46 protein-coding genes and 1 tRNA gene are annotated in these 52,212 nt (G+C 46.6%); 22 read left to right on the top strand and 25 right to left on the bottom strand.

The annotated features are described in order from the left end of the window. Positions 1-69: 69 nt before the first annotated feature. Together lysA and SFV55_RS20955 are read right to left on the bottom strand one after the other, a co-directional pair. Positions 70-1,299 carry a diaminopimelate decarboxylase gene (gene lysA / locus SFV55_RS20950; RefSeq protein ID WP_320031506.1) on the bottom strand — a complete coding sequence of 410 codons (1,230 nt, stop codon included), beginning with the start codon at positions 1,297-1,299 and terminating at the stop codon, positions 70-72. A gap of 73 nt (positions 1,300-1,372) precedes the next feature. Continuing rightward, positions 1,373-2,101 (bottom strand): Uma2 family endonuclease, encoded by a 729-nt coding sequence (locus tag SFV55_RS20955; RefSeq protein ID WP_320031507.1) that lies wholly within the window; start codon positions 2,099-2,101, stop codon positions 1,373-1,375. 195 nt (positions 2,102-2,296) lie between these two features. On the opposite strand from SFV55_RS20955, the gene SFV55_RS20960 reads away from it, so the two are divergent. Together SFV55_RS20960 and SFV55_RS20965 are read left to right on the top strand one after the other, a co-directional pair. Further along, a complete protein-coding gene (locus SFV55_RS20960; protein WP_320031508.1) occupies positions 2,297-2,899 on the top strand; it encodes an RNA polymerase sigma factor in 603 nt (200 codons plus the stop codon). Beyond that, positions 2,896-3,255, top strand: coding sequence for a hypothetical protein (locus SFV55_RS20965; protein ID WP_320031509.1), 360 nt, complete (start codon positions 2,896-2,898; stop codon positions 3,253-3,255). Before SFV55_RS20960 ends, SFV55_RS20965 begins: the two co-directional genes overlap by 4 nt. Here the strand turns inward: SFV55_RS20965 and SFV55_RS20970 are convergent. Both SFV55_RS20970 and SFV55_RS20975 read right to left on the bottom strand, forming a co-directional pair. Beyond that, the gene (locus SFV55_RS20970; RefSeq protein WP_320031510.1) at positions 3,252-4,487 is read right to left on the bottom strand and encodes a hypothetical protein; all 1,236 of its coding nucleotides are present in this window, start codon (positions 4,485-4,487) and stop codon (positions 3,252-3,254) included. The two genes, SFV55_RS20965 and SFV55_RS20970, sit on opposite strands and share 4 nt — an antisense overlap. An 84-nt stretch (positions 4,488-4,571) precedes the next feature. Then, positions 4,572-5,186, bottom strand: a complete 615-nt coding sequence (locus tag SFV55_RS20975) for an inorganic diphosphatase (RefSeq protein WP_320031511.1) — start codon at positions 5,184-5,186, stop codon at positions 4,572-4,574. Between the two features lie 152 nt (positions 5,187-5,338). Between SFV55_RS20975 and SFV55_RS20980 the strand changes: the two genes are divergently transcribed. Next, the gene (locus tag SFV55_RS20980) at positions 5,339-6,757 is read left to right on the top strand and encodes a hypothetical protein (RefSeq protein WP_320031512.1); all 1,419 of its coding nucleotides are present in this window, start codon (positions 5,339-5,341) and stop codon (positions 6,755-6,757) included. A gap of 26 nt (positions 6,758-6,783) precedes the next feature. On the opposite strand, the gene SFV55_RS20985 is transcribed toward SFV55_RS20980, so the two are convergent. Further along, entirely contained in the window at positions 6,784-7,515 is a 732-nt protein-coding gene (locus SFV55_RS20985) for a hypothetical protein (RefSeq protein WP_320031513.1), read from the bottom strand. A 109-nt stretch (positions 7,516-7,624) separates the two neighbouring features. Between SFV55_RS20985 and SFV55_RS20990 the strand changes: the two genes are divergently transcribed. Continuing rightward, positions 7,625-8,374, top strand: a complete 750-nt coding sequence (locus SFV55_RS20990; protein WP_320031514.1) for a GNAT family N-acetyltransferase — start codon at positions 7,625-7,627, stop codon at positions 8,372-8,374. On the opposite strand, the gene SFV55_RS20995 is transcribed toward SFV55_RS20990, so the two are convergent. The 5 genes from SFV55_RS20995 to SFV55_RS21015 form a co-directional block, all read right to left on the bottom strand. After that, positions 8,375-10,036 (bottom strand): glycosyltransferase family 39 protein, encoded by a 1,662-nt coding sequence (locus SFV55_RS20995; protein WP_320031515.1) that lies wholly within the window; start codon positions 10,034-10,036, stop codon positions 8,375-8,377. Between the two features lie 8 nt (positions 10,037-10,044). After that, entirely contained in the window at positions 10,045-10,380 is a 336-nt protein-coding gene (locus tag SFV55_RS21000; protein ID WP_320031516.1) for a XisI protein, read from the bottom strand. A gap of 115 nt (positions 10,381-10,495) precedes the next feature. Further along, positions 10,496-10,780 (bottom strand): element excision factor XisH family protein, encoded by a 285-nt coding sequence (locus tag SFV55_RS21005; protein WP_320031517.1) that lies wholly within the window; start codon positions 10,778-10,780, stop codon positions 10,496-10,498. Positions 10,781-10,819: 39 nt separating this feature from the next. Continuing rightward, positions 10,820-11,551: an RluA family pseudouridine synthase gene (locus tag SFV55_RS21010; protein ID WP_320031518.1), complete on the bottom strand. Its 732-nt coding sequence runs from the start codon at positions 11,549-11,551 to the stop codon at positions 10,820-10,822. After that, entirely contained in the window at positions 11,548-13,542 is a 1,995-nt protein-coding gene (locus tag SFV55_RS21015) for a bifunctional riboflavin kinase/FAD synthetase (protein ID WP_320031519.1), read from the bottom strand. Before SFV55_RS21015 ends, SFV55_RS21010 begins: the two co-directional genes overlap by 4 nt. Before the next feature lie 116 nt (positions 13,543-13,658). Here SFV55_RS21015 and SFV55_RS21020 point away from each other — a divergent pair, with 116 nt between their 5' ends. The 4 genes from SFV55_RS21020 to SFV55_RS21035 all read left to right on the top strand — a co-directional run bounded on the left by SFV55_RS21020 (position 13,659) and on the right by SFV55_RS21035 (position 17,449). Continuing rightward, positions 13,659-14,753 carry an Mrp/NBP35 family ATP-binding protein gene (locus SFV55_RS21020; RefSeq protein WP_320031520.1) on the top strand — a complete coding sequence of 365 codons (1,095 nt, stop codon included), beginning with the start codon at positions 13,659-13,661 and terminating at the stop codon, positions 14,751-14,753. A 33-nt stretch (positions 14,754-14,786) separates the two neighbouring features. Then, the gene (locus SFV55_RS21025) at positions 14,787-15,122 is read left to right on the top strand and encodes a NifU family protein (RefSeq protein WP_320031521.1); all 336 of its coding nucleotides are present in this window, start codon (positions 14,787-14,789) and stop codon (positions 15,120-15,122) included. 10 nt (positions 15,123-15,132) lie between these two features. Continuing rightward, positions 15,133-15,939 (top strand): orotidine-5'-phosphate decarboxylase, encoded by an 807-nt coding sequence (gene pyrF, locus SFV55_RS21030; RefSeq protein WP_320031522.1) that lies wholly within the window; start codon positions 15,133-15,135, stop codon positions 15,937-15,939. Between the two features lie 199 nt (positions 15,940-16,138). Then, positions 16,139-17,449, top strand: coding sequence for a gluconate:H+ symporter (locus SFV55_RS21035; RefSeq protein ID WP_320031523.1), 1,311 nt, complete (start codon positions 16,139-16,141; stop codon positions 17,447-17,449). A gap of 158 nt (positions 17,450-17,607) precedes the next feature. Here the strand turns inward: SFV55_RS21035 and SFV55_RS21040 are convergent. Both SFV55_RS21040 and SFV55_RS21045 read right to left on the bottom strand, forming a co-directional pair. Continuing rightward, a tRNA-His gene (locus tag SFV55_RS21040) sits at positions 17,608-17,683 on the bottom strand. A 77-nt stretch (positions 17,684-17,760) separates the two neighbouring features. Continuing rightward, positions 17,761-18,294, bottom strand: a complete 534-nt coding sequence (locus tag SFV55_RS21045; RefSeq protein WP_320031524.1) for a hypothetical protein — start codon at positions 18,292-18,294, stop codon at positions 17,761-17,763. Positions 18,295-18,496: 202 nt separating this feature from the next. Here SFV55_RS21045 and SFV55_RS21050 point away from each other — a divergent pair, with 202 nt between their 5' ends. Next, positions 18,497-19,288, top strand: a complete 792-nt coding sequence (locus SFV55_RS21050; protein ID WP_320031525.1) for a DUF6089 family protein — start codon at positions 18,497-18,499, stop codon at positions 19,286-19,288. Positions 19,289-19,373: 85 nt separating this feature from the next. On the opposite strand, the gene SFV55_RS21055 is transcribed toward SFV55_RS21050, so the two are convergent. Then, complete coding sequence (locus SFV55_RS21055) at positions 19,374-20,402, bottom strand: hypothetical protein (protein WP_320031526.1); 1,029 nt, start codon at positions 20,400-20,402, stop codon at positions 19,374-19,376. 67 nt (positions 20,403-20,469) lie between these two features. Next, positions 20,470-21,144: a hypothetical protein gene (locus SFV55_RS21060; RefSeq protein ID WP_320031527.1), complete on the bottom strand. Its 675-nt coding sequence runs from the start codon at positions 21,142-21,144 to the stop codon at positions 20,470-20,472. A 275-nt stretch (positions 21,145-21,419) separates the two neighbouring features. Here SFV55_RS21060 and SFV55_RS21065 point away from each other — a divergent pair, with 275 nt between their 5' ends. The 9 genes from SFV55_RS21065 to SFV55_RS21105 all read left to right on the top strand — a co-directional run bounded on the left by SFV55_RS21065 (position 21,420) and on the right by SFV55_RS21105 (position 33,847). Continuing rightward, entirely contained in the window at positions 21,420-22,667 is a 1,248-nt protein-coding gene (locus tag SFV55_RS21065) for an arginine deiminase family protein (RefSeq protein ID WP_320031528.1), read from the top strand. Positions 22,668-22,681: 14 nt separating this feature from the next. Next, complete coding sequence (locus tag SFV55_RS21070) at positions 22,682-23,095, top strand: thioesterase family protein (protein ID WP_320031529.1); 414 nt, start codon at positions 22,682-22,684, stop codon at positions 23,093-23,095. Continuing rightward, positions 23,092-24,210, top strand: coding sequence for a YihY/virulence factor BrkB family protein (locus SFV55_RS21075; protein WP_320031530.1), 1,119 nt, complete (start codon positions 23,092-23,094; stop codon positions 24,208-24,210). The genes SFV55_RS21070 and SFV55_RS21075 overlap by 4 nt, the downstream gene beginning before the upstream one ends. Positions 24,211-24,285: 75 nt before the next feature. Continuing rightward, positions 24,286-25,359, top strand: coding sequence for a PorV/PorQ family protein (locus SFV55_RS21080; protein ID WP_320031531.1), 1,074 nt, complete (start codon positions 24,286-24,288; stop codon positions 25,357-25,359). A gap of 31 nt (positions 25,360-25,390) precedes the next feature. Continuing rightward, positions 25,391-27,832 (top strand): ABC transporter permease, encoded by a 2,442-nt coding sequence (locus SFV55_RS21085; protein ID WP_320031532.1) that lies wholly within the window; start codon positions 25,391-25,393, stop codon positions 27,830-27,832. A 178-nt stretch (positions 27,833-28,010) separates the two neighbouring features. Then, a complete protein-coding gene (locus SFV55_RS21090; RefSeq protein ID WP_320031533.1) occupies positions 28,011-31,217 on the top strand; it encodes a S41 family peptidase in 3,207 nt (1,068 codons plus the stop codon). A 175-nt stretch (positions 31,218-31,392) separates the two neighbouring features. After that, positions 31,393-32,316, top strand: coding sequence for a GlxA family transcriptional regulator (locus SFV55_RS21095; RefSeq protein ID WP_320031534.1), 924 nt, complete (start codon positions 31,393-31,395; stop codon positions 32,314-32,316). A gap of 56 nt (positions 32,317-32,372) precedes the next feature. Further along, entirely contained in the window at positions 32,373-32,837 is a 465-nt protein-coding gene (locus SFV55_RS21100) for a hypothetical protein (RefSeq protein WP_320031535.1), read from the top strand. A 140-nt stretch (positions 32,838-32,977) separates the two neighbouring features. Next, positions 32,978-33,847 (top strand): cell division protein FtsX, encoded by an 870-nt coding sequence (locus SFV55_RS21105; RefSeq protein ID WP_320031536.1) that lies wholly within the window; start codon positions 32,978-32,980, stop codon positions 33,845-33,847. A gap of 218 nt (positions 33,848-34,065) precedes the next feature. On the opposite strand, the gene SFV55_RS21110 is transcribed toward SFV55_RS21105, so the two are convergent. From SFV55_RS21110 to smc, 3 genes are read right to left on the bottom strand one after another with little or no spacing between them, the layout of a single operon-like run. Then, entirely contained in the window at positions 34,066-34,449 is a 384-nt protein-coding gene (locus tag SFV55_RS21110) for a hypothetical protein (RefSeq protein WP_320031537.1), read from the bottom strand. Beyond that, entirely contained in the window at positions 34,439-34,660 is a 222-nt protein-coding gene (locus tag SFV55_RS21115) for a hypothetical protein (RefSeq protein WP_320031538.1), read from the bottom strand. Before SFV55_RS21115 ends, SFV55_RS21110 begins: the two co-directional genes overlap by 11 nt. Before the next feature lie 60 nt (positions 34,661-34,720). Continuing rightward, the gene (smc, locus tag SFV55_RS21120; protein WP_320031539.1) at positions 34,721-38,278 is read right to left on the bottom strand and encodes a chromosome segregation protein SMC; all 3,558 of its coding nucleotides are present in this window, start codon (positions 38,276-38,278) and stop codon (positions 34,721-34,723) included. 331 nt (positions 38,279-38,609) lie between these two features. Here smc and SFV55_RS21125 point away from each other — a divergent pair, with 331 nt between their 5' ends. After that, positions 38,610-38,855, top strand: coding sequence for a DNA-binding protein (locus SFV55_RS21125; RefSeq protein WP_320031540.1), 246 nt, complete (start codon positions 38,610-38,612; stop codon positions 38,853-38,855). Positions 38,856-38,985: 130 nt separating this feature from the next. Here the strand turns inward: SFV55_RS21125 and SFV55_RS21130 are convergent, their stop codons facing one another. Beyond that, entirely contained in the window at positions 38,986-39,744 is a 759-nt protein-coding gene (locus tag SFV55_RS21130; protein ID WP_320031541.1) for a tRNA1(Val) (adenine(37)-N6)-methyltransferase, read from the bottom strand. 223 nt (positions 39,745-39,967) lie between these two features. On the opposite strand from SFV55_RS21130, the gene SFV55_RS21135 reads away from it, so the two are divergent. Then, positions 39,968-40,516, top strand: coding sequence for a biopolymer transporter ExbD (locus SFV55_RS21135; protein ID WP_320031542.1), 549 nt, complete (start codon positions 39,968-39,970; stop codon positions 40,514-40,516). Between the two features lie 50 nt (positions 40,517-40,566). On the opposite strand, the gene SFV55_RS21140 is transcribed toward SFV55_RS21135, so the two are convergent. Together SFV55_RS21140 and SFV55_RS21145 are read right to left on the bottom strand one after the other, a co-directional pair. After that, the gene (locus SFV55_RS21140) at positions 40,567-41,442 is read right to left on the bottom strand and encodes a carbon-nitrogen hydrolase (RefSeq protein ID WP_320031543.1); all 876 of its coding nucleotides are present in this window, start codon (positions 41,440-41,442) and stop codon (positions 40,567-40,569) included. A gap of 109 nt (positions 41,443-41,551) precedes the next feature. Beyond that, positions 41,552-42,565: an acyl transferase gene (locus SFV55_RS21145; RefSeq protein ID WP_320031544.1), complete on the bottom strand. Its 1,014-nt coding sequence runs from the start codon at positions 42,563-42,565 to the stop codon at positions 41,552-41,554. A gap of 101 nt (positions 42,566-42,666) precedes the next feature. On the opposite strand from SFV55_RS21145, the gene SFV55_RS21150 reads away from it, so the two are divergent. Further along, a complete protein-coding gene (locus SFV55_RS21150) occupies positions 42,667-43,179 on the top strand; it encodes a hypothetical protein (RefSeq protein ID WP_320031545.1) in 513 nt (170 codons plus the stop codon). Between the two features lie 12 nt (positions 43,180-43,191). Then, a complete protein-coding gene (locus SFV55_RS21155; RefSeq protein ID WP_320031546.1) occupies positions 43,192-43,365 on the top strand; it encodes a hypothetical protein in 174 nt (57 codons plus the stop codon). Positions 43,366-43,375: 10 nt separating this feature from the next. Here SFV55_RS21155 and SFV55_RS21160 read toward each other — a convergent pair whose 3' ends face one another. The 5 genes from SFV55_RS21160 to SFV55_RS21180 form a co-directional block, all read right to left on the bottom strand. Next, positions 43,376-47,023 (bottom strand): SbcC/MukB-like Walker B domain-containing protein, encoded by a 3,648-nt coding sequence (locus SFV55_RS21160; RefSeq protein ID WP_320031547.1) that lies wholly within the window; start codon positions 47,021-47,023, stop codon positions 43,376-43,378. Between the two features lie 62 nt (positions 47,024-47,085). After that, positions 47,086-48,300 carry an exonuclease SbcCD subunit D C-terminal domain-containing protein gene (locus SFV55_RS21165; RefSeq protein ID WP_320031548.1) on the bottom strand — a complete coding sequence of 405 codons (1,215 nt, stop codon included), beginning with the start codon at positions 48,298-48,300 and terminating at the stop codon, positions 47,086-47,088. Positions 48,301-48,340: 40 nt separating this feature from the next. Next, positions 48,341-49,201 (bottom strand): peptide chain release factor N(5)-glutamine methyltransferase, encoded by an 861-nt coding sequence (prmC, locus tag SFV55_RS21170; RefSeq protein WP_320031549.1) that lies wholly within the window; start codon positions 49,199-49,201, stop codon positions 48,341-48,343. Between the two features lie 333 nt (positions 49,202-49,534). Next, positions 49,535-50,674, bottom strand: a complete 1,140-nt coding sequence (nspC, locus tag SFV55_RS21175; protein WP_320031550.1) for a carboxynorspermidine decarboxylase — start codon at positions 50,672-50,674, stop codon at positions 49,535-49,537. A gap of 287 nt (positions 50,675-50,961) precedes the next feature. Beyond that, positions 50,962-52,173 carry a saccharopine dehydrogenase family protein gene (locus tag SFV55_RS21180; RefSeq protein ID WP_320031551.1) on the bottom strand — a complete coding sequence of 404 codons (1,212 nt, stop codon included), beginning with the start codon at positions 52,171-52,173 and terminating at the stop codon, positions 50,962-50,964. Positions 52,174-52,212: the final 39 nt, after the last annotated feature.

A 52,212-nucleotide genomic window follows, 5' to 3' on the forward strand; every position in this document is an offset into this window, starting at 1 on the left:
CAGTGTTGATACCACTTGCTTTCGATGTCTTGAGGGGTGTAACGTGTGGACAAGGACATAAGTATGAGATTAAAATACGTCAATTTGATGCTTCAACAAGTCTTCGATGGTTTCGCGTTCCCGAATCAGGTAATCTTTTCCCTGATAAATCAACACTTCGGCAGGGCGAAGGCGGGAATTGTAATTGGAAGACATGGAGTAACAGTAGGCTCCGGCATTGTGCAGGCACAACACGTCGCCAATGGCAATTTCCGGGATTTCCCGATTGCTGGCAAAGGTATCCGTTTCGCAGATGTAACCCACTACATTGTAGGTTTGCTTTTTGCCCTCCGGGTTGGAAATATTGCTGATGCGGTGGTAGGAGTCGTAAAACATCGGCCGGATCAGGTGGTTGAGTCCCGAGTCAACCCCGGCAAATACAGTGGTAGCACCGTGTTTAACCACGTTTACGGTAACCAAAAACGATCCCGCTTCGCTCACCAAAAACTTACCTGGTTCAAAAACCATGGTCAATGGGCGGCCATATTCTGCGCAAAAAGTATTGAACTTGGCGGACAGTTTTTCACCCAATTCTTCGATGTTGGTTTCCAGATCATTGGGCTTATAAGGCACTTTAAACCCACTACCAAAGTCAATGTAGTCAAGATCGGGGAATTCCTTGGCCAGGTTGAGCAAAACATCTGCACCGGCCAGGAAGGCTTCCGGGTTCAGGATATCCGAGCCGGTGTGCATGTGCAAGCCCTCCAATTTCATCCCAGTACTTTCCAATACGCCCTGCACTAAAGGCATTTGGGTATAGGAAATCCCAAATTTGGAGTCGATATGACCAACGGAAGTTTTGAGGTTGCCTCCCGCCATAATGTGCGGATTGATGCGCACACAGATGGGGATGTGTGGATAAGTTTCACCAAAGCGTTCGATGGCTGGAATGTTGTCCAGATTGATGCGTACACCCAAGCCTACGGCCTCTTCTATTTCGCTAAAGTTTACTCCGCTGGGCGTGTAAAGGATATTTACTGGTTCAAACCCTGCCCGGATGGCGATTTGCACCTCCTGAATGGACACACAATCGACAGTGCTGCCCAATTGTTTGATAAATTTCAGGACGGAGATATTGGTCAGCGCTTTACAGGCGTAGCTGATTTTGAGTTTTTCTACCTGAAAGGCAGCTTTGAGGCGATTGTACTGACGCTCAATGATGTCTGCTTCATAAACATAAAGTGGAGAACCATATTTTTCAACCAGCTTTAGTGGATTGATGGCCCCGCCGAGCAGGAAATGGCCGTTTTTGTAGTCCATTGGTTTATTTTTGCCAATTTTGGAGGGCAAATATCGGCAAAAACAAGGATAATTTGTGTGTTTTTGAAAATTATTACTGGTTTAAATCATCGGGGTTGATGCCTAATTCCCGGAGTTTTTGGGCTAGCATTTCAGCACGGTGTTTTTCAGACTCAGCCCTTTGTTTTTCCGCTTCAAGCTCCGCCTCCATGGTCTTCGCTTTTGATTGCAATTCAAGCCAATCCTGATAAGCCAAAAAAGGTTTCCCCTGAGGATCTCTAATCTCCAGTTCCGACTCACCGTCCCAGTGGAAGCTGATGCCTAAAAGTGGACTGGTCCAATTTCCCAATTCTGATTCGCTTAAATCAAGCAAAGCACCTTGAGTATCTTTTCGAACACAGCCGTTAAAAGTAAAATGCTCAGGATCGTACACATAGTATTCCAGAACGCCGTATTGTTCATAAAACAACAACTTTCGGCTCATTTCAAGTGGGCGATTGCTCGGTGAGAGGATTTCAAACACCACTTGTGGCGCAATATTTCCTTCTTGCCACTGTTTGTAAGAACCACGTTTCCCTTTGGGGCGCCCTAATGCAACCATTACATCGGGGGCTAGACGAATCGTATTATCCCCTTCCACCGGGTACCAAAACAAGTCAGCTGCAATAAACACATCATCGCGATTCAGGAATATAGATTCAAGTCCCTGTTTAATGAGAACGATCCATTCGTACTGTAAGGTGTTTTCTGCCATCGGTTGACCATCTGATTCCGGGTAGAAAACTTTCTTTTGTTTAGTCGCGGGTAATTGCATGGTCTGCATTTTCCTCAAATTTAAAATTTTCCGACCAGAAAAACAAACCCTTGCTTGGGCTTGAATTAAAAATCAATTTGTTTGTAAAAATATAAAAACAAAAAATAAATTGCAAATATTTTTTTTCATTGTTCACGCCAAAAATCAGTGTAAATTGCATCTAGTATATATTCGCATTCTTCTTCCTTGGCTAAATTGCTTTTTGTGAGCGAAAAAGATCTCATAAATGCCTGTCGTCAGCGTGATCGGAGGGCTCAGCAAGCCTTGTACGACCGCTTTGCACCCAACATGTTTGGGGTGTGTAAGCGTTATGTCAAAACCCAGGAAGATGCCGAAGATGTACTGATCGAAGCGTTTTTCAAAGTACTCACCAACATCGAGCAATACAAAGGAGAAGGCAGTTTTGAAGGATGGATCCGCCGCATTGTAGTCAATGAATCTTTGATGGCGCTGCGCAAAAGGGTCAATTTCAGCCAGGTGTTGGAACTTACTGATGTTGACATTCCCGTTACCACCTCTGCTTTGCAGGACTTAGTCGCCAGGGACATTTTGAATCTCATCGACATCCTCCCCATTGGTTACCGGACCGTTTTCAATTTGTATGTCTTGGAAGGCTACAAACACCGCGAAATTGCCCAAATCATGGGCATTAGCATCAATACCTCCAAGTCACAATTGATTTTGGCCAAAAAACGGCTCAAAAATTTACTCGAGCAAATTCGCTACCCCGGTATCGAACTATTCGACATTGAAGAAGAAGAGGAAGAAGTTGTGGAAGCCCCAGAAAAAATAACTACCAAGCCATGACACCAAATAGAGATCTCAGCGAGTTGTTTAGACAACAGGCCTCCAAGGTGCAAGAGCGCCCAGGGCCTAGTGTATGGCGACGTTTATCACGCCGCTTGGATGCTCATGAACGCTGGAATAAAGTAGCCCTGCGCATTTCTACGCAGGTCGTGCTATTCTTTTTATTGTTGCTTGCCATTGTTGGGCCCGTGTTGATTGGTGTATCCCTTGAAGAGCAAAGACGTGCTGAGCTACGCAACCCACCAGTAATTTTGCAGGTTTTATCTCAAGAAGATACATTGCCGGAAATGCGCCGCTTTTTGGCTTTACCTTCAGGGGTGGCAGGCGATACAATCCACGTTCAAATAGGGGATTAATCCTCCCGGAAAGGATGTCGTGGCACCCATTCTTCTTTGGGCTCACCGAAACGAACGGCAGCAGGCAGGATAAAATTGAGCAGTGGATTGGTATGTTTGAGGTAAATGTAGGTTTTTTGCGCCAGTGCGCCTACTGAACTTTTGATTTCCAGCGCTGTACGTGCAAAACAGATTTTTTCACAACGCAAAACGATGCCCTGTTCTATCATTTTGTACAACATACTGAGGTACAACTGATACTCCCGATTGGCTTGGGGGTCAAAACCTAAAAAATTGGCATCCAGCTCCTTTCCATTGCGAATGGTGGTATAAAAGCCCAACAAACGCTCTTTTTCAAAACAAGCCGTCAGACAAAAATCGGCACCCAGTTGTTCTTTGAGCTGAGCAAAGTAGTTTTTACCAGCCCACAACATGTTGAAATCTGCTTGTTCAACCACGGAATGGTGCAATGCATTCAGGTCATCGGCAAAGAGTTCGATTTGCCGCAAATCCAGTTCTTTGAAGATGATGCCTTCTGTTTTTTTGAAGGCTCGTCGGGCCCTTACACGGTATTTGGAACTCATCGCGTTGAGGTAGTCTTCAAAGGATTTCCAGGCGCGCGGTAAGTCCATACACATGCTGGGCTGAAAGTCTACTGCGTGGTAACCGGCCGTTTCTAAGGGGTGATCGTGCTCAAAACAATCCCTGGCCATCAGGATTTGAATTTTTTCCTGCCGGGCGAGGCAGTTCAACACCTTAAGGGTAGCGCTTTGCAGGGCAGGAACTTCGTGCTCTTCAGCCTTCCACCATTGGTTGAATTGCCCCGTCAAAAACATATTCCCCCAAATCATAAAACGGTACTTGCCCCAGCTGGCCAGCAATAACTTGAGTCGATCCCAAAAGTCTTTGATCTCACCATGGCGCAAAGAACGAATGCTATGTGCGGCACTAACAGTAAGCAGCTGCAAGGTAATGCCGCCAATCGGTTGGCCGTCTTTGAACATCAACAAATACCTAAAATCCAGACCATGTGTTTTCGCACTTTCCAATGCTTGTAAATAATGGGTTTGTACATATAAATTGTCAGAGGCCAACCATAGCGCTTCCACTTGTTGAATACGATCTGTATAAATCCATTCAAAACCTTCTGCTGCGATTTTTTGGCCAAGCGGAAAAGGTTTTGCCTTGGAAGGGTAAAAAAAAGAATGGATGGTGCAACGAGAAGGAGACTCCAAAGTGTCAGAGCTGTTCATGGGCGAAGAATTCGGGTAATTTGAATTATTGAGCATAATTGAAACTGTGGTAGTTTGCCAGATTAAGGCCTGTTGTTGAACCGGTTATAGCGCCCACTTTTCAATTTCAGCTAGGGCCGCCTTTTCATCTTCCCAGCCCAAAACTTCCACCGTTCCATAACCTTGGTAATGTACAAACCAGGTTTCGATGATCCGTTTGGCTGCGTCGTATTCTAACATAAATTGCTCAAAATTGGTTGCATGGATAACTCTTAAAGCTGGATCGGCTGGTACCCCAATGATTTTGGTGTCGTTTTCCCCCTCATCGATCATCTTCAAAACTGCGATGGGGATAAATTCCTGTACAGTGCCTACAGCTACGGTTTCTGCGATGATGATGACATCTAAGGCATCCCCATCTCCTCCACGGGCTTCATCCATGTGGGTGGAGGGGATAAACCCGTAATTGCCCGGGTAAGGTAAAAAATTGACCACCCTGGCTTTGCCGTCTACCAGTTCGGCGACATACTGCCCATCGGGCTGAATTTCCAACTTGCGGTTAGTGCCTGCTGGTACTTCTATTACAGCATTGAATCCTTTTTCGCCGCGCAGAGGCAGTTTTTTCACATCTTTCATAGTAAGACTAGGCTTATTTTCCTGTTTGCAAGCAAAGGTACTGATGATCAACAAAAAAATGGTGACGCCGTACATTTGTTTCATGCTAAAGAGCTTTATTTTGGGAATGTTGGACAATTTTCCACAACACGTCTAAGTACAGCGGCAAATGAGCACTTATTTTTCACCGCCTCTAAAGAAAGTAAAAACATTCAGGATTATTGCTGCGTTGTGAAACAAGTTTAAACCGATGTCCGATGTTCACCAAACGCTACTTTTACCTTTTACCCATTTTGGCCCTTTTGCTCTACAGCTTTGACAAAGATGAATGGGCGGAGCCAAATGACCCAGAAATTCCGGTTGGTACTTCGGTTTTACCGACAAACATTCAAAACACTGAAGGTGACCCCGCCAAAGGTTGGGATTTTTTGCGATATGGCAATTTTATTGGGGGAGGAATTCCTTTGTCCATTTACTCGTCCTTTAAGAGGAATTTGAGTGATGAAAATTTGTTGCAAAGAGAAGGCCCCAGCGCGCAACTTCCTCCCGGTTTTAATGCCTATACCAATGAAGCGGGAGTACAAATAGCCAGTGGGCTAACCTGCTTTGCCTGCCATTCCGGAAAAGTTAAGGGGCAATACATCCCGGGTCTGGGCAATAACACCCTGGATTTTACAAAAAACAGCAGTGCCTTATTCAATCTGGTGGCAATGGGAATCCGCAATAAGTATGGTAAAAAATCTGAAGAATGGAAAGCTTTTGAGCCATTTATGCGGGGCGGCAAAGCTACAGCCCCATACATTGTTATGCCATTCCGGGGCATCAATCCCGCCTTTGCACTAGAACAGGCGAGTGTAGCCCATCGTCAGGCGGCCAACTTGAGCTGGAACAATGGCGAAACTACCTTTGACATTCCCCAAACGGCCATTGGTTCGGATGTTCCACCACTGTGGTTGGCCAAAAAAAAATATGCATTGTACTACAACGGAATGGGGCGGGGTGATTTCACCAAATTGTTGATGCAGGTGTCGGTTGTGGCAGTAGAGGATACCTCCACCGCCCGCCAGATGAACGGCAATTTTAAGGATGTGATGGCCTGGTTGCAAAACCTGGAAGCGCCCAAATTTCCTGGTGCAATCGATGCTCCTCTGGCGGCCAAGGGGCGGAGGGTTTATGCGCAAAATTGTCAGGCCTGTCATGGGCGTTATGGCGAAGAGCCTAGTTATCCCAATTTGTTGGTTGAACTAAAAAAGGTGGGGACTGATTCAGCTTATGCCAATTATTTCATGGAAAACATTGCTTTTAGCAATTGGTACAATCAAAGCTGGTATGCCCAATCCAGTCCCCGTTCAGAAGCCAAACCTTCGCGGGGTTATGTGGCACCACCTTTGGATGGGGTTTGGGCTACGGCGCCTTACTTGCACAATGGTTCGGTGCCAGATTTGGAGACCTTGCTGGACAGTAAACTTCGGCCAAAATTCTGGAAACGGAGCTTTGATGATCAGGATTATGACCTGAACAAATTAGGCTGGAAATACAGCATGGAGAACAAGGCAAACGACAAGGAAACATACAATACCACTCTGCAAGGGTACGGCAATGGGGGACACACTTATGGGGATTTGTTGGATGTGGAGGAACGTAAGGCTTTGTTGGAATATCTGAAACGCTTATAAACCTACTAAGGCACGCTTGGTTGTAATTATTTCTGTACTAGATAATCAAGGGTAGCGAAGACCTCGCCCACCACGATGTTTTTGTTTTTACCAATCACAAATTCACTCAGCCCCACGTGGCTTTTGTTTCGTGGGTTCCAGTCGTAAGTATAACCCAGTTGGGTGAAGGGATAACGGTTGTACAAGGTGGAATCAGCAAAGGATTGATGGACCTGCTCCAAAAGCCACAGCAAGTTCTCAGCACTGGCATCAGCGGGGTTTTTCAGGTACAAATCACAAGCTGAGTCATTGACTTCGGTATCGATACATGGTCGAATCAGGTCTTGGGGGCGCACCCAAAATTCCACAAAAACCTTTTTATCCGCATTGGGCGGCAGTCCCAACAACTGCTTCAATCGCATCTCCGGATCGCCTAACTTTTTTTGGGCTGCCAACCAGTTTTGTAAATCAGGTGCCACGGTTACCCAGATCGGGTATTTGCCCGTATTGTAAAATCCGGTATTCGGGTCATTTTTGTAATACTTCGCATCCGCTTTCCAGGAAGAAACCAACAGGTATTTTTCGCCATTGATGGTTTTCCATTTCAGGCTCGAGGCGTCGGGACTGATTTTGGTCAGGGTATTGCTGATTTTGCTGGCACTGGGTTGAGCCGCATCATTGAGTGCCTTGGTGTAACGGTATTTGATGCTACAGGCACTCAATGCGATCAAAAGCAGGATTGCCAGGGTGGTATTCCGTGTTCTGTGCGTAAAAAACATGGCTTAGGTGTTTAGGTTAAACGATGAATCGAAAGTTCAACGAAAATAAGGTTATTGTCGAAAACAAGTGATTTTTTTCACGATATTGACAAGCGTAAAAAGCCTAAAAATGAACCTTCAGCTCATTCAGTCCGAATTATCCAAAATCCTGCCTTACCGCGACCTGTATCTGCAAGCCATGAACCGCCAAATCCGCTTCAACGCTTGTCATGAGCGCGGATGGTCAACGCTCTACATGTTCATGCTGGATGGGTTACCGATTGGTTATGCTGCCATCAAGGGGAAAAATGAACTAAGTGATCGGGATTGTATTTTTGAATTTTTCCTACTGCCCGCACAACGCAAATTGGCCAGTTTGGCATTTCAGGAATTGGTCAAGGTCTCTCAGGCTACCTACATCGAATGCCAAAGCAATGATGGGTTTATTACCCCTTTGTTGTATGAATTCGCTGAGCAGATTCGGACTGAGGTCATATTATTCGAGGACCAGCAAGTCACCGATTTAAAAATACCGGATGTCACCTTTCGGCCTTACAATGATGATGATAAGGTTTTCGAACACCAATCTGAGCCACCAGGTGATTATGTGCTGGTTTGGAACAACAGGGTGGTAGCAACTGGTGGCTTTTTGCTACACTACAATCGTCCATTTGCCGATTTGTACATGGAAGTTCAGCTTGAGCATCGCGGCAAAGGTTACGGCAGTTATCTATTGCAGGAAGTGAAAAAGGCTTGCTATCTGGCGGGTAGGGTGCCTGCAGCGCGGTGTAATTTGGGAAACAAGGCTTCGAGAGCTTGTTTGGAAAAAGCCGGGATGAGGGTTTGTGGGTTTGTACTGGAGGGATTAGCAAAAAAATGATTATTTAATTCGTTCAAAAAACACAAATCCGTTCTTCCGCCCCACTTCCTTCAAAGTACCCAAAGCCTGCAACTCCTCTACCTTGTTGATTTTACAAACAATATAAGTGGGTTTATCTACCTCGCCCTGCAACAACCAATCCTGTTCATAACTCTTCGGGTTTTGAACAGGTTGTTTGCGAGAATAAAACAAGTGTGCGTAAGACTTGTAGCCATAGGTCCACACGTAACAATCTTCCCCTATTTTACTTTGATAAAACTCAATGGCGGCCCGTTGGGAATAGCCTTCCACTCGTTTGATAAAAGTGATCAGGGTAAAAAAGACGAAGCAGCCCGTGCAAAGAAACAGCGTGGGGAAAGCCACATGCGCCCCCTTGCGACGGAGCAAAATGAAAAAGGTAATCAAAGCCAAGAGTAAAAATAAACCCGGCCAAAATTCCCAGCCCATCCAACGCACCTGCGCTTCCATGTTGGCGTAGGCAAAAGGGTCTTTGTCCATGAAGGTTTGCAAGAGTTCCGGGCGTTGGCCCAACCAAGGCAAGGCCACTATGATGAGGATGTACAGACCAGCAATGCTCCACAAACCAATTTTAAGCCCACGATTGAAAGGGATTTTGCCCGCAATGATATTCTCCACACTCAGCGCCGCGAGATAGGTCAATGGGAAATAAGCCAACGAAGAGTAATGGACAATTTTTGATTTAACGATGGTGAACAGAATGAGCACCACCCAAAACAAAAATTTCATCCAGCGGCGAAAATCCACCTGCACTTCCCGCTCGGCTTCAGGCAATTTGAAAAAGGCCCGAATGGCAAAAATGGAAGCAGGAAAACAACCGACCAATAAAACCACGAAGTGATAACCTGGAAATCCACCGTGCCCCGCATCCGGCGTACTAAACAAGCGATATTGGTAACGCGTAAATTCGGTGATGAACCAGGGCCCGTTTTTGATCGTTTCGATGCCAAACCAAAGCCCGGTGATCAAAAAAGCGGCAATGGTAAAAAGCACAAATTGAGGCACATTGATGTAAAAACGGAATCTTTTGTACACCCAATACACACCCAGCGTCAAGCCCGTGATGAGGTAGGCAGCGGGGCCTTTGGTCAAAATGGCCATGCCGAGGAGCAAGCCACCAATGATGAGGTAAGTCCACTTGTTCTTGGGCAACTCGATCGCCTGCTGTTCTTTTTTCCAATAAAACAAAATCAGGTTGTACAAGCCCAGGAAAATGAACAAGTTGAACCAGGGGTCAATGATGCCTGACTTGAAGTACAAAAAGGGCAAAACCGAACCGAAATAACTCAAGGCCCAGAGCAAACCCATGCGGTGGTGGTGCAGTTTTGCTCCAATGCGATAGATCACTACCAAGGTCAATACCCCACAAATGGCATTGGGAAATCGGGCCGCATACTCCCCTACCCCAAATACTTGCATCGCCAGCACCTGCATCCAAATGTACAGTGGTGGTTTTTCCCAAAACGGCAGGTAATTGATCAATGGGCGTAGGTAGTTTTTGGAAATGAGCATTTCCCGGCTGATCTCAGCAAAATTGATTTCATCCCAATCAAAAAGGTGGACGCCTCCTAAAAATGGCAGGAAGAATAGGCCAGCAAGGAGGGTGAGGCCGAGGCTGGTCAGCTTGGTTTCGTTACTTGGCATAAAACAAACTATGCTGTCGCATATTTAGAGTACTCTCGCAAATCAGGAGGTAAAAAGCCTGGGACAATATCACTTTTGGGAACCCCTTGCTCTTCCAACATCTCCCCAACTTCCCAATCGGTCATGTTTTGTTGAACCCAAATTTTACCATCGATAATGTCAAAATGCATCGGGCAATCGTGTACAAAAACGTCTCCGTCCCAACCAATGGTTACCACTTGATAGCGATGATTTTCTTTATCAGCAATGATCTCATTGCCTCCTTTGATGTTGGCGTATTTGATTTTGGCATATTCATCAAGGATGCTCAGAATTGCCTTTTCGTACTGCTTTATTTTATCCATTGGGAAATGGCTTTTTGTGTTGATTGTAAATGACCATCTTGAAGCCTTCGTCTTGTAAGACCTTTTTCACAATCATTTCCTCAAAGAAACGCTTGTAAATCACTTCAGGGATAGCCTAGTATAAAACTCGCTCTGGGTCTCTAACTTTCAGCACATTTCGATAAATCACGAATTTACCTACCGCTTCATAAAGGGCAGTGATAAAAGACAAATTACTGAATGTTTTGATTTCAATGGCAATTTTTTCATTTTCCCGTTCAGCAGCAATCAATCTCTCTGCACCCAAATCCATTTGGACCTGAATCTTACCAATTTTGAACGAAAGTGGATCATCCGTCACGATCCATCCTTCATCCTCTATTGCCGATCGGACTTCTTCATGAAACTTATCTCTTGCCATATCAAAAGTATCACAATTTTCAACGAATATCAAGTATAGCTACCGCCCCCACTTATCCAACTGGCTCAACAGCGCCCGAAAATCCTTCGGCAATTCACAAGTAAACACCATTCTTTCTCCCGTAGCTGGGTGGTCTAGAGTGAGCTTGTGCGCGTGCAAAGTCAGTCGACTAACCAGTGGTCGTTCTTCCTCCTGGGTTTTCTTCAAGTTGAATTTGCGCGTTTTGATTTCAGAAAGAAAAAATTCACCCCGCTTTCCGTACATGGGATCAACGGCAAGGGGGTGGCCGATGGTGGCAAAATGAACCCGAATTTGGTGCGTGCGCCCCGTTTTGATGTCCGCTTCCACCACTGAATAAGCTTTATACGTATCCACCACCTTGTAGTAGGTCAGTGCCGATTTTCCTTTTCCACTCGCGATCATTTTTCCCGGTATGCTGGGGTGTGGGGCAATGGCTTTGTTGATTTCTCCAGTCGGCGGCACCGGGCGACCTTCTACCAGAGCCAGGTATATTTTTTCCACGGTACGATCCAAAAATTGCTGATTGAGGGCCCGGTGGGCATCCTCGTTGCGGGCAAAAACCAAAATGCCGCTCGTTTCCCGGTCAATGCGGTGAACAATCCAAACCTGTCCGAATTCGGCTTCTAACTCATGGTACACATTGGGCTTGGTCAAATCAAAACGATCGGGAATGCTCAACATCCCGGAAGGTTTTTCGCACACAATGATGTGCTCGTCAACAAAAATAATCTTCAGCGGATTTGCTTTCATAATTGGTTAAAATGCCGTTTGCGGCGACCATAATAGTCCATGGCAATGGATCGACTATAACGCCCTTGCGTGTTTTCGGCCTGAATGCGACAGGCAGCAACCCGTTGGGCGGCCTCCCGGCGTTTGTGGCGCAATGTTTTTAAGTGTGGGAAAAAACTCCAGTGAGCCTGTACAATGGCCTTGATGTGATCCAAGCGCCCCTGTGACAAAAACAAAACTGCCGCCAAGCCATCCAAAACCAGGCGCAAAGGCAAGAGCCAAAGCAGTTTAGCCGATGTTTCGTTTTTGTAAATGGTAAAAAGGGTGTTGCGGAAATTAAGGTAGGTTTTGCGGGGTGTATTGTACGAAAGGGTTCCTCCACCCACGTGGTAAACCACCGATTGAGGGCGCACCACAATTTTGTATCCCGCCCTTTTTAGTCGCCAACAAAGGTCTATTTCTTCGGCATGGGCAAAATAATCCGCATCGAAGCCCCCAATTTTGTGAAACAGCTCTGCACGAATGAACATGGCAGCTCCAGTCGCCCAAAAAATCTCCTGGGTGGTATTGTATTGGCCCTGGTCTTTTTCAGTATGCGCAAAAATTCGGCCTCGGCAAAAAGGATAACCCAGGGTATCCAGCCAGCCGCCCGCAGCTCCAGCATATTCAAAGGTATCTCTTTGATCAAAGGACAAAATTTTGGGCTGAGCAGCGCCAATATGCTGGTCCTTTTCCATGATCTGAATGATCGGTTCTATCCAGTTTGGAGAGACCTCAATGTCGGAATTGAGCAAAACGTAATAATCAACTTCGTTCACCTGGCGCAATGCTTCATTGTAACCGCCCGCGTATCCAAAATTTTGGGGAAGCTCGATCAGGCGCAATTGCGGGAAATGTTCCTCCAAATACTCAATGGAATCATCTGTTGAAGCATTGTCGGCAATGATCAGTTCCAGATTCGGGTAGGTGCTTTTGAGCAATAGTGGTAAAAAGCGCTCCAAATAATCTCGCCCATTGTAATTCAAAATGACCACTGCCACTTTCGGAAAATGATCCAAGGGCAAAAAATCATCATCGTTGGCTGCCAAAAGGACCTTTTCTACAGCAATCCGATCTTTTTCCAACTGTTTGGCCAAATCGACCAATTGATCGAATTTTTGATCGTGTCGGATAAAATCAACCAGTTCGAGGGTGACCTGTTGCTCATAGATGTCCTGATTAAAATCAAAAATGTTGACTTCAATCGTCCGATTGTGGTATTGTGGTAAGGTTGGGCGCGTTCCGATGTACAACATCCCCCGGTGTTCAAAACCATTGACCCACAATTTTACCGCATAAATACCATCCGGAGGAATCAGCTTAAAGCGGTCATTGATTTCAATGTTGGCAGTAGGGAAGCCAATGGAACGCCCAATTTGTTGCCCCTTCACTACTTTTCCCAAAAGTGGAAAATAGTGCCCCATCAAATGTGCAGCAGCTTTAACAGCACAGTTTTCCAGTGCATTGCGAATTTTGGTCGAGCTGACTGTCATATCATCAACCTGATGTGGCTCAATTTCAATCACCTCGTAACCAAAGCGTTGACTGTGCCAGCGAAGGTAGTTAATGTCACCTTGCCTACTCAAACCAAAGCGGTGATCATAACCAATGACAATACATTTTGGATGGAATTTTTCCACCAGGAATTTCTCTATGTATTCGTCTGCACTCATTTGGGAGAACTCCACTGTAAAGGGAACAACTACCAAATGGTCTACCTGGTAGCGTTCAAACAAATGGATTTTTTCTTCCGTGGTGGTGATCAGACGCAGGGAATTGTCTTTGGGAAATACAATAGAACGGGGATGGGGATGAAAAGTGATGACTACACTTTCTCCCTTGTGTTGTGAGGCAATTTGCTTTACTTGCTCAATAATGCTTTGGTGCCCCTGGTGCACGCCATCAAATGAACCAATGGTAATTACGGCGTTGCTGAAATCTGGCAGTGCGTTAAGGTTGCGGTGAACTCTCATGGTGTGCAAAGGTAATGTGCAAAGCGCAAGTGGGAAAGAGTATTTGAAAAACTCTTTTTTGCGGTGAATTGTTTTACTTTTGCGCTCAGACTTTTGTCTCTTAATGATTTTAAAAAATGTCGATAGATACTTCCACTGTTGTCAGGGCCTTGGCCAAAGTAAGTGATCCCGTCACTGGTCAGGATTTGATTACCGCCAACATGGTTCGGGACTTGGTGATTGAAGAAAATTCCATCAGTTTTACCCTCGAATTGGCCTCCATCAATGCCCAGCACAAGTCAGAGCTCAATTTTGCCTGTCAAGCCGCAATAGCCGAAATATATCCCCAAGCCAATGTGCATGTTCACATGATGTCGCGGGCTACCGAAACAAAACAACCAAGTAGCTCTTTACCTCAGGTGCGCAATGTCATCGCAGTAGCCTCCGGTAAAGGTGGAGTTGGAAAATCAACGGTCGCGGCCAATTTGGCCTTGGGATTAAAAATGTTGGGCGCAAAAGTAGGTTTGGTGGATGCAGATATTTACGGCCCTTCGGTTCCAACGATGTTTGGCTTGCAAGGCCAGCGCCCAAAAGTACGCGATGTATATGGGCAGCCCAAAATGGTTCCATTGGAAGCATATGGGATTGCGTTGATGTCGATTGGGTTTATCATTGAACCAGAACAAGCAGTTGTGCTGCGTGGCCCACGTTTGGCGGGCATCATCAAACAGTTTTTTAACGATTGCCTTTGGCCTGATTTGGACTATTTGGTGGTTGACTTACCTCCTGGCACTGGTGATGTACAACTTACCCTGGTGCAAACAGTTCCTGTCACAGGCTCAGTCATTGTCACAACTCCTCAGGAAGTTGCCATTATTGATGCCGTAAAAGCGGCCAACATGTTTCAGCTACCCGGGGTTGCGGTACCCATTTTGGGTGTGGTGGAAAACATGTCCTGGTTTACGCCCAAGGAATTACCTGATCACAAGTACCTGATCTTTGGACAAGGTGGCGGCAAAAAGCTGGCAGTCATCAACAATACGGTGCTCTTGGGGCAAATCCCTCTGGTGCAAGGCATTCGGGAAGCTGGTGATGGTGGTCGTCCCATCATTTTGGATGAAGAAGACCCCATTTCACGCGAAGCTTTTTTGAATCTGGCCAAAAACGTGGCCCGGCAGGTAGCCATTCGAAATGAAACGATGGAGCCGACTCAGGTGGTGAAGATGAGTTAAAAGGGAAAAGCGAAAAGCGAATTCAGCCAACCCATGGCTTTAGCCGTGGGAGGCACAAAATACAACCCAACCCACGAATTATTTCGTGGGATTTTGGGATGGTATACAAACAACAACATGGAAAAAACCGAGTTAATCTCCCGTATCGACTCCGCGCTCAACGACGTGCGCCCGCATCTAGCCGTCGATGGTGGCAACGTAGAAGTAGTGGATGTTACCGACGATAAAATCGTCAAAATCAAATGGCTGGGCAATTGCCAAAACTGCAACATGTCAATCATGACGATGCGTGCAGGCATTGAACAGGCCATCAGAATGAAAGTACCGGAAATCACTGGCGTTGAAGCTGTGAACGGTATCGTATTGTAAGTATGACCGCATGAACAGAGCAGCATTAATTGCCCAAATCCGCCGCAAAAAATCTTTTTTGTGCATAGGATTGGACACCGAATGGAGCAAAATTCCAGCACATTTGTTGGAAACCGAAGACCCGATTTTTGAATTCAACAAAGCCATTATCGATGCTACCCGCGACTTGTGTGTCGCGTATAAACCCAACCTGGCCTTTTATGAAGCCCGAGGACCTCAGGGGTGGCTTTCTTTGCAAAAAACGGTAGCCTATATTGGCGAGGAGCACTTCAGCATCGCCGATGCCAAACGAGGTGACATTGGCAACACCTCCCGAATGTATGCCCAAACTTTTTTTGAAACCTATAGTTTTGATTCTGTTACTGTTGCACCGTATATGGGTTCCGACTCCGTACAACCATTTTTAGATTTTGCCAATAAATGGGTCATTTTACTGGCATTAACTTCTAACGAGGGGAGTTCTGATTTTCAGATGGACATTCAAGATCAAACCATGCCACTTTACGAAAAGGTGATGCGCAAAGCCATGAATTGGGGGACGCCTGAAAACCTCATGTTTGTTGTAGGGGCTACCCATCCCGACAAGGTCGCCGACATTCGCCGCATTGCCCCTGATCATTTTTTGTTAGTGCCCGGCGTAGGCACCCAGGGCGGTGATCTCGAAGCCTTGTGCAAATATGGTTTGAACGAAGATATTGGCCTGCTGGTCAACTCCTCACGCGGCATCATCTATGCGGGTAAAGGGCTAGATTTTGCTGAAAAAGCCAGAGCTTCGGCTTTAGAGATTCAGCAACAAATGGCCATGTTTATCGCTTAATTTTCTCCCATTGCTTCACTTAAGTGGTATTTTATTCAGTCCTGCTGAGTACAAACTTTCCTTTTTTTGCTTTTAACGTATAAATTAATTAAATAAGCCTGCAATACATTTGTCAGGCTTATTTTCATTTATAAACTTTCCTGTTTTTTAAAATAAATGCCTATTTTGCCTCTTTCCTACATCAAAAACCCATCGCATCATGCTCCTGATCGTACTGATTTCAGCCGTAGTGCTGCTGATTTTACTCATCACTTTATTTAAATTCAACGCATTCATTGCCCTAGTTTTGGTATCTATTCTGGCCGGTTTGGGGGCCGAAATGGCACCTGTCGATGTGATCAAAGCTGTTCAGAAAGGAATGGGCGATACCTTGGGCTCTCTTACCCTCATCATTGCTTTTGGTGCATTGTTGGCCATTATTTTATCAGAAACTGGCGCAGTCAAACGAATCAGCCAGGGTTTGATAGATACCTTTGGCATGAAATACCTAGGTTTATCCATGGCACTCAGTGCATTTGTGATTGGTATCGTAATGTTTTACAATGCTGGGTTTATCCTGCTGTTACCCTTGGTTTTTAGCATTTCCCGGCGTACTGGAATTTCTCTGATCCAGGTGGTAGTGCCTGTCTCGGCAGCTTTATCAGTCACCCATGGCTTCCTTCCCCCCCACCCTGCCCCGTCCGGAATTGCCGCCTTATTTGGGGCCAATGTCGGTTTGGTTATCATTTATGGCACCATCGTAGCCATTCCAGCCATCTTTTTTTCAGGTATTTTGTTTCCTCGCTTGTTGAAGGGAATGGATATCAGACCTTCTGATAAACTTTTTCCTGAAAGTGAAAATGGAGACGCAAACCTGCCTGGTTTCTGGCCCAGTATAATTGCTGCCCTGATTCCCGTGGTGTTGATGGCCATAGCCACTATCAGCGACCTGGTATTTGAAAAGGAAAGCACGATTCGGCAAGTTTTGGGTTTCATAGGAGACCCTAGCACAGCTATGATCCTTGGCGTTTTTCTGGCGATTCCAATTTTGGGACAACAAAAGAATTTTGCAGGAATCATGCAAAAAACTTCCACCGCCATTGAAAGTGTCGCCACTATCCTGTTGATTGTCAGTGGAGGTGGCGCCTTCAAGCAAGTTTTGATTGAATCCGGGATTGGTGACCAATTGACCGAGCTTATGGGCGGAATTGCGCTTTCACCCTTATTCCTTGGCTGGCTCATCGCTACCATTATCCGAGTATCACTGGGATCAGCAACAGTTGCGGGTTTGATGGCAGCTGGGATTATTCAACCAATGATGGCCGGATCGGATGTTTCTCCTGAATTGATGGTTTTGGCCATAGGAGCAGGTAGTTTGATGCTTTCCCACGTTAACGATACAGGTTTCTGGATGTTCAAAGAATACATGGGGCTGACTGTGGGGCAAACGTTCCGCACCTGGACCATTATGGAAGGGATTGTAGGGGTAGTTGGCTTGATTGGGGTGATGCTGCTAAGTTTGGTGGTATAAAAAATGACGAATTATTCGAATGACGAATTGGGTGCATTGCCTCTGGAGTTTGAAGAGCGCTCCCAATTCGTCATTCGTCATTCGAATAATTCGTCATTTAACTGATTAAAGGCAAAAAAAAGAGCCAATGGCTTGAAAAACCACTGACTCTTTTGATTGGGTGAATGACCGGGTTCGAACCGGCGACCCCCAGAACCACAATCTGGTGCTCTAACCAGCTGAGCTACAATCACCGTGTTGTGCCTTATTTCTAAAGCAGGGCAAAGATAATATACTGCATCGGAATTTGTCAAGTTTATCTAAAAAAAAATTTACTTAAAGATTCCAAACAGACCACCTTTTCCTTTATTACGCTTTTTCTTCGAGTTTTGTTCCCAAGGATACTTATCTCTTTTCCAAATTACGTAGCGGAGGCTGATCCCAGTCTGACTGTCGAAGGTTTTTGCTCCACCAGACAAATTGATAGCGGGTTTGTAGTCGTAGCTCAAATTGATGCTGCCGATGGTCAATTCCAAACCAGCGATGAAGTCAATGCCCCAGGGATCTTCGTAGGAAACTTCCAATTGATCTGCCCAACCTTTGTGAAAACCTGCACCATAATAAAAATTCAGACGACGGGTCAAAATTGGCTTATGAATAAGGCCCAACACAGTCAGCTGGGTTTCCTCCCTTTGTAGGCTGGATTGGAGCAACATCTCTGCCGCATAGTTTTTATGTAAACGTTGCCGCATGGTAAGCCCCCACTCGGTTCCCATCCTAAGCCCCAGGGCCGTATTGTAGGATTGGCCCAGGGCGAAATTTGCGCACAATAATAAAGTGCCAATGATTAGATTCCATTTTTTCATGCCACACTAAACGAAAAAAATAAATAAATTAGTGTTGCATTAATGATAAAAAAATGTAATTTAGCAGCAGAATAAATGTTTCTGAAATTACTACTTTCTATTCACTCCACATTTTTCTTTTCCATTCAGCAATTTCTCTCCAAAACACTAGGAATCATTCTCACTCCTACAACTTGCTTTTTGTACCTAACAAATTATACTCATGAAACAGTATTACTTTTCTAGCCTGTTTGTGCTGTTGATTGCAGCCTATTTTCCACTACACGCCCAAACTACATTGGCCGCCCCCTACAAATTTCCAGGTGAAGCTGGAGTTTTGATCGGAGCAAGCAACTACGCGGGCGACATTGTTAAAAATGGACATTACGACCTTGGGGCCTCGTGCTTCAATTTTGGTGCTTTCTACCGACTGTATTCGAGTAACAACCTGAGTTGGCGCTTTAGCTTAAATCAGGGAAAGCTCAAAGGCAATGACCTTGATTGGGAAGGAACAGATCGCATTGGGCGAGGTTTCAGTTTCACTACTTCTCTGACAGAATTGGCAGCACGTACAGAGTATGACTTCATGAACCACCAGCGTTGGAGTGTCGACGATGGGTTTCAAAAGAAATTCAGCCTGTATCTTTACGTTGGAGCTGGTCTGAGTCTTATTAAAACAAATACCTTTTTCAACCCAAACCTTGGCGCGCGTTATGATGCATTAATTGCGGAGGACAAACAAAATCAACGTTCGCTTGTGTTCACCATTCCATTCGGTGGTGGCCTTAAGTTTGATTTGAATGAGCGCTGGACGATTGGTGGCGAGTTGGGGTTGAATCCCGTTTTTAACGACTATCTGGATGGGATCAGTATGTCGGCCAATCCAGATTACAACGATTGGTACTCAGTAGGAGGAGTTACGGTTTCTTATCGTTTACAATCCGTTCTGGATCGTCGTTTTTTCAGTAAAGATAAAAATCCGGGATCGGAAGGAACGGCTACAACTACAGAATAACGAATTTTTCGAATGACGAATGACGAACATGCTCGGTAACCCGAAAATAGCGTCATTCGTCATTCAAAAAATTCGTCACTTGTTTTTATTCTGCTTCAAAAAAACTATCGTACTGGTTCTTATGTCCCATTTCCCGAATGGGCTCTTTCATAGGCTTGTTCAGGTCCAACACCTGGTTGTCATCGTTTGCAAGATCAAGAATATTTTTCTTTTCCTCCCCTAATAACAAGGAAACGCCGTCCTGTTCCCATTTCTCCAACATTTTTAGGCCTTCTTCTTCGAATACGCCATTTTGTAAGTCAATTGACTCCATGAATTTGGAAGACATCTGCATGAAGTTTTCCATTTCTCCCACTTTGTTGGCTACATCTTCGGTAATGGCATCCATTGCGGCGTCGAACATAGCTCGTTTGTCTGGATCCCCACTAATGATGCTCATGGCTGATTTCATGGCATTGTTACTGGCGTGGATGGCTTTTTGCTCTTGTTCCTTAACCATTACCTGGTCTTGGATGTCTTCGGCAAGAATGTAGGAGTTTTCGCGCATTTTGGTCAACACGCGGTACATGACTTCCATTTTGCGATCCAGTTCTTCAAGGCGTACATTGGATTCCTGCAAGCGCCCAGCTTTGCGGGTTTTCAGGATCATTGAAGCATCATCCTTTTTGTTTTTGGCTTCACTGGCCAACTGGAGATTGCTTTTGATTTCTTTTTGGTTGTTTTTGATGATTTCGCGCAATTTGTGCATTTGGCCACGCAAACGGTTGATTTGACGTTCCATATCGTGCAGGTTCTTGCGCAAATGATCCACATATCCCTTCAAGATGGCAATCGGGTCAATTTGCACAAAAAGACCTGTAATCCAGCGCATTACACTCTTGTACATGTACCAAACCAGGGTCCGGGTACGATTGTCCAAAACCATGTACAACAAGGCAACCAAAACAGTAACCGCGATGGCTAAGTTGATGGTACTGCTCAGGATGGCTCCCAAAATTGGCAAAATGGACATCACCCCCATTACGGCCAAAACAACAATCCCGATAAGAAAAATTGCGCCAGTTTTACCCTCTGGTCTGCTCCAGAATGATTTAGGCTTCAATTGCTCAGACATAAAAAATAAGGTTTGTGTATGAGGGATAAAACTTCCACCAAGCTGGGGGAAATTTTATCCCATCAGACTATTTCATGTATTCTTGAATTTTATTCAGGTCGCCCTGAATTTGGCCAACCAATGATTCGTAGGAAGCTACAAAATCATTTTTGGTGGATTCGATATGTCGGGTCGCATCTTTGATTTGCTGCGATAGTTCTACATATTTCTGCTTGGTTTGTTCAATTTCCTGCTGCATTTTTTTGATCTCCTCCTCCTTGGCTTTCACTGAGTTGGACAACTCTTCCATTTGTTGTTCCTTGTTGCCAATTTGTTGGGTGCGTTGGTTTTTCATCGCTTCATCAAACTTGCCTTGCTCCGATTTGAGCACTTGCAGGTATTGCTGGGCAGAGCTGACAATTGCGGCCATTGAAGCCCCCATGGACTTAGCCATAGCCATCGCCGACTTGAAACGGGTGGCCTCATCCATGTTCATGTCTTTCAAGGATTGCAGCGAATTTCGAAACTCCAGGTAGTCGAAACCTTCCTGATTGTTTTTTTCGATGGCTGAAAAAAGCACACTCAGGAATTTATCGTTTACTTTTCCTGGAGATGGGGCATCCGTGCTCGTCTCTTTTGGCAAGCTGGTTGAAGGTTTACTTTCTTTGCCGGGGTTGGCGGTAGCCTTTTGTTCCGGCTTCCCGGTCTCCTCCTCGGGCACGATGAAGAGCGCTTTGAAATCTTTTAAAAATCCATTTGACATAATACGACGTGTGAGTTGAGATGGTTGCTAGTATACGACCAAATTAAAATTTTTGTCTACAAATTAACGCAGAAAAAAATAACTTCCCGATTTGGGTTTTGAATAGGAAGTCAAATGCTTCATTTCAAGTGCGCTTTTTATTCAAAAGCCTCTGAAAAAATCGGGAAGTAATTTTTTGCGTCATACAAAGTAAGGAAGAATTACTTTTACAACAAAAATTAATGCAGGACTAGTTCAATTCCTGCTCCAAAAAAGCCCATAACCATTGAATATCTATGCAAGTGAACAACGAAATTGGCCGATTGCAACGTGTAATTGTACATCGTCCCGATGAAGGTATCGCACGGGTCTCTCCCAAACGCTCTGAAGAACTGTTATTTGATGACATCGTTTTTTTACCTCAAATGCAGGAAGAACACGATGTATTTACAGCAGTGCTCCGTGCATTCGTAGGCAATGACCGGGTACATGAAACCGAACAATTGTTGCTTGAATCTTTGATTGCTGATCCTGAAAATGGACAAAGGCTTCTGGCTGAAATTGCCGATTATGAGGAACTGCCGGGTTCTGCATTGCGCTTTTTGCAAAGTTTATCGCCAGACGATTTGACTAAAGTATTGATCAGTGGGTATTATGCTCCGGAAGATTACATTCTTTTTGACCCCATCCCCAATTTTATCTTTACCCGGGATATTGCAGTTGCGGTCAACGACCACGTGATCATCACCAAAGCAGCCAAGGAGGCCCGCCATCGGGAAAACCACCTCACCCGCTTTATCTTTGGAAGCCATCCACTTTTCAAAAAGCGCTATGAGGACGATAAACTGATTAACCTCAACAACATTGACAAATTTCCCCCTTCCCGGAAAGGGGAATACGTCTCCATCGAAGGTGGCGACATGATGGTTTTAAGCCCCGATTACCTCCTGATTGGTTGTAGTGAACGCACTACCCGGCACGGAATAATGTCCTTGACCAAGGTCCTGTTTGAAAAAGGGGTAATCAGTAATGTTGCACTGGTCAACATTCCCAACGACCGATCTTACATGCACATTGATACTGTTTTTACCCAGATCAACCATCACCATATCGTGGCTTACAAACCCCTCGTGGTAGATGGGATAAGTTCTACGGTGGAGTTGTACCGGGCCAACGGGAGCAATGAGTACTACCCTTCTGTGCACAATTTTATCCGCTCCGAAATAAATCCAGAGATGAAGTTCATTTACAGTGGCAACGGAACTTCGCCCTATCAGGAGCGCGAACAGTGGACGGATGGCTGCAATCTGGTCGCCCTCAAACCCGGCGTAGCCCTTACTTATGATCGCAATCCGGTAACCGAACAAGCTTTCCAAAAAGCCGGATACAAAATCTTGCATGCCCGCGACTTCTTGGCCGCATACCGGGCTGGTCAGCTGGATCCCGAGACGGTAGAAAACACCATCATCACCCTACCTTCCAATGAATTGTCTAGGGCCAGGGGTGGTTCGCATTGTATGACTTGCCCTATGGAAAGGGCCTGATAAGCTGACAATTTATGTACACACACGATTTTCAAAAACGCGTTCGTTACGGAGAAACCGACCAGATGGGGTATCTTTATTACGGCAATTATGCCCAGTATTACGAAATAGGTCGAGTGGAAATGTTGCGCTCCCTGGGTTTGACCTACAAAGCGATGGAGGAAGATTGGGGTGTAATGATGCCCGTTTTGTCCCTGCAAATGCGGTATGTTAGACCGGCTTTTTACGATGAATTGTTGACAATTCGAACGGCATTGCGGCGAATACCAGATCAATTCATTACCTTTCACGTTGAAATTTACAACGAAAATAATAAATTGGTCAATGGTGGCAGTGTTAGACTTTGTTTTGTGGACAAAAAAAGCAACAAAACCATTGATGCGCCGGTCTATTTAATTGAAAAACTTCGACCCTTTTTTGAGCCGTGAAAGTACGATTACCAGATTTCAAGCAGTGGGAAAATTGGTTCTGGGGGCATCCGCTCTGGATCAAGTTGGTTTGCTGGGCGCAAAACCGCTCTTTTCCTGGTTTTTTTGGCGTTTCCATTTACAATGTGGTAAAGTTTTTTGTGCAGGAAATCCAGCGTTTTGACCTGTTTACCCGCGCCAACTCCATTGCTTACAGTTTCTTTTTGTCTTTGTTCCCCTCCATTATTGCCTTGTTTACCTTGATTCCCTGGTTGAAAAGCACTTTTCTCCATTATCTGCCCGGAGGAGAACATTTTGACGTTTACCTGCAAACGGAGATTCAAAAAATTATGCCTGGTGACGCCGGAGATCAATTGTTCAGCTTCATAGAAGACATCACCAACAATCCAAGAATTGCACTGCTTTCGGTGGGTTTTATTTCTGCGATTTATTTTGGGTCCAATGGCATTTTGTCGCTTCTGCGTTCCTTTGACAAAACTTATGAAGATTTTGCCAAATGGAACTCCTGGAAAATGCGCTGGGTGGCCATTGTGCTGGCGGTTCAATTGAGTGCGCTGTTGATTGCTTCAGTGATTTTGGTGATTTTGGGGCAGTCTTTTGTCAAAATGATCAACGATTGGTTGGACCTGGGGTCTTTGGTAGAGCTTTCCCTCAACATCGTCCGCTGGATTGTGATCATTTCTTTGTATTACGTTTCCATCGCCCTCATTTACCGCAATGGAGCCGCCATGATCCGCCGCTTCAGGTTTTTTACGCCCGGTGCGGCATTGGCTTCTTTCCTTTGTTTGCTTTCCTCGGTCGTTTTTTCCATGTACGTAGACATGTTCAACACCTATAACCGTTTATATGGTTCAATCGGTGCCATTATCGTGCTGATGCTTTGGATTCAGATGAACGTCATGTCGATCCTGATCGGATTTGAATTGAATGCCAGCATTGTCATCAACAAAAGATTACTCAGTACTGTCGAAAAAATTTCGGAAGTTAAACCACAATTGGAGCCCCAACCCGATCCTATTGAAAGTGAAAAGCGAATAGCGAATAGCGAAAAGCAAGAAGCGAAGCACGAAGAGCAGTCTGTAAAAAGTGAAGAACAACCCGCGAATAGTGAATAATGTAATTTTCGCTTTTCGCTTTTCGCTTTTCGCTTTTCGCTTTTCGCTTTTCGCTTTTCGCTAAAAAAATAAAATATGAAGGCGCATGTCTTGGTTTTTATGCTGTTCTTTTCATTCGGCAGTTTATTCGCCCAAAAGTACAGCAATGAATTTTTATCGATTGGCGTCGGGGCCAAAGCACAAGCCCTTGGCAATGCGGTGGTGGCACAAACCAATGATGTCACAGCTGGTGTATGGAACCCGGCTGGTTTGGCCGCCAATGAAGATGCCCCTGGCCTTCAGATTGGGGCCATGCATGCCGAGTGGTTTGCAGGGGTTGGAAAATTTGATTACATCGGGGTGATGTTGCCCTCCAACAATGATAAAAGGCGGCTGGCTTTGTCTTTCATCCGTTTTGGGGTCGATGAAATTCCCAATACTTTGACGCTTTATGAAAGTGATGGGACGGTCAACTTCGATAACCTGCGCGAGTTCTCTGCAGCTGATTATGCTTTGCTGCTGTCCTACGCCCAAAAGGGTCGACCTGGAAATGGCCAATGGTTTTGGGGCGGCAACGTAAAAGTCATCCACCGAAGAATTGGGCCTTTTGCCAACTCCTGGGGTTTTGGCCTGGATGGTGGAGTGCAATACCACCGGGGCAATTTCCGCTTTGGGGCTATGGCTAAAGACCTCAGTACCAGCTTCAACGCCTGGTCTTTCAATTTTACGGATGAGGAAAGGCAAACCCTGGAGTTGACCAACAATGAGGTACCCATCAATAGCCTGGAAACGACCAAACCACAACTAATCCTGGGGGTAGCTCAGCGTTTTCAATTCAAAAAAATTGGCCTTACCCCGGAACTTGACCTGATCGTTTCTACCGATGGCAAACGCAATACTCTGGTCTCCTCCGATCCTTTCAGCATTGATCCGGCCATTGGCATCGAGGCGGATTTGAACCAAACGGTTTTTTTACGTCTGGGCATGAACCAGTTCCAGAAAGAAAGTTCCTTTTCGGGGAAAAGTGTGCTTTCACCAAGGCCTGGAATTGGGGTCGGGTTGAAAATTTCTGCACTGCAGGTGGATTATGCATTTACGGATTTGGCGGCGCAGGAGAATACGTATTCGCATATTATTTCTTTGTTGTTGAATTTGAAGGCGAGGAAATAGTAGGGTTAATAACAGCATAAACGACTCAATGATGTTCAAGAACTATATAAAAGTTGCATTCCGGAATTTAAACAGACAGAAAGGATATACGCTTATCAATGTTCTCGGACTATCATTCGGAATGACAAGCTGCATTCTCCTTGCTTTATTTGTCAAAAGTGAACTTTCATATGACAAAGACTTTGTCGATGCCAACCAAATACATAAACTTGTTCTTGAGCTAAAGCAACCTGATCAAACGATTGTTCAGGCAGGTGTTCCACATTCTTTTGCAAGCGTGTTAGTTAAAGATTGTCCAGAGGTAGAGCGAGCAACCAACATTTGTGGTCCCTTCGATGACATGAGGATTTCTTACAAAGGTTCTGATAAAAGTGAGCTGAATTTTCTAGAGGATGGTGTATATGCCGCCGACAATCATTTTTTCAACCTATTTAGTTTCAAAGTCTTGAAGGGCGACCGCAAGACGATGCTCCTGCATCCTAAAAGTATGGTGCTCACCGAAAGTACAGCAAAGCGGCATTTTGGTGATGAGGATGCATTCGGAAAATTAATCCGGATGTCAGGCGATGTTTTTACGGTTACAGGCATTTGTAAAGACCCACCGGATAATTCTCATTTTGCATTCAACCTATTAATCTCAATTAACACGATCGAACGATTCACCATCGATAATTTTAACCGACCTGATACTTATTGCTACTTGAAATTGCAAGAAGGGTCAAATCCAGCATTGCTTGAATCAAAATTTCCGGCAATGGTGGATTTGTATGCAGCAGCCGATTTTGAACAGGCAAACGGAACGTCATGGACTGATTACAAAAAAGCGGGAAATGGATTTCGCTATTTCCTGCGTCCACTTACAGGTATTTATTTAGATCCGGACAACATTGGTGGCATGAAGCCCAGTGGTAACATCATTTTGATAAGAATTCTGATGGCCATCGCTGTGCTTATCTTCATCATTGCCTGCATTAATTTTATAAACCTTGCCACAGCTCGCTCACATGAACGAGCCAGAGAAGTTGGGGTCAGAAAAGCCTTGGGTTCTTTCAAGCAGCAATTAATCTTTCAATTTTTGAGCGAGTCCTTCCTCGTGAGTTTGATGGGCGTCGGTTTATCCGTTTTGCTAATCATTATTGCTTTGCCACATTTTAACCTCCTTGTAGAAAAGAGCTTACAAATAAAATTTAACTTACCGACAATTTTTGGGTTCATAGGGTTAACGATTGCATTAGGGCTTTTATCTGGTCTTTACCCCTCTTTTGTCTTGTCTTCTTTCAAACCAGTTAGCGTATTGAAAGGCAAGTTCACGGCTACTTCAAAGGGTAAATGGATAAGGAGTGGACTGGTCGTTTTTCAATTTTGGGTTTCGATCACATTGATCATTTGCACATTGGTCATGCTGCAACAGTCAAAATTTATCAGTCAGAAAGACTTAGGTTTTAACAAGGATGAACTACTGGTAATCGAAGGCGATTTTCACATGAAGCCTCAGTTTACGCGCCATTTAGTGGAAGAAATCAAGCAGCTGAACCAAGTGGTTTCGGTAGCAGGAAGTTTATCGATGCCCACGATGGGAGGCATTTATCCCCAACAGTATCAATCAGAAGATTCTCCAGAGGTCAGATCGATGCATACGATGGAAATTGGAGACGAGTTTGCGGAAACAATGGGCTTTAAGTTACTTGATGGCAAAATGTTTTCCGCATCTACGAATGATTCGCTTTCAGTGATTCTAAACGAATCTGCCGTAAAAACATTTGGTCTATCAGATCCCATAGGTAAAAAGATAACCTTTATTGAGCAGACCTATCGCTCAGGAGAACGAATCACCTTTACTGTCATTGGAGTCATTAAAGACTTTAATTATCAAACGCTGCATGAAACAATCACCCCACTGGTCATTCAGAGCAACGAAATTATTTTCAGCCGGATGAGCTACGTGGTAACGAGGCTCAAACCAAGTGCTAACGCGACAGCCATTGCACAAATTGAAGCCAAATGCAAAGATTTAGCCCCCAATTTACCTTTTCAATTCAGATTTCTTGACAATGTTGTTGAATCCAAGTACCGAAAAGAGGAACAAATGGGTAAAGTCTTTGCGCTATTTTCCGGCCTCAGCATCTTCATAGCCTTGATTGGCTTGCTTGGTCTTTCTACTTATACTGCCAGTTTGCGCTCCAAAGAAATTGGGATTCGTAAAGTATTTGGTGCGGGTATACTGGATGTGTTTTTTCTGTTAACACGTGGATTTACAGGAATAGTTTTAATTTCTTTCCTATTGGCTATCCCGATTTCCTGGTACATCATGGAAACATGGTGGCTAAGCAGCTTTGCTTTTAGAATTCAAATTGGGTCCTGGACAATTGTAAGCGTAGGTTTTGCTTCTTTGGCAGTAGCTCTTATTTCGGTTTGTTATCAATCCATTAAAGCATCAGTTACAAACCCCATATACTCACTTCGAAATGAATAGCTCCTTATTTGGGATGACGCTTTATCCTCAAACCCAAAAAATAGTAGCCCAATTACCCCTTTTCACATGGATACAACGAGGAAAAAAATGCAGATAATCAGGTGGTCTTGCCTAAATTAGCAGGCTATTAACTGGGGATTTTCCCATTCACCTGATTGTTAACACTCACATCCTAACCATGCAAAAACTAGGTACACTGCTGGTCCTGGCGCTTATTTCTACAGCGCTTTCAGGCCAATCCAATCTTTTGCTGCGCCATCCGGCGATCAACCACGATGGTTCACAAATTTCTTTTTCTTTCCAGGGCGATATCTGGACGGTGCCTTCCTCGGGCGGAAAAGCGACCCGACTCACCATTCACGAAGCCTACGAAGGTACGCCCGTTTACAGCCCAGACGGCAAAAAAATTGCCTTTTCGGGTGCCCGTTATGGCAACAATGACGTGTTTGTAATGCCTTCCGAAGGAGGTAATCCCAAACGATTGACCTTCCATTCAGCTGGCGATAATGTAATGGGCTGGGCTTCGAATACCCAAATTGTGTTCAATACCAATCGGGAATTTCGCCAAATTGGTGGACACCCTGAAGTGTACGGCATCAATGCTTCGGGGGGTACCGAATCCCGTTTGCTGGATGCCGAAGCCTATGACCCTACGTACTCACCCGATGGCCGTTTCATTGCCCTGGTGCGGGGAAGCATCAACCCCGTTTTCCGCGAGGATTACAAAGGCAGCGCCAACCGTGAAATCTGGATTTACGACACCAAAAACAAGAAGTACAACAAGCTACCTTTGTTTGAGACCAACGACATCCTGCCGCGTTGGGGCAACAACCGCACCTTGTACTTCCTGAGTTCTACCACGGGCACTTACAATTTGTACCGCATCAACATCAATGAAAATGGTCAGGCCCAGGGCAGCCCTGAACAATTGACTACTTTTAAAGATGAAGCCATCCGCCATTTCAGCATTTCAACGGACGGTTCTACGATTGTTTTTGAAAAGGACATGAACTTGTACCTCATGAAGGCGGGCAAGGGCAATGGCAGCAAAATCAACGTGCAAATTGCTGCTGATGAGCGTTTTGACCCTAGTGAGATGAAAACCCAAAGCACGGGTGGCAGTGAATTGGCCATTTCACCCAATGGAAAATTGATCGCGTTTACCATTCGTGGTGAAGTGTTTATCAAAGAGGCGGACAAGGAAAAAAACCGCAGCGTCAATGTTTCTGAACACCCCAACCGGGATATGAATCCTGCCTGGTTGAGTGATACTTCACTGGTTTTTTGTTCAGACCGGGCGGATGGAAATTTTGAGTTTTACCTTCTGCGTTCGGCAGATCGCACTGAGCCCAACCCTTTTAAGTCGCTCAAACACGAATTGATTCGCCTAACCACCACCAAAGAGGATGAGTCTTCACCAGTGGTTTCTTCCGATGGCAAAAAAATTGCTTATGTGCGGGGTCGGGGTGATTTGATCGTAGCCGATATTGCCGGAGACGGAAAACTGAGCAATGAAAAAGTGCTGGTTGATGGTTGGGCCGGTGCCAATGGGGTGACCTGGAGCCCCGACAACAAATGGCTGGCCTACTCCATGAGTGACTTGTATTTCAACAACGAGGTCTTCATTCACGCTGCCGACAACTCCAAACCGCCTGTAAACGTTACCATGCACCCACGCACCGATTCCCAGCCTTTCTGGAGTGCGGATGGGTCGAAACTAGGCTTCCTTTCTGCCCGCAACAACCGCAACGCCGACGTGTGGTTTGTATGGTTGAAAAAAGAAGATTGGGAAAAAGTGAGCCAGGATTGGCAGGAAAAGGACGGCCCAACTGAAGGTGCTCCGGGAGCTGGTGCAGGTAGGGCGAATGCCAAAGTCGAGCCTAAACCCATCCAGATTGACTTTGACAACATCCATGAACGTTTGGTGCAAGTCACCAGTTCTCCTGGGGATGAATCCGGCCTGGTTATTTCCAAAGACGGTCAAACCTTCTTTTACACCGCAGTCAGCAGTACTGCGCGTGGCCGTGATCTGTACAGCATCAAGTGGGATGGCAAAGACCTGAAAGAAGTGACCAGGGGCGGCAGCAACCCCTTCGGCCTGCAAATGGACAAGGAAGGCAAATACGTTTATTATGGCCGCCAGGGCGGCTTTTCCAGGGTAGATGCCAAGTCGGGAACCGCCGAAAGTTTGCCCTACTCTGCCAAAATGAAGATTGACTACCCTGCCGAACGTTTACAGATTTTTGAAGAAGCCTGGCGCACCATTCGCGATGGGTTTTATGATCCTCAAATGCACGGCTACGACTGGAACGCTTTGGGGCAAAAATACCGTGAACGTTGTGTCAATGCTTCTACCAACAACGACTTCCGCGACATGTTCAATTACCTGCTCGGAGAAATCAACGCGAGCCACATGGCACTGACTGCTCCTGACCGGGCGGAAACTCAACAAGAGTCTACAGGTATGTTGGGCGCAGAAATGACACCCGTCAAGGAAGGGATGCGAGTCAATCGGGTTATTCCCGAAAGCCCCGCCAGCAAAGTTGGCAGCCAGCTCAATGTTGGGGATGTTATCACAGCGGTGAATGGAACCACTTACAGCGAAAGCAGCAACTTTTATGAAAACCTGAATGGCCTGGTCAACGAAAAAGTGCTGCTGAATGTACAAAGTGCTGACGGCAAAAGTCGTGAGGTGGTGATTCGTCCAAGTGCCAGCCTGGCCAACAACCTGTACGAAGAATGGGTGGACAATCGGAAAAAACTGGTGGACGAATGGTCCAAAGGTCGACTGGGTTACATCCACATCCGGGGCATGGACATGCCCAGTTTTGAAGAAACCGAAAGGGAGTTTACCGCGGCTGGTTATGGCAAAGATGGCCTGGTCATCGATGTACGCTTCAACGGTGGGGGCTCCACCGCGGATTACCTGATGACGGTACTCAACTACAAACAACATGCCTATACCATTCCCCGCGGCGCCAGCGAAGACCTGGAAAAGGACAAGAAAAAATACCGCGATTACTACCCTACTGGCGAACGCCTGGTGTTTTCGGCCTGGATGAAACCTTCGGTTGCGCTGTGCAACGAGGGCAGTTATTCCAATGCCGAGATTTTTTCGCATGCCTACAAAACCTTAGGTATTGGAAAATTGGTTGGTCAGACTACCAATGGCTCGGTGATTTCCACGGGTGGCCGTGGTTTGATCGATGGCTCCTTTGTACGTTTGCCTTTCCGAGGCTGGTTTACTAAGGCTACCGATAAAAACCAGGAGTTAGGCCCAGCTGTACCAGATATCATCGTGGACAACTCCCTGGATTATACGGCAAAAGGTACTGATGAGCAGTTGAAAGCGGCAGTTGAAGCGCTGTTGAAGGACTTGAAATAGTGGTGAAACATGGGTCATCCCGAATTTTTGAAAAGTCAAATTCGGGATGACTCATATTCATGCTTGATCAGCCCAAATTTTCTCCAAATACACTTTTTATTTTGGCTGGATTTGTCCATTTTTTGTCCTGTTCATCTCCCATTCCTTTCTTATTTTTGTGGCAATACGCCATACGATGTCTAAAAAAATTGCTTTTTTAATCTCGCCCAAAACCCACTTCCTCGATTTGGCTGGACCTGACCAGGTTTTTTACGAGGCCATCGATTTTGGGGTTCCCTTTCAGTTGGAATATTGCAGTTTTACTTCATCCAGCTATACTTCTTCTGGTTTACATTTTGCACAATTGCGGCCATATGCGGAACTGGAACTCCAGGCTGGCGACTATTTGTTTATCCCGGGGATGGATGGCAAATTGATCGTTGAGAATAAATTGGCCTCCCCTGAATTGTTAGCCTGGTTGCGTGCCATTTATGCCCGGGGAGTCAACATCTGTTCTGTCTGTACCGGGTCTTTTATGTTGGCACACAGTGGCTTATTGAATGGCAAAAATTGCACCACCCACTGGAAGTATACCCAAAAAATGCAGCACCTTTTCCCCCGAACAAAGGTGAAAGAAAACGTACTCTTCACCGAGCAGGACGGGATATTCACCAGTGCCGGGGTAGCTTCGGGCATAGATTTGGCCTTGCACATTTTAGAAAAAGAAGCTGGGCAATACTTGACCCATAAAGTGGCCCGCGAATTGGTCGTCTACATTCGTCGGGGTGGCAATGAAGCACAACAAAGTGTATTTTTAAACTACCGCAATCACTTGCATACGGGCGTTCATCAAGTGCAAGACTGGCTGAATGAAAACCTGCACAAAAAGTACTCCATTGATGATTTGGCGGAGATGGCCCACATGAGCACCCGTAATTTTACCCGCATCTTTAAAAAAGAAACCGGCATTACCGTGAGTGACTACATCACCCTCTTGCGCTGTGAAAAAATCAGGGAATTGCAGAAAAAACCGGATTTGTCGCGACAGCAAATTGCCCAACATATTGGTTTGCAAAGTGATCGACAACTTCGGCGCGTGATGGCGAGTATGGAAGGATGATCTACCCAATTTCGGCTATTTTCTTTATCTTTGTAGCAACCAAAACATCAAACCACATGAGACAACTCATCAAATTGGGTTTAATCCTGGTTGTGGCCATTCTGGTGTACAACTATTTCTTTGGTGATGCGCAAGAAAAAGCCCAGTCAAAAGAAATATTCCACAAGGTAGGTGAACTGGGCAAAGCCTCCTGGTCTTTGCTCAAGTCGGAAAAGGCCAAGCTGGACGAAGGCAAATACGATACGGCTATTGACAAGATTGGCAATGTGTACGACGACCTGCGCAGCCGCGCCCGTTCCAGCAACGACACCGAATCGCTGCAACGCCTGGCTGAGTTGGAGCGCGAGCGTCAGGCGCTGGAGCAGCGAATGGCCGAAATCTACGCGGAAAAAGAACGCCAAACGGGTAGCAAACGCCCCTTGAGCACCACCTTGGTTGCCGACGAAAAAGAACTCAAAATTGACCTGCGCCGCCTGCTGAGCGATACGGAAACGTTGATGCGGCAGATGGAACAAGAATAGTTGAAAAGTTGAAGAGTTGAAAGGTTGAAAAGAAAAACAGTTATTAAGACGATTTACCTCTTACACCTGAGTTTATCTTTTCAACCTTTCAACTTTTCAACTTCTTTTCAACTCTACAACCCTAAACCATTCAACTTTACATGTCGAACATCGCCACTCGCCGCACTCGCCCCAACTACCTCTACTCCATGGTCAGCGTGGCCCTGGTGCTCTTTTTACTGGGCTTTTTTGGTGCCATCCTGTTGCACGCGCAGCAATTTGTGCGTTTGTACAAGGAAAGAGTCAACCTCATCGTGGAACTGGCGGAAACCGCCACTGTCCTCGACATGATGAACCTGGAAACCTACCTCAACAACGCGGCCTTTGTACGCCCAGGGACCATTCAAAAGGTGTCCAAAGAGAATGCGGCGGAAATGATGCGCAACGAATTTGGGGAAGCCTTCCTCAAACTCGACCTACCCAACCCCTTCCTCGATGTGGTCTTTTTCAACCTGAAAGCGGAATACCTCGATCCTCAAAAGCTGCAACAAATCCGCGAGGAAATCAAGGGACTGAACGCCATCAACGACGTGTACTATCAGGAAAGCCTGATCGACAACATCGCCAACAATTTGAAAAAAGCGGGCTACTTTGCCCTGGGCTTTGGACTGTTTTTTATCCTGTTGAGCGCCGCTTTGATCCACAATACCATCCGCCTGGCCTTGTATTCCAATCGTTTTTTGATCAAAAACATGGAGTTGGTGGGGGCTTCCTGGAGTTTCATCAGTCGCCCTTATCTGCTACGGGCCATGTTGCACGGGATGCTGAGTAGTTTGATTGCAATTTTGACCTTGTTAGGACTGCTGTACTGGATCAACCACAGCTTCCCGGAGGTTTATTTGTTTCAGGATGCCCGTTTGTTGTTGCTGGTGATTTTTGGGATCGTGTTTTTGGGCGTACTGATTTATGTATTGTCGACCTTTTATGTGGTGAACAAGTATTTGAAGATGCGGGTGGATGATTTGTATTGAGTGATAGCCTAATTTCATTTGATAAAAAAATTTCTACCCGACCGCCACTTCAAACTGCCCCCCCACATTCTCATAATCCCTAAAATCCACCGGCATCACGCCCGACACCCCTTGCTCCGCCATGTACACCCCATAAATCGTATCCACGGCCGCCATGGTCAGCTTGTTGTGGGTCACGATGATGAACTGCGAGTCTTTGGAGAACTTCTTGATGACTTCTACCTCTCATCCTCATCCAACTCATTCTCAATATCATCAATCAATTCCCGTAGTTGTTTATCCGGTAGGGTATCCATTTCGGATTTATCATAGATGGCAACAAGTACCACCGTAATGTTTTGTTCCTGTTCATTTTCAGCAACCTCAATTTCTACTTCAACCACATGAGTGATGATGCGCAGACCACCACTTTTCCCTTTTCCTTTGCTTTTTACAGCCAGTCTTATTTTGTAAGTGTTTTCTCTAATGAGCGTTCCAGCTCTTGGGTTTTGCAAGAGTTCATTTTGCAGGGCTTGCAATTCCGTTTTGAGCGACGCATACTTTTTGCTGAGCCTTTTTGCATCTCTACTGAAAGAAGCAATAGCGACAATCCTACAATTCATCAATCAAATCGCTTAATGAAACACCTTGTATTTCCCCTCTTTTAATTTGCCGCACTTCTCGAAAAGCATCTTTGAGTTTCGCTTTGAATGCCAACAGGTTCTCCAATCTATTCAACTCTTTGACCAGGTTTTCCCAGTCCTGAACGGCTAATTGAACGAACACTTTTTGCCCTTGGGAATCAACTACATAATTTGTTTGTGGCAATACCATAACCAAAAATTTACCTGCAAAATACGGTTATTTTTTAGACGATACAAGCTTCGGATTCACCTACCCGACCGCCACTTCAAACTGGCCCCCCACATTCTCATAATCCCTAAAATCCACTGGCATCACGCCCGACACTCCTTGTTCCGCCATGTACACCCCATAAATCGTATCTACGGCCGCCATGGTCAGCTTGTTGTGGGTCACGATGATGAACTGCGAGTCTTTGGAGAACTTCTTGATGATGCGGTTGAATTTGGTGATGTTGCCATCATCCAGAGGCGCATCCACTTCGTCGAAGATACAGAAGGGTGCGGGTTTGAGCAGGTAGAGCGCAAAGAGCAGGGCGGTAGCCGTCAGGGTTTTTTCCCCACCCGACAATTGGCTGATCGTTTGCGGGCGTTTGCCTTTGGGCTTGGCCACAATTTCAATGCGCGAATCCAGCGGGTTGTCTGGTTCGAGTAGGATCAGGTCGCAGTTGTCGTCTTCGGTGAAGAGACTGCGGAACACGTCGATGAAGTACAGGCGGGCCTTCTCAAAAGCCTCCAGGAACTGCCGGGTGGCGGTTTCTTCTATTTCGAGAATGGTTTGTTCCAGTGATTTTTTAGCCGCCACGATGTCATCGCGTTGCTGGGCGATGTTGTCGTAGCGCTCTTTGATTTCGGTATAGGCTTCAACGGCCATGGGGTTGATTTCCCCGTAGTTGTCCAGGCGTTTTTTGAGTTTGTCTACTTCCTCTTGGAGCTCGGCTTCGGGGCGTTTAATTGAGGGCTCTTCGTTCAGGATGTCGTTGATGCCGATTTCAAACTCGATGCGCAGACGCTGAGAAATGGTGCTGATTTCAAACTTGACATCGTTGAATTTGTCCTTCAAATTGTTGATCAGCACTTGCAGGTCAGTTTGCTGGCGACTCAGCTTGCGCAGGCGGTCTTCCATTTCCACCATACCCGTACGGGCCTTGAAGTACACTTGTTCGGCCTCGGTGAGTGAGGATTCGTGGACGCCACGCTCAGCGTAGGCTGTTTGTAGGTTGCTAGCCAGTCGCACCAATTCATCAGCCACCACGGTGATGTCCCTGTCTGCAGTGAGGATGCTTTGCTGGTTTTGTTGCAGGGCGTTTTTGGTGTCCGTGATTTGTTTTTCACGGAAAGTCAATTCTTGCTGGAAGGTATTGACCTTGTTTTGCTGGCGAATGAACTGGATGTTTTTGTCGTTAAAAGCCGCTGAGGCCTGGCTCAACTGGTCAGCCATTTGCCGGAAACTACCGTCGGTTTGGGCGATTTTTTCCTTCACCCCGTCCAATTCCGTATACCGCAAGGTTAGTTGAGCCTCGGTCTCTCCTACGGTCTCCTGTAATTCCTTGATGCGTTGCTCGGTCAATTCCCGGCGATTGCTCACCTCCTGAATCAGGGATTCAAAATTCGACAAACTGGTGGCCAGGGATACTTTTTCCTGCGCCAATTTATTCAGTATGCTGCGCTGTTGCTGCATTTCCAGATCGGGGCGTTTGGCCTTGAGGGCATCTACCCGTTCCTTGAGGTTGAAAGAGGAGGTTGACAAGCGGTTTTCTTCCTGCTCGGCTTTTTTGATGGCTTCCTCCAGTACTTCAAGGTTTTTCTTCCGGCCAATTTTTTTGCCCTCGAACAACCCAATCGAACCACCCGATACACTAAAGCGACGTTTGATGATGCGGCCGCTGCGGGAGAGCACCACCACATCCTGATCGGGTAAGGTGCCACTAATCTCTTCTTTTTCGGTCAGCAGCACATTCTCCAACAAATAACCAACCAGATTGCGGTAAGTCGGGTCGGTTTGTACCAATTCGATGGCCATTTTGGTTTCAGGCAAAAGGGTCATCGGCATCTGGTAATCGCGGAAGGCGTCCAAAACGAAGAAATTGGCCTTGCCTTTTTGGGTTTTACCCAGCAATTCAATGGCAAAATAGGCTTCCTCCAAGTTGTTGACGACGAAGTAATTGAGGTAAGGCTCCAGGTAGTTTTCGATGGCTACGCGGTATTCTTCACTCACGTAAATGAGGTCGGAAAGCAGGGGCGCGCCTTTGTCCCAATCCTTACTTTTGACCAGGTATTGAATCGATTCGGGAAAACCTTCGAGGTTTTCCACCATACTTTTGGTCAGTTTGTATTCGTTGCGTTTGGCGTCGAGGTCGCGGCGTACACGGGCGATTTTTTGGGTAATTTCGCTCAGTTCAGCTTCCCCTTTTTGCAGGTCTTGCTGGCGTTTTTCCTCGGCTTGTTCCAATAAGGTAACCGCTTCTTGCTGCACCCGCTCCTGGGTTTCGAGTTCCTGCACCTTGTTGCGAAGCCCACTTACCGATTCCTGGCGTTGGCGAATTTCCGCGTTGTTGCGGTTGAGGTCGTTGTGGTGGTTGTCGATCTGGTTGAGGCTGATGGCCTTTTGTTTTTCCAGTTCGTTGATGGCGCGCTCCAGTTTTTGTTGCTCCTGGACCACTACATCGAGGTCGGCTTTCATGGCACCGTGGCCGCCCCGAATTTTATCGAGTTGTTGTTCAGCGCTTTCGAGCTCTTGTTCAAGGCGCGCTTCCACCCGTTTTTCTACGTTCAATTCAGAGCGGTAGTGCTCGATGTCTTCTTCCAGTTGCACGATGCGGCCCTGAGCTTGTTGGATATCTTGCTCCAGTTTCTGGCGGTTTTGCTGCACAAACTGTTGCTTTTGCTCCAACATCCGCCGGTCGTTTTCCATCCCCCGAATGCGGCCAACAAGGCTATTGAGGTCGCGTTGGCGTTCGGAAAGGGCTTTTTCTTTATCGAGGTGGGTGAGGCGTTCTTTCTCCAGAGTGGCCTCCAGATTGCGGCTTTCTACGTCGATCTGGCGGTAGTTGTCCTGTTCTAGGTCGATCTGGCTTTGTAGGGTTTTGTGTTTTTCTTTGAGCGAGCCGACCTTGATCAGGGCCAGAGCCACACTGAGCTGCTTGTATTCTTCCTTGAGTTCGAAGTATTTCTGGGTGCGTTTGGCCTGCTTTTCGAGCGATTTGAGGTTGCTTTCAATTTCAGCCAGCAGGTCTTCAATTCGGTCCAGGTCCTCGCTGGTGCTCTTGAGTTTGCTGAGGGTTTCTTTTTTGCGCAGCTTGTACTTGGATACTCCGGCGGCTTGCTCGAACATTTTACGGCGGGAATCTTCCTTGTCTTCCAGGATATCATCCACCATACCCAAGGCGATGATGGCGTAAGAGTTGGAGCCAATGCCAGTGTCTAAAAACAAACCGGTGATGTCCTTCAGGCGGCAGGTAACCCCATTAAGACGGTATTCACTCTCTCCACTACGGTAGAGCATGCGGGTGATGGTGACGGTGTTGTATTCGGTAGGCAGCAGGTTTTTGGTGTTCTCAAAAGTCAGCGAAACCTGCGCAATCCCGGCAGGCTTGCGCTTTTTGGTCCCATTAAAAATCACACTGGACATTTGATCCAAACGCAACTCCCGGCTGCTCTGCTCCCCCAAAACCCAGCGGATGGCGTCCACTACATTGGACTTACCCGACCCATTAGGACCAACAATACCAATGACATCCGCACCGAAGTTGATGACCGTCGGATTGGCAAAACTTTTAAAACCTTTGATTTCTAGACTTTTGAGCCGCATATGTGTGGGTTAGTTGGAAACAAGCCTACAAAGATACAGCATCCCCCTCCAATCGGGTCTTGATAAGTAGGCGAGTTTTCCACATTGCCTGTTGGTAAAGGGGGAAGTTATACACGAGGTAAGGGGAAAAATGGGTTTCATAGGGATAAAAATCACCACACCACGCTGACATTTCTCATTGTTTAATTCGTTAATACCACAAAAATTAGACATTTCTTTTATGAAAGCTTTTTTTGACAAAATTAAAGCCTCTTCTTTTGGAAGATTATGAAATTTTTACTACATTTCAGGTGAACAAGTTGTTCTCCTTTTTTCACTAAATTTACTGTCTATGAACATCACATTCAATGATCTTAGGGACATTAAGCACAAGCTCCCTACTGGCAGCATTACACGCATTGCGAGAAAGCTGAACATTTCCGAACAGACGGTACGGAATTATTTTGGAGCATCGAAGTTGGATGACGGTGAGACGATAGGTGTACACATCGAACCGGGTCCCGGAGGAGGAGTTGTTCATTTGGATGATGAGACTATTTTGGAGGCGGCCCGGGAAATCCTGGCCGAGCAGCAGTAACGCTGCCCATTATTGCCACGAGAAACCGATTTTTTGAACCGGCCACCAAGGCACGCAGGCACCGTTCAAAGCAATTTCATGGTGTGTCTTCGTGCCTTAGTGGTCAAACACATTCATCTGATTTCCTTTTCTACATCTTCAAGTAAAAAGCTCTGGTTAAATTTTGGTAGGCTTCAGTCCACTCATCTGGCCCTTCCTGGCGAATAATCAATTGATCCCGCTGCGGTGTGCGACTTTCCAATTCAAATTGCATCAACAAACGTTCAATGGGTTTATTGGCATTGGTCAGCACCTCTGTAACCCGGGTGCAGTAAAAATGATAAGTCCCCGCCAATTCCTGAAAGCGCAGGCCTTCTACAAAGGGTAAAATCACACAGAATTTCCCGTTTTTGGCGAGTAGTTTCTGAACAGCACGCAGCATGTCCCCATGGGGCAATTTGACGGTATGTCGGACACTGTTGCGGTCCTGATTGAAGGAAAAGGTTCCACCGGTGAAAAACGGAGGATTGCTTACAATCAAATCATACTCTTGCTGTTGAGTCCCCGCAAAATCCTGAATGGATTGATGAAAAGCGCTTAAACGATCAGCCCAGGGGGCATTTTTTATATTGTCTACCGCTTGGGTGTAGGCGAGGTCATCAATTTCCACAGCATGGATTTGAGCCCCTGTATTGCGCTGACCCAACATAATGGCAATCAAGCCAGAGCCGGTTCCGATGTCCAAAATCCGGGTGGCGTTTTCTACATCAGCCCAGGCGCCCAACAATACTCCGTCAGTGCCCACTTTCATGGAACACTTGTCTTGTTGGATACTGAATTGTTTGAATTGAAAGGTTTGCTCCACTATTTCAATCTTATCCACTGGTTCTGCTTTGGCTTTCGCACTCATACTTGCTTTCGTTTTGAACTTAGAGCATGTCTACAATATTCCGACATGCGTTTGCAAAGTTATAACATCCTAAAATAGCTTTGGTTTTTTTTGAGCACACACCAAAAATCATTTTTTGCGAATCTACACTTTTAAACACAATTTTTAAAGCATACGCTCAATCGTTGGTCATGGGGCAATTGCGCCCTGACCCTTTTTGATCATCCCTACAAAACAAAAAAAGATGGCAGAAATGAACACTCCGGAGCGTAGCTCCAAAGGGCCGCGGCGTGCCTCAAAATCATCTACCCGGGTGGATTTGACCGCAATGGTTGACTTGGGCTTTTTGTTGATTACCTTTTTTATTCTGGCTTCCGCTTTTCAAAAACCGAAGACAATGGAGGTGAATAAGCCAGTGCCTCCCGAAGACCCAGAGCAGCTTATCTGTTCACTTTTGTCCAAAAGTAAAACATTTACCCTGGTGGCTGGAAAAAACGATAAAATATACTGCTACACTGGTGCTGATTATGAAACGGATTTAAAAGTGGATTCCCTCTCCTTTTCACGACAAAACTTACGCAAACGAATCATCCAGCGCCAACAGGAAGTAAAAGCGCAATGGGGGCACCAGGATGAATTGTTTGTATCGCTCAAATTTTTCCCCAAATCCAAATACCGTAATATGGTGGACCTGTTGGATGAAATGAAAATTTGTGGGGTAAAACGTTATGCAATTGTGGATGAATGGAATGAAATGGATGAAATAATTGCCGCACATTCCGGCAACCTGTAGGGGCGACCCTTGCGGTCGCCCGTATGTATGCAGTCGCCCGTACGCTCCCATCAATCCAAATACCGTTTGTTCAATCCATCATACGCATCAATGCGCCGATCCCTGAAAAACGGCCACATCCGACGTACCGTTTCGGTGCGGTGTTTGTCGATTTCGATCACCTGAGCCACTTCCTGATCAATCGGGGCGCTGTAAAGAATTTCCCCTTGTGCGCCCGCAATGAAGCTTTGGCCCCAGAAACGAATGCCTCCAGTAAAACCTGAGAAATCCTCCTCCCAACCCGTACGGTTGACGGAAATAACCGGAAGTCCATTGGCCACGGCATGCCCTCTTTGGATGGTTTGCCAGGCCCCAAATTGGCGATCCTGTTCTTCTCTGGGATCAGTATCTGCCCAACCGATGGCGGTGGGATAAATCAGCACCTCTGCACCACGCATGGCCATCAGGCGGGCGCCTTCAGGGTACCATTGGTCCCAACAAACCAGAACGCCTAGTTTGCCTACTGACGTGGAAATGGGATTAAAGCCCAGGTCGCCCGGGGTGAAGTAGAATTTTTCGTAGTAGGCAGGATCGTCAGGGATGTGCATTTTGCGGTAACGCCCGGCTTCAGTGCCGTCTTTTTCAAATACTACTGCAGTGTTGTGGTAGATGCCGGGTGCCCGCTTTTCAAAAAGAGAGGTGACCAAAACTACGTTGTTTTCCCTTGCCGCCTGGGCAAAGGTATGGTAGGCTGGGCCTGGAATGGGCTCGGCGAGGTCAAACATATCGGCTGATTCTGCCTGGCAAAAATAGATGCCACAGTGGAGTTCCTGGAGTACGACCAGCTCAGCACCTTGCTCAGCGCAGTTTCTGATGGCGGCAAGGCTTTTGGCGATGTTTTCGCTTTGGTTGGGGGAGCAGGTTTGTTGGATGATGCCTGTTTTCATGTGTTTGGTTCTTTTCCCATCGGCATATATCCCACGGCTAAAGCCATGGGGTGATGCGGTGGGGTGGCCTCCCACGGGTGAATCCGTGGGTTGGCTAAGGTTATATTTTCTACATTTCGACCAGCAGGTTGCAGCCACGGATGTCTCCGGCGTCGAGACGGCCCAGAACTTCAAATGAGCCGTCAGCGTACACTTTCCCAAGATCTTCGGTGGCGATGAAGGAAATGGTATCCAGGTTCGCCAGGTCGATTACATTGATGACACCGGTACGGGCTGGGGGTGTTGCAGCCAAAGGGTCGTTGGGTTCTCTTGTCCAGACGCGGAGGGTTGGACTGGGATGAAACAAACCTTTTCTTTTTGAATAGGCTTGAGACAACAATTCAGTCATTCCGTATTCAGAATGGATCTCTGGAACGCCCAGACCCTGCGTCAAAATTTCATGCAATTCTACCCGGGTCAATTCCCGACGTCGACCTTTCATGCCACCCGTTTCCATCACAATTAGCTCTGGAAAATTCAAATTACCTTCCTCGGCTAGATCCCAGAGCGCAAAACTTACTCCGATCAGCACTGTTGGGATTTTTTTTTCGGCACATTCCGCCAGGGTGTTGCGTAAGGCGGCGTGATCGTACAAATAAAAACCACTTTGACGGTATTTGGACCATTGTACAAAATGTTCCGCCATATAAACCAGGGAAGAACCTTCTCGTTCCAGATAAGCGGGCAAGAGTGCAACAAAGCAATAATCCGACAAAGGGCCATAAAATGCCTCGAAACCACGCAAGGTATTGTGGGTGTAATCCATCAAACTTCGCACTGGATGACGACTAGTTTGTGTCCCTGTAGTGCCACTGCTGGAAAAAACAGCCTCGTTTGGCCATTCTCCAGTTTTTATCTCGTATTGTTTAAACAACTGAATGGGTAAACAAGGTATGGCTTCCAAACGTTGAATGCGGGAGGGGTCGATGTGCAACAAATCCAAAAATTTTACGTAAAGTGGATTGTACCTTGCCTGAAAGCGAAACACTTGAAGTGCAAGCGCTTCGAATTCATCAGGCTGCACATTTTGGATGAGATCGTACAGATGACTCCTGGCCGACTGAAATATCATTTCTTGTTTCAATAAAAAGTCTTATTTTTTGATCAAATTGAGGCGGGATTTGCGTTTGCCCCATTTTAAATAACCTGATTGTGGTGACTTGAATCCGGTCAAAATTAGTAATTATGATGAAAAAGTCTGGATATTTCCTCTTTTGCCTTTTGATTTTGCTGCTGGCCAGTACATGCTCCAACCCGCCAGAATTCCCGGCTGAACCCGTGATCGAATACCTGGGGTTGAGCCATACTTCCATTGATCAAAGCCGTGGTGGTGGTATTCCCCTGGATACAATCGAGATTCGTTTTGCTTTCACCGATGGAGATGGAGATTTGGGCAGTGAAGACAGCACCAATATCTCGCTGACCGATAGCCGAGACAATTTTGAGCATTTTTTCAAAGTGAGTCCAATCCCCCAGTTGGGCTCAGGAGATGGTATCCAAGGTGAGATTTCGATTAAACTGACCAATAGCCCCGATACCAAATATTTTTGTTGTACCTTTCCCAATACCCGTCTGACCTGCATCCCCAGCACTACCTTCCCCACGGATTCTCTCTCTTATTTCATCCGAATTCGAGATCGCTCTGGCAATTGGAGCAATACCATCAAAACCGAGAGAATAACCATTTTTTGTAAATAAAACATCGGACGTATGAAACCACACAAATCTCCGCGCAAACCAGGTATGCACAGCGTACACGACTCCAAAGGTTCAGGAGCACGAACGATGCATGCCCAGCAGGGAATCTCCACTAAAACCATCATTATCATCGTAGCGTCTATAGTTGTCTTTTTGGTATTGATGTATTTGATGATGGCGGGATAAATCCTTTCCATCAAGCATGCAAAACCTTGATCTGGCTAAACCCATCGCTCTGCTTTTTCACCTGAATTTGCACGCCAATGCGTTCTTTCAACTCCTTGACGTGGGAAATAATACCAATGGTTTTGCCACTCGATTGCAGGTTCTCGAGCGTGGAAATGGCGAGGTCTAAACTGCTGTCGTCCAGTGTGCCAAAACCTTCATCAATAAAGAGGGATTGAATGGACGTATTGCGGCCAGCCAATTCGGAGAGTGCCAGGGCCAGGGCCAAACTCACCAAAAAACTCTCCCCTCCTGACAAAGTACGCATGCTGCGGCGATGGTTAGCCTGGAAGGTATCCATGATCTCCAGCCCCAGGTCTTCGTTGGCTTTTTTCAAAATCACATACCGGCCATTGAGTTGCTGCAAATGGCGATTGGCCAGTTGGATGAGTTTCGCCAGGGTCAGACCTTGTGCAAAGGTGCGGAATTTTTTACCATCAGCCGAGCCAATCAGGTCATTGAGCTTGGCCCAACGTTGGTATTCTTTTTGCTGTACCTGAATGGATTTGAGCAAGGTTTTGGCCTTGCGTTGTTGCTGCTCGTGGCGCTGGAGTTTTTCCAACAATTGCCCCAGGTTTTGCTCCAGCAATTGCCAGGCCTTTTCTTGTTCCTCCAACAGGGTTTTGAGGGCTTCCGCTTCGGGGGCTTCCCGAGTTTCCTGGATCAGGTCGGCCAATTGCAGGGCATTTTCTTGTTGCAGCCGTTGCAATTCTGCTTCCTGCCGGGCTAATTGTGCCTGCATGCCGCGGATTTCCTCTTCTTCTTGCGGGCTGAGCATAGAGGCGCGTAGGGCAGCCAAATCCTCCAGTTGTTGTTTTTCCAGCACCAGAGCCAACTCTGCTTCCAGTTTTTGGATTTCCTGATTGCTGCGCTGGAGTTCAGTGAAGGCATTTTCGAGGCGCGTCTGGGTGGCAATATTGGTTTCCCGCAATGCCTTCAAACGGGCGTTTTCGGTTTGCAGTTGCTCCTCGGCCTGGGCAATGGCCCATTGTAATTTTCCCTTAAACGCTTCAATGTCCTGCTCTTCAATCAGGGCGGTTCTTTTTTGTTGCAAAAGAGACAAGGCTTCGCGTTCCTTTTGAATCAACTGGAATTGTTGTTCCCTTTGCAAAGTCAATTTGTGCAGGTTATCCACATGCTGTTGGCTTTCAAAGCGATTTTTCTCCAGTTCCCGTTCCAGTGAAACTTGTAATTCCTGCGCTTTTTGAAAATGCTCTTTGGCATTGTTCAATGCTTGAAGCAAGGTGGTACTGTTCTCTTGATATTCAAAATCGAGCAAGTTCAGTTTTTCCAAAACGATGCCCTGCTTTTGCATCATTCTCGCCTCGATCTCGTTTTGTTTTTGCACCAACTGTGCTTGCCTTTCGGCCATGATGGCAGCACGCGACAGCAGTTGTTGCTCGGCCTGTTTGGAATCCAATAAGGCATCCTGTAAGGTTTGCAACTCTTTGCTCAAGGATGTCAAAGTTGCAATAGCGTGTCGGCGGGCTTGTAACAACTGGGTGGTGTTGGCGAGGTATTCGCCCAGGGTGCCCGCCTCCTGATCTACTTCAATGCCTACCAAACTCCCCATCACCCGGCCTCTTTTCCCTTCCAGGTCGTTGATTTGCAGCAATTTTTGGCTTAACTGACCATGCAAGGGTTGTACCAATTGTTCCACCTGGGTGCTGGTTTCCCGCAATTGTAGGGCCAATTCCTGGCGATGCAGCCGTAAGGTTTCGGCATTGGCCCGGGCTTTTTCGTATTCTTGCAGGGCCAGGTCGACAAAAGGTTTGAACTCATGGTAGCGAAAAGGATGTTCGGTGGAAAAACAAAGAGGACAGGCCTCCCCTTCTTTCAGGCGGTGGCGATCTTGTTCATAATTGGCGATCAGGCGTTGTTGCTCGTATACTTGCTGTTTATACAAGAGGATTTCATCGCTTAATTCTTGTTCATCAAAAACGTTCAGCAGTTGTTTTTGCAAATCCATTTCGCGGTGGCGCAGTGCTTCCAGTTCTTGTTCCAGATGACTGATCTCGGCCAACAGCTGTCGATAGGTCCCGTTTAGTTCTTGCAATTGTTCGAGCTGGCTTTGGCGTTGATTGAGGCGTTCCAGGTCCTGATACAACCAATTGAGCAATGCCTCATCGGAATGGGGTACATCGGGCGGCAAAGCAGCTTCGTAGGCCGCTTTTAGCTCAGTTTGTCGGCCCAACAATTTGGTTTTCTGGGCTTGTATCTCCTGGATTTGTGCCTGCAAACCTGCCAGCTCCTGGGTAGACTGGCTTTGTTCCTGAAGTAGAATGGCACTTTGTTGTCGCGCCTCTTCCAGCGACCCGATTTCACTTTGTAACAGTGGCAACAAGCCCGCCAATTGATGCCAGTTGGGATGTTCCTGCAACCAGCTTTGCACCTTTTGCAGTCGTTCGTTGGCGGCTTGGCGCTCGGTTTCCAGCTCCAGACCTTTTGCCTCACTTGCTTTTTTTTCTGCTTCCAAACTTTGCAGCCCCCCCTCCTGGGCTTGCAATGGTTGGGCACGGGTATTGATCTCCACATCCAGGCGCAGGGCTTCAGCGAGGATAGGTTCCTGCTGTTTTTGTTCCTGTTGAGCTTGTTCCAGGCGTTTTTGGGCTGCCTGGTTTTGGGCTTCCTGCGCCAACAGCGCCGCTTGTTGCACTTCCTCCTGCGTTTTTAGCTCAGCAACTTGAGTCTCAATTTGGATTTTCCCCAACAATAAATCGTCCAATTTTTGCAATTGGGGCTGGTAAATGCGGAGGGATTGATAACGCTGCAAACGGAAAAAAGAGGCATCTGCCGCAGACCGGGCAACTTCCCACTGGCGGTATTCCTGCTGGAGGTTTTCGGCGCTGTTTTCAAGTTCCGATTTGCGTTGAAGTTGTTGTTGAAAATGGCGGAGCTTTTTAAGGTTCTGCTGAGTACCGGCGCTTTCTTGTTCCAGTTGTTTGGCTTGTAGAGATAGGGCCTCAGCTTCTTCGGGGGGTAAGATTTCCAGGCGGCTTTTTTCGGCCTGCAGGTCTTTTAGCAAAAGGTCTTCCTGCTTGTGACGGGCATAAGCGGCTTTGGACAATTCACTGTAAATTTCGGAGCCCGTAATTTTTTCCAACAACTCACTGCGTTCTCTTTCGTCGGCGTGTAAAAAAGCTGCAAAATCACCTTGGGCCAATAGGACTGAGCGCCGAAAACGATCGTAATCCAGGCCCGTCAGTTCTTCAATAAGTTGATCAACTTCTTTGCCTTTTTGACCAATGGTGAGGAACTCTTCTTTTTCAACATCCCAGCGTTCCAGGCGGCGGATGGGCTCCTGGATTTTGCCTTCCAGTTTCCCCCCGGAGCGGTGCATGCCCCATTTTGCCCGCAGGAGAATGTTGTTGTTTTCAAATTCTACTTCCGCCAAACACTGGGTTGCTCCAAAAGACAAGACCTCGCCCCGCTCACTGCCTCGGGGCAACTTCCCAAACATGGCCAGGGTAATCGCGTCCAAAATGGTGCTTTTGCCCGCGCCTGTATCGCCCGTGATGGCAAACAGGCCCGTGGTGCCCAGCGGTGCCGTTTGGAAATCGATCTCGGCGTCGAGGCGCAGGGAGTGAAGGTTTTTTATGGTGAGTTTGCGGATCTTCATGATTAAGTGAAAAGTGAAAAGCGAATGGCGAATAGCGAAAAGTGAATAGCTTAGTGGTGAGTTTATGGGCTATTCAATCCTTCCACTAACTCTCGAAAAGTGGCCTCCAATTCGGTCCATTCTTCTTCGCTGCGCTGTTCTTTTTCGGCTCGTTTGCGAAAAACTTCAAGTACATCGAGGGATTCCAGGGACTCCACCACGGCGTCCAATTGTTCGTCGAGGGCCTGGTATTGGCGTTCGAGGCGAATTTTGAGGATTTCGAGCGGCCAGTCCTTGACGAGGGTTCGCAAATGGCTGTCGAGTTGGGGAATGAAGGTGGGTGATTGTACAATGACTTCCACCCAAGCGGACAATGCTTCGCGCTCTTTGCTGGCAAAAACTTGCAGTTTATCTTCTACCTCGGCCAAAGTGCCTTGGATGGTTTTGAGGCGGCGAAAAGTGGGTGCGGGTAGAAAGCGGACTTCGCTCAGGGCGTGACCATCAAACTCCAGGCAATACACGCCCTTTTCATCTTTGGTTTCACTAAAACTCAGGGGAATCAGCGAGCCGGAGTACCTCACCCGGTTTTGCCCGGCAATGGCCTGTGGGCGGTGGATATGCCCGAGGGCTACATAAGAAAACAGCTCGGGCAAGGTGTCGACATCCAGGTTTTCGGTATTTCCGATGTAGATGTTGTCTTGTTTGTCGGAAGCTTGAGCGCCTTGGGCGTACAAGTGACCGGTAGCAAGAATGGGTACATCTTGGTCGCGGTAAGGCTCCAACAAGGTGCCCATGTCTTGATAGCGCTGGCGAATCCCGGTTTGGATGCGCTGAATGCGGTCGAGGGTACTTTCGCCGCTCACACTGGGGGAAAGGTCGCGGTCGCGCAAAAAAGGAATGGCAGCGACGACTGCCTCTAATTCCCCGGCAGCATTGTGGAGCAACAAACAATCTTGTTCCAGGTTTTCGGCAGCAGCACCCACCACCCGGATGTTGAGGTATTCCAGGAGTTCGCGTGGCGCATCGAGCATGCCTGGTGAGTCGTGATTGCCACCGATGATCACAATGTGACGACAGGTGGTATTCAATAAACTGGTCAAAAAATTATAGTACAATTTCCGCGCGGGATGGGGCGGATTGCCATTGTCGAAAACATCCCCTGCCAGAATCAAGGCATCGGCTTGTTCCTGCAGGATGGTCTCGAGGAGCCATTGCAAGGCCAGTTGTTGTTCATCGCCCCGCTCGTTGAAAAGGAGGCGTTGACCAAGGTGCCAATCGGAGGTATGGATGATTTTCATGTACAATGCTGTTCAGGCAGCCAATATAACAAAAGTAGAATTAATATAGTAATGCCCGAATCATCCGCTCCTTTCCACTCAAATCTTTTTGCAACACTATTTCTTTCCAAGCCATCTCACTGAGCATTGTTGCTACTTCACTGGCATTGTATTCATTGCATTCAAAAAATAGATAGCCGCCTGTACGGAGATTTTGTTGGGCAAAACGGGCAATCTGGCGGTAAAAAATCAAGGGATCATCGTCAGAAACAAATAGTGCCAGATGTGGCTCAAATTCGGTGACTTGAACGGGCATCAACACCACTTCCCGTTCAGGAATATAAGGCGGATTGCTGATGATGACGTCAAACATAGGGTTATCTAAAAAATGTTGGGGCCAAAGGGCTTCCTGCAAAATATTCACTTCGAGCCAATGAACTTGTACCTGGTTGAGTTGAGCGTTTTCCTGAGCAAGCGCGAGGGCAGCAGGGCTTACATCCAGGCCCCAAACCTCGGCCTGGGGTAGTTTTTTGGCGAGGGTGATGGGGATGCAACCGGAGCCCGTGCCGATGTCGAGGATGCGGGGTGTGGTGCTAAAGATCGGGGCGTTTATCGTCTCCAGCACCCATTCCACGAGTTCTTCGGTTTCGGGGCGGGGAATCAAAACGCGGGAGTCAACCTTGAATTTGAGGCCATAAAAATCGGCTTGACCAAGAATGTATTGGAGTGGTTCTTTACGTTGTAAGGCGGAAAGGATAGATTCGAGGTGGCTTGCTTGGGTGTCGTTCAGAGTTGCTTGGGCAAATTGGCTGCGCTGGAGCTGGAAACAGTCTTCAAAGACGATGCGGGCGATGCTTTGGGCTTCGCGGGGGTCGAAGAGGGATTGTTGTAAGGCTATGACAAATTCATCGAAGGTACTCATGCTGTACATCACAAAATTTAGAGATATACCAAAGCGACATGAATAGCAACACGGATAACCACGGATTTACACGGATTTTCTTTTGCCTGCGGCAAAAGTTTTTTTGGCCACAAATGACACAAATTTTCACAAATTGGGCACAAACTTCGTTTGCGCGAAAGCGCGTTGGCATGAACGAAGTGAATGTCTAATTTGTGAAAATTTGTGTCATTTGTGGCTTATTAATCACGTCGCAGGCGTGAGACAATCCGTTTAAATCCGTGGTTATCCGTGTCATCCGTGTTGCTATTCATGTCGCTTTGGCAACAAGCTTAATATCTTAATACCAACTTCTCAAGACAACCTCCCCCGAAAATCCTCATACCCAAAATGCTTCACCACCTCCAACCGATCATCCTCATGCCAGATGCAAATATCCGGATGTTTGACTCCATTAAAAGTAGTGGTTTTGACCATGGTATAGTGGATCATGTCCCAAAGGATAAGGCGGTCGCCCACTTGCAGTTCCTGCTCAAAGGAATATTCCGTCATAAAATCACCAGCCAAACAACTCACCCCCCCCAGGCGATAAGTGGGTTTACCTGGCACTGGATCTGTAGCGCCCAATACCTTGGGACGATAAGGCATTTCCAGTGTGTCGGGCATGTGGGCTGTAAAGGAGACGTCCAGAATTGCGGTCTTAACTCCATGGCTGTCTACAATATCGAGTACAGTGGAGATCAACTCCCCAGTTTCCCAGGCAATGGCGCTGCCTGGTTCCAAGATCACTTCCAGGTGTGGATTGCGTACCCGAAAAGCTTGCAAGGCTTTGATCAAGCGATCCACATCATAGCCCTTGCGGGTCATTAAGTGACCGCCACCAAAGTTGATCCATTTCAACTGTGGGAAAAAGACGCCAAAGCGAGCTTCAACGGCTTCCAGCAGGTTAGCAGTGTCATCCGCGCTCGATTCGCACAGGGTATGGATGTGTAATCCTTCAATCCCAGCTGGCAATTGTCCACTCAGGTTTTCGAGCATGGTACCCAAACGGGAGCCTACCGCCGATGGATTGTACAAATCCGTTTCTACCACCGAAAACTCGGGATTCACCCGCAAACCTGGCGAAATGGGTTGCTGCGCTTGGCTCAATGCTCCCCTAAACCGCTCGTATTGCGCTACCGAATTGAAGGTGATGTGGCTGCTGTACCGCATAATCTCCTCAAATTCAGCAGGTAGATACGCCGGAGAATAGGTATGCGCTTGCACCCCCATTTCTTCAAAAATCAGCCTGGCTTCATGTAGGGAGCTGGCTGTAGCTCCCGCCAAATATAGCTTTACCAATGGGAAAACCTTCCACATGGAAAAGCCCTTGAGTGCCAGAATGACAGAAACCCCGGATTCTTGCTGCACCCACTGGATGAGCTCCAGGTTGCGGCGCAAACGAGATTCGTCGAGTACGTAAGCGGGGGAAGGAACTTGAGTGTAGTTGATCATTAATAAAAGGAAGTTGAGGAAAGTTCAGTATTATTGGTTATCAAGCAATTGGTAATGGCCAATCCTTTTGGGATAAATTTTTTTTGAGTTAAGAGTGAAGAGTACATGAGTAGTGAGTTTAGAAGTGAGCTGCCGCAGCAGCTTTGTCCCAGCTTTTGTTTAAGAAACGGCGGCAGCTCACTTCTAAACTCTCACTTTACTTCAAAACTCTCAACTCATGTACTCTTCACTCTTAACTCAAAAAAAACTTACTGATTGATCAGACATTAAACAATCAATCGACGGCTCTAATATTCAAACTCCAGATCTCCATCGACTTCCTCATGCCAAGGCAAACCAACTTTGCCCAATTCAGCGAGGAAAGGATCTGGATTAAATTCTTCTACGTTGAACACGCCGGCACCACCCCAGTGACCTTCCAGGAACATCTTGGCCCCCAACATGGCAGGAACACCCGTGGTGTATGAAACTCCCTGGGTTCCGGTCTCTTTGTAAGCATCCTGGTGTTGGCAATTGTTCCAAATGTAGTAGTTGCGCAATTTGCCGTCTTTGACGCCTCGAATGCGGCAACCAATGGAGGTTTGGCCTGTGTAGTTTTCACCCAAGTCGCCAGGATCGGGCAGTACGGCTTTCAGGAATTCCAGCGGAATCACATCAATACCTTTGTATTTCACGGGTTCGATGCCAGCCATGCCGATGTTTTGGATCACGCGCAGGTGAGTGAGGTATTCGTCGCCAAAAGTCATCCAAAAACGGGCTCTCTTGAGGGATGGATAGTTTTTCACCAAAGACTCCAGCTCCTCGTGGTAGATCACGTACGAACGTTTGGGACCGACGTTGGGATAGTCGATGTCTTTCCAGATTTCGTGTGGCTCGGTGTACACCCACTGGCCATTTTCCCAGTAGCGCCCTTTTTGAGTCACCTCACGGATGTTGATTTCCGGGTTAAAATTGGTTGCGAAGGCTTTGCCGTGGCTACCTGCGTTGGCATCGATGATATCGAGGTAGTGCATTTCATCGAAGTAGTGTTTGGCGGCGTAAGCCGTAAACACGCCCGTTACACCTGGGTCAAAACCACAGCCCAGGATAGCGGTCAAACCTGCTTGCTTGAATCGGTCTTGCAGGGCCCATTGCCAGGAGTATTCGAATTTGGCTTCGTCCTTAGGCTCGTAATTGGCGGTGTCCAGGTAGTTTACTCCCGCTTGCAGGCAGGCTTCCATGATGGTCAAATCCTGGTAAGGCAAAGCCACGTGGATCACCAATTTTGGTTGAAAACTGCGCAGCAGTTCCACCAATGCAGGTACATCTTCAGCGTCAATAGCAGCCGTGCTGATGTGTTGATGCCCGGTGTCGCGTTTTACATCGTTGACAATCACGTCGCACTTGGATTGGGTGCGGCTGGCGACCAGAATTTCGGAGAATACTTCAGGATGTTGAGCGCATTTGTAGACCACTACCCGGCCTACCCCACCCGCGCCAATGATGAGTACTTTGGACATTTTTCAATGGATTTTAACGATGAATGCTAGCTTGTCAGT

The sequence above is a fragment of the Haliscomenobacter sp. genome (assembly GCF_033763495.1).
Lineage (GTDB): Bacteria > Bacteroidota > Bacteroidia > Chitinophagales > Saprospiraceae > Haliscomenobacter.

What these genes read in the sequence shown, in the direction of transcription:
- lysA (WP_320031506.1), bottom strand. Translation starts at nt 1,299, where the DNA reads ATGGACTACAAAAACGGCCATTTCCTGCTCGGCGGGGCCATCAATCCA.
- SFV55_RS20955 (WP_320031507.1), bottom strand. Translation starts at nt 2,101, where the DNA reads ATGCAGACCATGCAATTACCCGCGACTAAACAAAAGAAAGTTTTCTAC.
- SFV55_RS20965 (WP_320031509.1), top strand. Translation starts at nt 2,896, where the DNA reads ATGACACCAAATAGAGATCTCAGCGAGTTGTTTAGACAACAGGCCTCC.
- SFV55_RS20970 (WP_320031510.1), bottom strand. Translation starts at nt 4,487, where the DNA reads ATGAACAGCTCTGACACTTTGGAGTCTCCTTCTCGTTGCACCATCCAT.
- SFV55_RS20975 (WP_320031511.1), bottom strand. Translation starts at nt 5,186, where the DNA reads ATGAAACAAATGTACGGCGTCACCATTTTTTTGTTGATCATCAGTACC.
- SFV55_RS20980 (WP_320031512.1), top strand. Translation starts at nt 5,339, where the DNA reads ATGTTCACCAAACGCTACTTTTACCTTTTACCCATTTTGGCCCTTTTG.
- SFV55_RS20985 (WP_320031513.1), bottom strand. Translation starts at nt 7,515, where the DNA reads ATGTTTTTTACGCACAGAACACGGAATACCACCCTGGCAATCCTGCTT.
- SFV55_RS20990 (WP_320031514.1), top strand. Translation starts at nt 7,625, where the DNA reads ATGAACCTTCAGCTCATTCAGTCCGAATTATCCAAAATCCTGCCTTAC.
- SFV55_RS20995 (WP_320031515.1), bottom strand. Translation starts at nt 10,036, where the DNA reads ATGCCAAGTAACGAAACCAAGCTGACCAGCCTCGGCCTCACCCTCCTT.
- SFV55_RS21000 (WP_320031516.1), bottom strand. Translation starts at nt 10,380, where the DNA reads ATGGATAAAATAAAGCAGTACGAAAAGGCAATTCTGAGCATCCTTGAT.
- SFV55_RS21005 (WP_320031517.1), bottom strand. Translation starts at nt 10,780, where the DNA reads ATGGCAAGAGATAAGTTTCATGAAGAAGTCCGATCGGCAATAGAGGAT.
- SFV55_RS21010 (WP_320031518.1), bottom strand. Translation starts at nt 11,551, where the DNA reads ATGAAAGCAAATCCGCTGAAGATTATTTTTGTTGACGAGCACATCATT.
- SFV55_RS21015 (WP_320031519.1), bottom strand. Translation starts at nt 13,542, where the DNA reads ATGAGAGTTCACCGCAACCTTAACGCACTGCCAGATTTCAGCAACGCC.
- SFV55_RS21020 (WP_320031520.1), top strand. Translation starts at nt 13,659, where the DNA reads ATGTCGATAGATACTTCCACTGTTGTCAGGGCCTTGGCCAAAGTAAGT.
- SFV55_RS21025 (WP_320031521.1), top strand. Translation starts at nt 14,787, where the DNA reads ATGGCTTTAGCCGTGGGAGGCACAAAATACAACCCAACCCACGAATTA.
- pyrF (WP_320031522.1), top strand. Translation starts at nt 15,133, where the DNA reads ATGAACAGAGCAGCATTAATTGCCCAAATCCGCCGCAAAAAATCTTTT.
- SFV55_RS21035 (WP_320031523.1), top strand. Translation starts at nt 16,139, where the DNA reads ATGCTCCTGATCGTACTGATTTCAGCCGTAGTGCTGCTGATTTTACTC.
- SFV55_RS21045 (WP_320031524.1), bottom strand. Translation starts at nt 18,294, where the DNA reads ATGAAAAAATGGAATCTAATCATTGGCACTTTATTATTGTGCGCAAAT.
- SFV55_RS21050 (WP_320031525.1), top strand. Translation starts at nt 18,497, where the DNA reads ATGAAACAGTATTACTTTTCTAGCCTGTTTGTGCTGTTGATTGCAGCC.
- SFV55_RS21055 (WP_320031526.1), bottom strand. Translation starts at nt 20,402, where the DNA reads ATGTCTGAGCAATTGAAGCCTAAATCATTCTGGAGCAGACCAGAGGGT.
- SFV55_RS21060 (WP_320031527.1), bottom strand. Translation starts at nt 21,144, where the DNA reads ATGTCAAATGGATTTTTAAAAGATTTCAAAGCGCTCTTCATCGTGCCC.
- SFV55_RS21065 (WP_320031528.1), top strand. Translation starts at nt 21,420, where the DNA reads ATGCAAGTGAACAACGAAATTGGCCGATTGCAACGTGTAATTGTACAT.
- SFV55_RS21070 (WP_320031529.1), top strand. Translation starts at nt 22,682, where the DNA reads ATGTACACACACGATTTTCAAAAACGCGTTCGTTACGGAGAAACCGAC.
- SFV55_RS21080 (WP_320031531.1), top strand. Translation starts at nt 24,286, where the DNA reads ATGAAGGCGCATGTCTTGGTTTTTATGCTGTTCTTTTCATTCGGCAGT.
- SFV55_RS21085 (WP_320031532.1), top strand. Translation starts at nt 25,391, where the DNA reads ATGTTCAAGAACTATATAAAAGTTGCATTCCGGAATTTAAACAGACAG.
- SFV55_RS21090 (WP_320031533.1), top strand. Translation starts at nt 28,011, where the DNA reads ATGCAAAAACTAGGTACACTGCTGGTCCTGGCGCTTATTTCTACAGCG.
- SFV55_RS21095 (WP_320031534.1), top strand. Translation starts at nt 31,393, where the DNA reads ATGTCTAAAAAAATTGCTTTTTTAATCTCGCCCAAAACCCACTTCCTC.
- SFV55_RS21100 (WP_320031535.1), top strand. Translation starts at nt 32,373, where the DNA reads ATGAGACAACTCATCAAATTGGGTTTAATCCTGGTTGTGGCCATTCTG.
- SFV55_RS21105 (WP_320031536.1), top strand. Translation starts at nt 32,978, where the DNA reads ATGTCGAACATCGCCACTCGCCGCACTCGCCCCAACTACCTCTACTCC.
- SFV55_RS21110 (WP_320031537.1), bottom strand. Translation starts at nt 34,449, where the DNA reads ATGAATTGTAGGATTGTCGCTATTGCTTCTTTCAGTAGAGATGCAAAA.
- SFV55_RS21115 (WP_320031538.1), bottom strand. Translation starts at nt 34,660, where the DNA reads ATGGTATTGCCACAAACAAATTATGTAGTTGATTCCCAAGGGCAAAAA.
- smc (WP_320031539.1), bottom strand. Translation starts at nt 38,278, where the DNA reads ATGCGGCTCAAAAGTCTAGAAATCAAAGGTTTTAAAAGTTTTGCCAAT.
- SFV55_RS21125 (WP_320031540.1), top strand. Translation starts at nt 38,610, where the DNA reads ATGAACATCACATTCAATGATCTTAGGGACATTAAGCACAAGCTCCCT.
- SFV55_RS21130 (WP_320031541.1), bottom strand. Translation starts at nt 39,744, where the DNA reads ATGAGTGCGAAAGCCAAAGCAGAACCAGTGGATAAGATTGAAATAGTG.
- SFV55_RS21135 (WP_320031542.1), top strand. Translation starts at nt 39,968, where the DNA reads ATGGCAGAAATGAACACTCCGGAGCGTAGCTCCAAAGGGCCGCGGCGT.
- SFV55_RS21140 (WP_320031543.1), bottom strand. Translation starts at nt 41,442, where the DNA reads ATGAAAACAGGCATCATCCAACAAACCTGCTCCCCCAACCAAAGCGAA.
- SFV55_RS21150 (WP_320031545.1), top strand. Translation starts at nt 42,667, where the DNA reads ATGATGAAAAAGTCTGGATATTTCCTCTTTTGCCTTTTGATTTTGCTG.
- SFV55_RS21155 (WP_320031546.1), top strand. Translation starts at nt 43,192, where the DNA reads ATGAAACCACACAAATCTCCGCGCAAACCAGGTATGCACAGCGTACAC.
- SFV55_RS21160 (WP_320031547.1), bottom strand. Translation starts at nt 47,023, where the DNA reads ATGAAGATCCGCAAACTCACCATAAAAAACCTTCACTCCCTGCGCCTC.
- SFV55_RS21165 (WP_320031548.1), bottom strand. Translation starts at nt 48,300, where the DNA reads ATGAAAATCATCCATACCTCCGATTGGCACCTTGGTCAACGCCTCCTT.
- prmC (WP_320031549.1), bottom strand. Translation starts at nt 49,201, where the DNA reads ATGAGTACCTTCGATGAATTTGTCATAGCCTTACAACAATCCCTCTTC.
- nspC (WP_320031550.1), bottom strand. Translation starts at nt 50,674, where the DNA reads ATGATCAACTACACTCAAGTTCCTTCCCCCGCTTACGTACTCGACGAA.
- SFV55_RS21180 (WP_320031551.1), bottom strand. Translation starts at nt 52,173, where the DNA reads ATGTCCAAAGTACTCATCATTGGCGCGGGTGGGGTAGGCCGGGTAGTG.